General features: G+C 54.7%; 54 protein-coding genes and 1 riboswitch (1 of these 55 running past the window's edge). Of the genes, 25 read left to right on the top strand and 29 right to left on the bottom strand.

The genetic code is table 11. The features are described 5' to 3' along the window. Positions 1-609: 609 nt before the first annotated feature. From rsgA to asd, 3 genes are all read left to right on the top strand, one after another. Positions 610-1,629, top strand: coding sequence for a small ribosomal subunit biogenesis GTPase RsgA (gene rsgA, locus HALTITAN_RS16165; RefSeq protein WP_022523982.1), 1,020 nt, complete (start codon positions 610-612; stop codon positions 1,627-1,629). Positions 1,630-1,647: 18 nt separating this feature from the next. Next, on the top strand, positions 1,648-2,490 hold the full coding sequence (locus HALTITAN_RS16160; protein WP_022523983.1) for a sulfurtransferase: 843 nt from the start codon (positions 1,648-1,650) through the stop codon (positions 2,488-2,490). A 251-nt stretch (positions 2,491-2,741) separates the two neighbouring features. Beyond that, on the top strand, positions 2,742-3,575 hold the full coding sequence (gene asd / locus HALTITAN_RS16155) for an archaetidylserine decarboxylase (protein ID WP_009287749.1): 834 nt from the start codon (positions 2,742-2,744) through the stop codon (positions 3,573-3,575). A 21-nt stretch (positions 3,576-3,596) separates the two neighbouring features. Here asd and HALTITAN_RS16150 read toward each other — a convergent pair whose 3' ends face one another. Further along, complete coding sequence (locus HALTITAN_RS16150) at positions 3,597-4,259, bottom strand: TetR/AcrR family transcriptional regulator (RefSeq protein ID WP_039859762.1); 663 nt, start codon at positions 4,257-4,259, stop codon at positions 3,597-3,599. A 182-nt stretch (positions 4,260-4,441) separates the two neighbouring features. Between HALTITAN_RS16150 and HALTITAN_RS16145 the strand changes: the two genes are divergently transcribed. Continuing rightward, the gene (locus HALTITAN_RS16145; protein ID WP_051052085.1) at positions 4,442-5,617 is read left to right on the top strand and encodes an HlyD family secretion protein; all 1,176 of its coding nucleotides are present in this window, start codon (positions 4,442-4,444) and stop codon (positions 5,615-5,617) included. A gap of 38 nt (positions 5,618-5,655) precedes the next feature. Then, entirely contained in the window at positions 5,656-7,164 is a 1,509-nt protein-coding gene (locus tag HALTITAN_RS16140; RefSeq protein ID WP_231500663.1) for a DHA2 family efflux MFS transporter permease subunit, read from the top strand. Positions 7,165-7,192: 28 nt separating this feature from the next. Here the strand turns inward: HALTITAN_RS16140 and epmA are convergent, their stop codons facing one another. Together epmA and efp are read right to left on the bottom strand one after the other, a co-directional pair. After that, complete coding sequence (gene epmA, locus HALTITAN_RS16135; RefSeq protein WP_009287746.1) at positions 7,193-8,173, bottom strand: EF-P lysine aminoacylase EpmA; 981 nt, start codon at positions 8,171-8,173, stop codon at positions 7,193-7,195. A gap of 86 nt (positions 8,174-8,259) precedes the next feature. Next, entirely contained in the window at positions 8,260-8,826 is a 567-nt protein-coding gene (gene efp, locus HALTITAN_RS16130) for an elongation factor P (RefSeq protein ID WP_027959052.1), read from the bottom strand. A 164-nt stretch (positions 8,827-8,990) separates the two neighbouring features. Between efp and epmB the strand changes: the two genes are divergently transcribed. Beyond that, complete coding sequence (gene epmB / locus HALTITAN_RS16125) at positions 8,991-10,025, top strand: EF-P beta-lysylation protein EpmB (protein ID WP_027959051.1); 1,035 nt, start codon at positions 8,991-8,993, stop codon at positions 10,023-10,025. 72 nt (positions 10,026-10,097) lie between these two features. Here epmB and HALTITAN_RS16120 read toward each other — a convergent pair whose 3' ends face one another. Both HALTITAN_RS16120 and HALTITAN_RS16115 read right to left on the bottom strand, forming a co-directional pair. Next, positions 10,098-10,484, bottom strand: a complete 387-nt coding sequence (locus tag HALTITAN_RS16120) for a type II toxin-antitoxin system VapC family toxin (RefSeq protein ID WP_039859760.1) — start codon at positions 10,482-10,484, stop codon at positions 10,098-10,100. Position 10,485: 1 nt separating this feature from the next. Further along, positions 10,486-10,725 (bottom strand): type II toxin-antitoxin system Phd/YefM family antitoxin, encoded by a 240-nt coding sequence (locus tag HALTITAN_RS16115; RefSeq protein WP_027959049.1) that lies wholly within the window; start codon positions 10,723-10,725, stop codon positions 10,486-10,488. 248 nt (positions 10,726-10,973) lie between these two features. On the opposite strand from HALTITAN_RS16115, the gene HALTITAN_RS16110 reads away from it, so the two are divergent. Both HALTITAN_RS16110 and HALTITAN_RS16105 read left to right on the top strand, forming a co-directional pair. Further along, positions 10,974-11,339 carry a hypothetical protein gene (locus HALTITAN_RS16110; protein ID WP_027959048.1) on the top strand — a complete coding sequence of 122 codons (366 nt, stop codon included), beginning with the start codon at positions 10,974-10,976 and terminating at the stop codon, positions 11,337-11,339. A gap of 10 nt (positions 11,340-11,349) precedes the next feature. Next, entirely contained in the window at positions 11,350-13,368 is a 2,019-nt protein-coding gene (locus HALTITAN_RS16105) for a pyrroloquinoline quinone-dependent dehydrogenase (protein ID WP_051052083.1), read from the top strand. Between the two features lie 70 nt (positions 13,369-13,438). Here HALTITAN_RS16105 and HALTITAN_RS16100 read toward each other — a convergent pair whose 3' ends face one another. From HALTITAN_RS16100 to HALTITAN_RS16090, 3 genes are read right to left on the bottom strand one after another with little or no spacing between them, the layout of a single operon-like run. Then, positions 13,439-14,560: a hypothetical protein gene (locus HALTITAN_RS16100; protein WP_039859758.1), complete on the bottom strand. Its 1,122-nt coding sequence runs from the start codon at positions 14,558-14,560 to the stop codon at positions 13,439-13,441. Between the two features lie 34 nt (positions 14,561-14,594). After that, a complete protein-coding gene (gene leuA / locus HALTITAN_RS16095; RefSeq protein WP_027959045.1) occupies positions 14,595-16,301 on the bottom strand; it encodes a 2-isopropylmalate synthase in 1,707 nt (568 codons plus the stop codon). 16 nt (positions 16,302-16,317) lie between these two features. Continuing rightward, positions 16,318-17,208, bottom strand: a complete 891-nt coding sequence (locus tag HALTITAN_RS16090) for an ion transporter (protein ID WP_035539138.1) — start codon at positions 17,206-17,208, stop codon at positions 16,318-16,320. Positions 17,209-17,383: 175 nt separating this feature from the next. Between HALTITAN_RS16090 and HALTITAN_RS16085 the strand changes: the two genes are divergently transcribed. From HALTITAN_RS16085 to HALTITAN_RS16060, 6 genes are all read left to right on the top strand, one after another. After that, positions 17,384-20,221, top strand: coding sequence for a monovalent cation/H+ antiporter subunit A (locus HALTITAN_RS16085; protein WP_039859756.1), 2,838 nt, complete (start codon positions 17,384-17,386; stop codon positions 20,219-20,221). Further along, positions 20,221-20,553, top strand: a complete 333-nt coding sequence (locus HALTITAN_RS16080; RefSeq protein WP_022523997.1) for a Na+/H+ antiporter subunit C — start codon at positions 20,221-20,223, stop codon at positions 20,551-20,553. Before HALTITAN_RS16085 ends, HALTITAN_RS16080 begins: the two co-directional genes overlap by 1 nt. Then, positions 20,550-22,061, top strand: a complete 1,512-nt coding sequence (locus tag HALTITAN_RS16075; protein ID WP_009287741.1) for a monovalent cation/H+ antiporter subunit D — start codon at positions 20,550-20,552, stop codon at positions 22,059-22,061. The genes HALTITAN_RS16080 and HALTITAN_RS16075 overlap by 4 nt, the downstream gene beginning before the upstream one ends. Beyond that, entirely contained in the window at positions 22,058-22,555 is a 498-nt protein-coding gene (locus HALTITAN_RS16070; protein ID WP_009287740.1) for a Na+/H+ antiporter subunit E, read from the top strand. Before HALTITAN_RS16075 ends, HALTITAN_RS16070 begins: the two co-directional genes overlap by 4 nt. Then, entirely contained in the window at positions 22,549-22,818 is a 270-nt protein-coding gene (locus HALTITAN_RS16065; protein WP_008958594.1) for a K+/H+ antiporter subunit F, read from the top strand. The genes HALTITAN_RS16070 and HALTITAN_RS16065 overlap by 7 nt, the downstream gene beginning before the upstream one ends. Positions 22,819-22,885: 67 nt before the next feature. Then, complete coding sequence (locus HALTITAN_RS16060; RefSeq protein ID WP_027959043.1) at positions 22,886-23,272, top strand: Na+/H+ antiporter subunit G; 387 nt, start codon at positions 22,886-22,888, stop codon at positions 23,270-23,272. A 135-nt stretch (positions 23,273-23,407) separates the two neighbouring features. Here HALTITAN_RS16060 and serB read toward each other — a convergent pair whose 3' ends face one another. From serB to pgi, 5 genes are all read right to left on the bottom strand, one after another. After that, positions 23,408-24,334 (bottom strand): phosphoserine phosphatase SerB, encoded by a 927-nt coding sequence (gene serB, locus HALTITAN_RS16055; protein ID WP_027959042.1) that lies wholly within the window; start codon positions 24,332-24,334, stop codon positions 23,408-23,410. A 20-nt stretch (positions 24,335-24,354) separates the two neighbouring features. Continuing rightward, on the bottom strand, positions 24,355-26,610 hold the full coding sequence (parC, locus tag HALTITAN_RS16050; RefSeq protein ID WP_009287737.1) for a DNA topoisomerase IV subunit A: 2,256 nt from the start codon (positions 26,608-26,610) through the stop codon (positions 24,355-24,357). Positions 26,611-26,684: 74 nt separating this feature from the next. Next, complete coding sequence (locus HALTITAN_RS16045) at positions 26,685-28,652, bottom strand: methyl-accepting chemotaxis protein (protein WP_009287736.1); 1,968 nt, start codon at positions 28,650-28,652, stop codon at positions 26,685-26,687. 125 nt (positions 28,653-28,777) lie between these two features. Then, complete coding sequence (gene parE, locus HALTITAN_RS16040; protein ID WP_009287735.1) at positions 28,778-30,673, bottom strand: DNA topoisomerase IV subunit B; 1,896 nt, start codon at positions 30,671-30,673, stop codon at positions 28,778-28,780. 345 nt (positions 30,674-31,018) lie between these two features. After that, positions 31,019-32,701, bottom strand: coding sequence for a glucose-6-phosphate isomerase (pgi, locus tag HALTITAN_RS16035; RefSeq protein WP_009287734.1), 1,683 nt, complete (start codon positions 32,699-32,701; stop codon positions 31,019-31,021). A 159-nt stretch (positions 32,702-32,860) separates the two neighbouring features. On the opposite strand from pgi, the gene cmoA reads away from it, so the two are divergent. The 5 genes from cmoA to HALTITAN_RS16010 all read left to right on the top strand — a co-directional run bounded on the left by cmoA (position 32,861) and on the right by HALTITAN_RS16010 (position 37,303). After that, entirely contained in the window at positions 32,861-33,604 is a 744-nt protein-coding gene (gene cmoA / locus HALTITAN_RS16030) for a carboxy-S-adenosyl-L-methionine synthase CmoA (protein ID WP_022524005.1), read from the top strand. A 2-nt stretch (positions 33,605-33,606) separates the two neighbouring features. Further along, positions 33,607-34,635, top strand: a complete 1,029-nt coding sequence (cmoB, locus tag HALTITAN_RS16025) for a tRNA 5-methoxyuridine(34)/uridine 5-oxyacetic acid(34) synthase CmoB (RefSeq protein ID WP_039859752.1) — start codon at positions 33,607-33,609, stop codon at positions 34,633-34,635. A 130-nt stretch (positions 34,636-34,765) separates the two neighbouring features. Further along, a riboswitch (TPP riboswitch) is annotated at positions 34,766-34,869 on the top strand. Positions 34,870-34,926: 57 nt separating this feature from the next. Beyond that, positions 34,927-35,490: an NUDIX hydrolase gene (locus tag HALTITAN_RS16020; protein ID WP_022524007.1), complete on the top strand. Its 564-nt coding sequence runs from the start codon at positions 34,927-34,929 to the stop codon at positions 35,488-35,490. 63 nt (positions 35,491-35,553) lie between these two features. Then, entirely contained in the window at positions 35,554-36,525 is a 972-nt protein-coding gene (locus HALTITAN_RS16015) for a thymidylate synthase (protein ID WP_201764697.1), read from the top strand. Between the two features lie 43 nt (positions 36,526-36,568). Next, complete coding sequence (locus HALTITAN_RS16010; RefSeq protein WP_009287731.1) at positions 36,569-37,303, top strand: class I SAM-dependent methyltransferase; 735 nt, start codon at positions 36,569-36,571, stop codon at positions 37,301-37,303. Positions 37,304-37,452: 149 nt separating this feature from the next. Here HALTITAN_RS16010 and HALTITAN_RS16005 read toward each other — a convergent pair whose 3' ends face one another. From HALTITAN_RS16005 to HALTITAN_RS15990, 4 genes are all read right to left on the bottom strand, one after another. After that, positions 37,453-38,127 carry a zinc metallopeptidase gene (locus HALTITAN_RS16005; RefSeq protein WP_009287730.1) on the bottom strand — a complete coding sequence of 225 codons (675 nt, stop codon included), beginning with the start codon at positions 38,125-38,127 and terminating at the stop codon, positions 37,453-37,455. An 84-nt stretch (positions 38,128-38,211) separates the two neighbouring features. Then, positions 38,212-39,240 carry an App1 family protein phosphatidate phosphatase gene (locus HALTITAN_RS16000; protein ID WP_101148379.1) on the bottom strand — a complete coding sequence of 343 codons (1,029 nt, stop codon included), beginning with the start codon at positions 39,238-39,240 and terminating at the stop codon, positions 38,212-38,214. Positions 39,241-39,329: 89 nt separating this feature from the next. Further along, positions 39,330-39,893, bottom strand: a complete 564-nt coding sequence (locus HALTITAN_RS15995; protein WP_027959031.1) for a type 1 glutamine amidotransferase domain-containing protein — start codon at positions 39,891-39,893, stop codon at positions 39,330-39,332. Between the two features lie 109 nt (positions 39,894-40,002). Beyond that, positions 40,003-40,890 (bottom strand): helix-turn-helix transcriptional regulator, encoded by an 888-nt coding sequence (locus tag HALTITAN_RS15990; protein WP_027959030.1) that lies wholly within the window; start codon positions 40,888-40,890, stop codon positions 40,003-40,005. A 171-nt stretch (positions 40,891-41,061) separates the two neighbouring features. Here HALTITAN_RS15990 and HALTITAN_RS15985 point away from each other — a divergent pair, with 171 nt between their 5' ends. The 3 genes from HALTITAN_RS15985 to HALTITAN_RS15975 all read left to right on the top strand — a co-directional run bounded on the left by HALTITAN_RS15985 (position 41,062) and on the right by HALTITAN_RS15975 (position 43,369). Continuing rightward, positions 41,062-41,766 (top strand): ABC transporter permease, encoded by a 705-nt coding sequence (locus HALTITAN_RS15985; protein WP_009287726.1) that lies wholly within the window; start codon positions 41,062-41,064, stop codon positions 41,764-41,766. Then, on the top strand, positions 41,763-42,494 hold the full coding sequence (locus tag HALTITAN_RS15980) for an ATP-binding cassette domain-containing protein (protein ID WP_039859750.1): 732 nt from the start codon (positions 41,763-41,765) through the stop codon (positions 42,492-42,494). Before HALTITAN_RS15985 ends, HALTITAN_RS15980 begins: the two co-directional genes overlap by 4 nt. Positions 42,495-42,559: 65 nt before the next feature. Further along, the gene (locus tag HALTITAN_RS15975) at positions 42,560-43,369 is read left to right on the top strand and encodes an ABC transporter substrate-binding protein (protein ID WP_039859749.1); all 810 of its coding nucleotides are present in this window, start codon (positions 42,560-42,562) and stop codon (positions 43,367-43,369) included. 195 nt (positions 43,370-43,564) lie between these two features. Here the strand turns inward: HALTITAN_RS15975 and cysN are convergent, their stop codons facing one another. From cysN to HALTITAN_RS15945, 6 genes are all read right to left on the bottom strand, one after another. Further along, entirely contained in the window at positions 43,565-45,007 is a 1,443-nt protein-coding gene (cysN, locus tag HALTITAN_RS15970) for a sulfate adenylyltransferase subunit CysN (RefSeq protein WP_009287724.1), read from the bottom strand. Beyond that, positions 45,007-46,005: a sulfate adenylyltransferase subunit CysD gene (cysD, locus tag HALTITAN_RS15965; protein ID WP_009287723.1), complete on the bottom strand. Its 999-nt coding sequence runs from the start codon at positions 46,003-46,005 to the stop codon at positions 45,007-45,009. The genes cysN and cysD overlap by 1 nt, the downstream gene beginning before the upstream one ends. 176 nt (positions 46,006-46,181) lie before the next feature. Next, positions 46,182-46,946, bottom strand: coding sequence for a phosphodiesterase (locus tag HALTITAN_RS15960; RefSeq protein ID WP_039859747.1), 765 nt, complete (start codon positions 46,944-46,946; stop codon positions 46,182-46,184). Next, positions 46,946-47,392, bottom strand: a complete 447-nt coding sequence (locus HALTITAN_RS15955; protein ID WP_022524019.1) for a DUF1249 domain-containing protein — start codon at positions 47,390-47,392, stop codon at positions 46,946-46,948. The genes HALTITAN_RS15960 and HALTITAN_RS15955 overlap by 1 nt, the downstream gene beginning before the upstream one ends. Positions 47,393-47,394: 2 nt before the next feature. Then, a complete protein-coding gene (locus tag HALTITAN_RS15950; RefSeq protein WP_009287721.1) occupies positions 47,395-48,114 on the bottom strand; it encodes an NUDIX domain-containing protein in 720 nt (239 codons plus the stop codon). A 72-nt stretch (positions 48,115-48,186) separates the two neighbouring features. Continuing rightward, positions 48,187-48,846 (bottom strand): tetratricopeptide repeat protein, encoded by a 660-nt coding sequence (locus tag HALTITAN_RS15945; protein WP_027959025.1) that lies wholly within the window; start codon positions 48,844-48,846, stop codon positions 48,187-48,189. A gap of 172 nt (positions 48,847-49,018) precedes the next feature. Here HALTITAN_RS15945 and greB point away from each other — a divergent pair, with 172 nt between their 5' ends. Further along, positions 49,019-49,549: a transcription elongation factor GreB gene (greB, locus tag HALTITAN_RS15940; protein ID WP_009287719.1), complete on the top strand. Its 531-nt coding sequence runs from the start codon at positions 49,019-49,021 to the stop codon at positions 49,547-49,549. 28 nt (positions 49,550-49,577) lie between these two features. Here greB and HALTITAN_RS15935 read toward each other — a convergent pair whose 3' ends face one another. From HALTITAN_RS15935 to HALTITAN_RS15920, 4 genes are all read right to left on the bottom strand, one after another. Further along, positions 49,578-50,306 carry an SIMPL domain-containing protein gene (locus tag HALTITAN_RS15935; protein WP_022524022.1) on the bottom strand — a complete coding sequence of 243 codons (729 nt, stop codon included), beginning with the start codon at positions 50,304-50,306 and terminating at the stop codon, positions 49,578-49,580. Positions 50,307-50,436: 130 nt separating this feature from the next. Then, a complete protein-coding gene (locus HALTITAN_RS15930; RefSeq protein WP_009287717.1) occupies positions 50,437-51,459 on the bottom strand; it encodes a zinc-binding alcohol dehydrogenase family protein in 1,023 nt (340 codons plus the stop codon). A 23-nt stretch (positions 51,460-51,482) separates the two neighbouring features. Continuing rightward, positions 51,483-52,325: a fumarylacetoacetate hydrolase family protein gene (locus tag HALTITAN_RS15925; RefSeq protein ID WP_039859746.1), complete on the bottom strand. Its 843-nt coding sequence runs from the start codon at positions 52,323-52,325 to the stop codon at positions 51,483-51,485. Between the two features lie 22 nt (positions 52,326-52,347). Beyond that, positions 52,348-53,088 (bottom strand): SDR family oxidoreductase, encoded by a 741-nt coding sequence (locus HALTITAN_RS15920; RefSeq protein WP_022524025.1) that lies wholly within the window; start codon positions 53,086-53,088, stop codon positions 52,348-52,350. A 248-nt stretch (positions 53,089-53,336) separates the two neighbouring features. On the opposite strand from HALTITAN_RS15920, the gene HALTITAN_RS15915 reads away from it, so the two are divergent. Beyond that, positions 53,337-54,092: a FadR/GntR family transcriptional regulator gene (locus HALTITAN_RS15915; protein ID WP_009287716.1), complete on the top strand. Its 756-nt coding sequence runs from the start codon at positions 53,337-53,339 to the stop codon at positions 54,090-54,092. 23 nt (positions 54,093-54,115) lie between these two features. Here the strand turns inward: HALTITAN_RS15915 and HALTITAN_RS15910 are convergent, their stop codons facing one another. Together HALTITAN_RS15910 and HALTITAN_RS15905 are read right to left on the bottom strand one after the other, a co-directional pair. Beyond that, positions 54,116-55,120, bottom strand: coding sequence for a methyltransferase (locus HALTITAN_RS15910; RefSeq protein ID WP_009287715.1), 1,005 nt, complete (start codon positions 55,118-55,120; stop codon positions 54,116-54,118). Continuing rightward, on the bottom strand, positions 55,117-55,956 hold the full coding sequence (locus HALTITAN_RS15905) for a methyltransferase domain-containing protein (RefSeq protein ID WP_009287714.1): 840 nt from the start codon (positions 55,954-55,956) through the stop codon (positions 55,117-55,119). Before HALTITAN_RS15905 ends, HALTITAN_RS15910 begins: the two co-directional genes overlap by 4 nt. A 279-nt stretch (positions 55,957-56,235) precedes the next feature. On the opposite strand from HALTITAN_RS15905, the gene HALTITAN_RS15900 reads away from it, so the two are divergent. Next, a protein-coding gene (locus HALTITAN_RS15900) for an HD domain-containing phosphohydrolase (protein WP_009287713.1) crosses the window boundary here: on the top strand, positions 56,236-56,953 show its start. The gene runs 1,022 nt beyond the window's last position; the window shows 718 of its 1,740 coding nt (coding positions 1-718); the start codon lies at positions 56,236-56,238; its stop codon lies off the right edge, out of view.

Below are 56,953 nucleotides of genomic sequence, written 5' to 3'. Positions count from 1 at the left end.
CCTGGCTCAGAACATAAAATGTATAAGAATACATTTTATGTTATATAAAACACTTCCTTACGAGAGCCACTCCGATTTCAGGTGCATACGACATAAGGTCATCTGATTTGACGCCCACAGTAAATGCGTAGTGAGCAGCTACAATGCCTTATACTAATTGATGAGTGCTCTTGAGACATTTCACCAGACAGAGCGAGCGCACAACCTCCGCGAATCTCACCTTGAGCACGGTTACGATACCTTGTAATGCTTAGCCTTTTTAGGTGTTGATGAGAGCACTGCAATGAGTAGCAGACTTGAATGCAACCTGAATAGTGAAAAACAAAATAATACTTAAGGAGCCTCTGATTAACGTAATGAGTGAAGGCCAGACAAGGCAAAAATCAACGAAAAAGCGGAGTTTACGGGTTGTAAATGAGCATTTTGAGGCGATTTTTAACGCCGTATGGTCGAGCGCAATAGTTAATCAGAGGTTTCTTAAATAACACTGAAAATAGACCCTTCAAGCAGCTACAAAGGAGAGCTTGGCTACTTGATGGCATCTTTGATAAGTACAATCACACCTTTGATAGGTACAATGACATCTATTGTAGCGATCATCAGGTGGTCATGAGCAAACGTAAATTAAGTCGCCAGCAACAGTGGCGCGTCGAGAAAGTCCAGGCGGAACGTGCCCAGCGTGCAGAAAAGCGCGATGTTCAAGACGCTGAAAAGCTCGCCGCCGGTGAATACGGTGCCGAACAGCCAGGCCGTGTCGTTGCTCACTTTGGACGCACCTTGGAGGTGCGCAATAGCGATAATGAACCGGTGCGCTGTCACTTACGCGCCAACTTGGATGGCCTAGTCACCGGCGACAGAGTGATATGGCGCGCAGGGCAAGAAGGCTCCGGCGTGGTGGTGGCCCGTGAAGAGCGCGATAGCGTGCTTAAGCGCCCAGATGCTCGCGGCCTGCTCAAGCCAGTGGCCGCCAATATTGACCAGCTGTTGATCGTGTTTGCGGTGGAACCCGCACCTCACGCCAACCTTATCGATCGCTATCTGGTCGCCGCCGAGGCCACCGGTATAGCGCCAGTGCTGGTGCTCAACAAAACCGATCTGCTGCCAGAAGATGGCGGCGAGTTAGGCAAATTATTAGAACGCTATCGCGATTTAGGCTATCCCGTCGTGCGCACCACCACCGCTACCGAAACCGGGCTGGATGATCTGCGCAGCCAGCTTGAAGGCCGTACCTCGGTATTCGTCGGTCAAAGCGGCGTGGGCAAGTCTTCGCTAATCGACCTGCTGCTACCCGATGAAACCCTGCGCATTGGTGCGCTCTCGGAAGACTCGCGCAAAGGTACTCACACCACCACCACGGCACGCCTCTATACCATGAGTCGCGCTGAAGTGGCCGACGGCGATCTCATCGACTCACCGGGTATTCGCGAGTTTGGCCTGGTGCACCTCAACGAGCAGGAAGTCACCGACGGCTTTATCGAGTTTCACGACTATATTGGTCACTGCCGCTTCCGCGACTGCCGCCACCGCAATGAGCCAGGCTGTGCTTTACTCGCAGCGGTCGAGGCAGGCAAGATTCATCCAGCACGCTTTACCAGCTACCGGCGCATACTTGATAGCTTGGATAGCTAGGATTTAGAGGAGTTACTCATGAGCACCGAAAGCCAATCGTCGGAATCCAACCTGCTGCCGCTAATCGTTGAGCCCGAACAACTGCAGGAACATTTGGATGACCCACAGCTGCTGATTATCGATGTACCGGTCAACGGCGATAGCTATCGCCAGGGCCATGTGCCTGGGGCTATCTTCCTCGATTTTCGCTACTTGATGCGCGGTGAAGGGCCTGTGCCCAGCGACGTTCCCAGCGTCGAGGCGCTATCAAGGCTGTTCAGTGCCCTGGGCTTAACCCGCGATACTCACGTGGTCGCTTACGACGACGAAGGCGGCGGTTGGGCGGCACGGTTACTGTGGACGCTAGACCTGATCGGCCACACCCGCTACTCCTATTTGAACGGCGGCATTCACGCCTGGCGCGATGCGGGCCTGGAAGAGAGCACAGAACCGACCGCCCCAACCCCCAGCGAATACCACGCTGAGTTTCTCAACCCCCAAGCCCTGATTACCTGCGACGAAATCAAAGAAAAGCTCGATGATAGGCAGTTTGCGGTATGGGATGCGCGCTCCAAAGATGAGTACGATGGCTTACGCGGTAACAACAAGCACCTGGGCCATATTCCGGGGGCGGTCAATATGGATTGGCTCCATGCCATGGATCGCAACCGCGCGCTACGTATACGCGATTACGCCGAGCTGATCACCGAGCTAGGCGCCCTGGGCCTCACGCCCGACATGGAAATTGCCACCCATTGCCAAAGCCACCACCGCAGCAGCTTCACCTGGCTGGTGGGCAAGGCGCTAGGCTTTAATATGCGCGGCTATGCGGGTTCCTGGGGTGAATGGGGCAACCGCGACGACACACCGATTGAAAAGTAATAACACACTCTTCCCCAATGTTTAAAACAAATATGTGCTCGATCAAGAGCGCCGGGGACAGGTTGTAGAGGGGGTCATTTGCCATGGCCGGAAAATGTTCCATACCATTCCGGCATTTCCGCCATCCATGGCGGTCAGATGGCAAATGTAGCGCCCAAGGAAGGGTTCACAGCGCCCCCTCGTAGACCTGTCACCGGGGTAGCTCTTAATGGCAATATCCCACTACAAGCCACTGCCAAAAAGTAACCACTGTGACTCTTTCCCAAAAAACCTTTTCGCTACTCCAATATCCGCTGCCTCACCACGCGATCTCGCGCCTAACCGGCCAGTTCGCCCAGTGTGACAATCCCTGGGTGAAAAACACCTTGATTAAAGCGTTTATCAAACGCTTCAACGTTGATATGAGCCAGGCGCTAGAGCCAGACCCTACCGCCTACGCTACGTTCAACGACTTCTTCACCCGTGCGCTCAAAGCGGATGCCCGCCCGCTAGGCGACGGTATTCTCAGCCCCGCCGATGGTACGCTCTCCCAATACGGACGCCTACAGGCCGGACAACTGGTGCAGGCCAAAGGCCACACCTACTCCGCGCAAACCCTGCTCGGCGGCGATACGGCACTGGCAGAAGAGTTCTTAGGCGGCAGCTTTGCCACCGTTTACCTCTCCCCTCGGGACTACCACCGGGTGCACATGCCGGTGACGGGTACGCTTAGGGAAATGATCTACGTGCCGGGGCGACTATTCTCGGTCAACCAAGCCACTGCCAACTGCGTGCCAGGCCTCTTCGCCCGCAACGAGCGCTTAGTATGTATCTTTGATACCGAGCACGGCCCCATGGCGATGGTACTGGTTGGTGCAATGATCGTCGCTGCCATCGAAACCGTCTGGTCAGGGCAGGTGACGCCGCTTGCGGGCTGCCCTCAGCGCACACAATTTAGCCAACCTATCACACTTGAAAAAGGCGCTGAGATGGGCCGCTTCAAGCTCGGCTCAACGGTGGTGATGTGTTTCGCCAAGCCGCCCAATTTCGCAAACAATCCGCTGGGCAGCATGGTGCAGATGGGGCAAACGCTGGGAGCTTATTGATGACCTTTCCCCCTGAACGACCTAGGTCGAAGCACTAGCCGCACCTGAGAGGAAGAGCTCGACACAGCGTCGAGCTCGAGCGTTGCACCGCGTCTCGTCAAGACGCACATGGCGACCAAGCAGAGCGTCAATGTGCCATTCACCAAGCAACATGCCCATAAACATACCGGCCGCTTCACGCGGATCGTCGAGGTCAAGACGGCCGCTATCCACCTGCTCGCTTAAGTAAGCAGCTAGCGCCTGACGGGTCTGGTCGGGGCCGCGAGTGAGAAACAGCTCACCAAGCTCCGGAGCCCGTTCGGCCTCAAAGGCTAAGCCGCGAACTAAACGGATCACGCCCGGCTCGAACACCAACGTCAGCATTCGGCGGCCTAGCTCGTACAGCACCTGCTCTAGGGCTTGGTGATCCCGTCGCCCCTCCTCCAGCACTGCCCAAGCGGTGGAGATATGACGCTCCATCGCCGCTGTGAATAATCCCTCCTTGTTACCGAACTGCTTATACAGCGTCGCCAAAGATCCGCCGGCGCGGGCAACCACTTCGTTAACGCTGGCACCGGCATAGCCCTGTTCAAGAAAAACATCCCGGGCAGCATCCAGCAAACGTTCACGGCGCGCCACGCCGCGCGACGATACGCCATCAGTTATGTTGCGACCGAGCATATCTGGCGCGGTTGAGCGTGGCATTGACACTCCTATAGAGGTATATAAAGAAGGATTAATTATAAAGACGCGGCGCACAGAAGTAATATTTTTTGCCCTGGAAATGTAATGTAGCATTCATTACACTATTTGTCTTTTTCCCAAGGGAGGTGTCTTTTCCTCACAGGGAGCCCCTAGCAGGAGCGCTATTGCCTTAAGGAGTGGTCATGACATCGAATACTAAGCCGGGCGAGCCCCCGGATGAGCGCCAAAGCAGCCATGCCGTCGCGGGTCAAGATGCCCACTCCAGCGGCAAAACTAGCCGCAAGTTACTCGCTATGGTGGCGGGGATTATCGTCCTGGCGGCGCTAATTTGGTGGGGCATGGGCTGGTGGCAAACCGGGCGCTTCATGGAAGAGACCGATAATGCCTACGTGCGCACCGACAGCGTCGCGGTACGCGCCGAGCTATCAGCGCGGGTCGTCGAGGTGGCGGTAGATGATAACCAAACGGTCAAGCAAGGCGATCTGCTGATACGTCTAGACGCCGAGAGCTACCGCGACCAGGTGACCCAGGCCGAGGCCCAGCAGGCAGTGGCCGCAGCCTCAATCGCCCAATCACACCGCCAGGTAGATTTGCAACAGGCGGCTATCGATCAGGCCACGGCTCAGCAGCAGGCGGCCCAGGCTAATCTCGACCAGGCGCGCCAGCATCTGGAGCGCTCCTCGTCGCTTGCCGCCAACAACTATGGCTCCCGTCAGCAGCGCGAAGATGACCAGGCCGCACTGAGTGTCGCCCAGGCAAAGCTTGCCGAAAGCCAAGCAGCGGTTGTCTCGGCCAGGCGGCAGCTAGCCGTGGCCGAGAGCGACGTGACCCGCGCTGAAGCCAATCTGGACGCCGCTAGCGCCGATCTTGACTATGCTCGCCACCAGTTGGATAAGACCCGCATCGTCGCCCCCCGGGACGGCGTGATTGGCAATCTACGCGTTGAGGTCGGCACCTTAGCGCAGCCGTCGCTGACGCTTTTGCAACTGGTACCCATCGAGTCGGCCTACGTGGCAGCCAACTTTAAGGAGACCCAGCTCGAGCGGATTCGCGTCGGCCAGCCAGTCGCGGTGCATTTGGATGCCTACCCGGATATTACCTACGAAGGCATCGTCGACAGCCTGTCGCCAGCCACCGGCACCGAGTTCAGCCTGCTGCCCCAGGACAATGCCACCGGCAATTTCAACAAAATCGTCCAGCGGGTGCCGATCAAGATCCGCGTCACCGGCCCCACCGAGGCGCTGAGCCAACTGCGCGCCGGGCTATCGGCCGTGCCCGAGATCGATACTCGTCATCTTGAACCACAAAATGACTCCCGCCCTGCCCAGCAGTTGGCAGCGGAGCGGCCCAAGTCATGAGCGAGACGGTCGCCGGCTCGGTGACGGGCGTTAACGACATGCCACCCTGGCCACAGCGCATTGGCTTCATTGCTGCGGTGTTTGGCATGTTCATGGCAATTCTGGATATTCAGATCGTCGCCAGCTCGCTCAACGAAATCCAGGCGGGGCTCTCAGCCAGCGAGGATCAAATCTCCTGGGTGCAGACCGCTTACCTGATCGCCGAGATTGTGATGATCCCGCTGTCGGGCATGCTGATGCGCATTCTCTCCACTCGAGTAGCCTTCACCCTGTCGTGCGTCGGCTTCACCCTGGCGAGCCTGGGCTGCGCGCTGGCCACCTCGATCGAGCAACTGATCGTGCTGCGCGCTATTCAGGGCTTTATGGGCGGAGCGATGATACCCATTACCCAGGCAGTTAGCTTTTCGATCTTTCCCCGCCGGGTGATGGGCAGCGTGCAGGCGGTGATCGGCATGGTTGTCACCATGGCACCCTCGGTGGGTCCCACCGTGGGCGGCTACATCACCGAGACGCTCAGCTGGCACTGGCTGTTCCTGGCCAACGTGATCCCCGGCGTTCTGGTCTGCTGGGCCGCCTGGACATTTCTCGATATCGACAAACCCAACCACGCGGTCGCGCGCCACCTGGACTTGATCGGCCTGGTATTGATCGCGGTGTTTTTGGGCTCGCTAGAGTTTGTGCTTGAAGAAGGGCCCGGCGATGACTGGTTTGCCAGCCAGCGAATCTTGCTGTTCAGCCTGACCTGCCTAGTGGCGGGAGCCTGGTTCTTCATCCGCACCCTGCGCAGCGACCACCCAATCGTCGATCTGCGCGCCTTTACCAACCGCAACTTTGCCATCGGCGCCGGGATGGGCTTTATCATCGGCATCGCGCTCTACGGGCTGGTCTACATCATGCCGCTGTTTTTTGGCTATGTGCGCGGCTATTCGAGCCTGCAAATTGGCCAGGTGATGTTCGTCACCGGGCTGACGATGTTTCTTTGCGCGCCTATTGTCGGTCAGCTGTCCAACCGCCTCGATCTGCGCATTATGCTGTTTATGGGCCTACTGCTGGTCGGCGTGGGCACCATAATGAACGCCAATCTTACCGTGGAGTCGGGCTTTTGGCAGTTCTGCGTGCCGCAGATCGTGCGCGGCATGGGGCTGATCTTGTGTATCATTCCAGCCTCGCGTATTGCCCTGGGCACCCTGCCGCCGAGCGAGGTAGGCAACGCCAGCGGGCTTTTTAACGTGATGCGCAACCTGGGGGGTGCCATGGGACTGGCGCTGATCGATACGGTGCGCGACATCCGCGAGGACTTTCACTGGAATCAGCTCATTCCTGCTATCGATACTAGCCGCGAGGTCGTGGTAGCGGAGATCGCCAAATACCAAGCGATGCTCGCCGGCTCGGTGCCCGATACCTATCACACCGCCGTCGCCATGCTGGCGCAACGAGTCTCTCAGCAGGCACAAGTGCTGGCCTTTAACGACATCTTTACTTGGATGGGACTGATCTACATTGCCAGCGTACCGCTGGTATTCCTACTGCGGAGGATTTCGGCTTGACGGCTTGCAGCCTGTTAGCAACTAGCCGCTAACAGCTGGGCGTTGAGAATGTAAGCACGTCTTCCAGGCGTGCTTTGCCGAGTGCCAACTGAATCAAGCGATCTATCCCCAGCGCCACACCGGCGCCTTCGGGCATTCCGTGCTCAAGTGCGGCCAGCAGCCGCTCATCCACATCCACTTCCGGTAAGCCCAAACGGCGGCGCTCAGCGTTATCTTCAGCAAAGCGCGTGCGCTGCTCAGCCGCATCGGTCAGCTCATCGTAGCCGTTAGCCAACTCAATACCGTTAAGATAGACCTCAAAGCGGGAAGCCACCCACTCACCATCTGCATCTTGATGGCGTCGCGCCAAGGCTGCTTGGCTAGCCGGATAATCAACTACCACGCTTAGCTCCTGCTGGCCTAACTGCGGCTCGATCACCACGCTCATTAACAGGTCAAGACAGGTCTCGCGGCCTTCATCAGCTAAGGATTGGGCAGACATTTGTGCCCGCTCGGCAGCTATCGCCCTCAGCCTATCCAGAGACGTCGTGAACGGATCAACCTCTACGTAAGTATGAAACAACTCCCGGTAGCGGTAATGCACAGGTGGGCCGGGGAAACTGGGCAACAGTGACATAATGAGCGTCGCAGTCTCATCAATCAGTTGATCCAGCGTAAATTGCGGCCGATACCACTCCAGCATAGTGAACTCAATATTATGGCGGGCGCCGATTTCGCCATCGCGAAAACTTCGCGCAAGCTGAAAGATCGGCCCACTGCCCGCTGCGAGCAAGCGCTTCATATGGAATTCAGGGGAGGTTTGTAGCCATAGACGGCGCTGCCCTTTGTCCGTGCGCGCCAGAGTGTGCAGCGACACCAAATGGATATCCGTGCTTCCCCCCTGCCCCAGCACGGGCGTTTCCACTTCCAGCACGTCACGCTGGGCAAAAAAAGCGCGCACTTTGGCCATTAACCGCGCCCGTTCGCGCAGCGTTTCAAAGGACGCTGAGGGTTGCCAATCAATGGCCATAACGACTCCTTGAAAAAATCACCTTAAATAATAATGGCCACGCACAAAGCGTGGCCATTAAGACATACAAGCGCCCTGGAAAGCGATCAAGCGCGTGAGACGTAGTCCCCACTGCGCGTATCGATTTTCAACACTTCGCCCTGGTTAATGAAGAGCGGCACACGCACCACAGCGCCAGAAGACAACGTCGCAGGCTTAGAACCACCCTGTGCCGTATCGCCTTTCAAACCGGGATCTGTTTCCACGACTTCCAACTCGATAAAGTTAGGCGGCGTCACGGAAATGGCCTTATCATCCCAAAGCGTAATGATATAGGGCACCTGCTCTTTCAGCCACTTGACGGTATCGCCTAGCGCTTTTTTCTCTACCGCATACTGCTCAAACGAGCCATCGGTCTTCATGAAGTGCCACATATCACCATCGGTGTAGAGATACTCCATTTCTAAATCCATGACATCGGCACCTTCCAGCGAGTCACCGGATTTGAAAGTCTTCTCACCTACGCGGCCAGTCATCAAATTCCGCAGTTTAACTCGGTTAAACGCCTGCCCCTTACCGGGCTTGACCAGCTCGTTCTCAACGATTGCACAAGGATCGCCGTCGAGCATTACTTTCAGACCGGCCTTGAATTCGTTGGTAGAATAGTTCGCCATAATGTCTCTCAATCATCCATTTCAGTTATTTGTATCAACAGGTGGTGCGCGAAGCCATACTTTGCCACTGTCAGCAGGTTTATATACCAGTAGCTATATGCCAGCAGCGTTGCAAATGGCGTCGTTAAATAAGTGCGCGCATGATAACCCGAAGGAGGGCTTTTTTGCAGGAGAACATCATTATTGCCGCGTCTGAAACGCAAAGCCATCGCGACTCACTGGCGCATTCCACTTGGCAGCAGCAGCTTTCTCATGCCATTCGTGACCCGCAAACACTATGCGAACGGCTGGGCCTAAGCCACGACTGGTTGGCGGGCGCCAAGGCTGGACATGCACTGTTTGACGTATGTGTGCCTGAAGCGTACCTCAACAGAATAGCCTATGCCGACATAAACGACCCGCTGCTGCGTCAGGTACTGCCGCTTGGCGAGGAAGCACTAACGCCACATGGCTACGTCGTCGATCCGCTTGAAGAAGCCGAACATCGGCCCGCCAAAGGGCTGATCCATAAGTATGCTGGCCGAGTGCTGCTTATCGCCAGCCCCAACTGTGCCATCAACTGCCGCTACTGCTTTCGCCGCCATTTTCCCTATAGCGATAACTCACCCTCCAGAGCGCAGTGGCAGGAAGCGCTGGATTACCTGCGCGCTGACACCACTATTCACGAGGCGATTCTGTCTGGCGGCGATCCGTTGGCCGCCAGCGATCGCCAGTTGGCATGGCTGGTGGAGCAGCTAGAAAGCATCCCGCACCTAAAACGGCTACGCATTCATACCCGCCTGCCGGTGGTGATTCCCGATCGGGTCGATGACGCTCTGCTTGGCTGGCTTTCCTCTACACGCCTGCAAAAGGTGGTGGTGTTGCATATTAACCACGCCAATGAAATCGACCAGGCGGTGGTAGACGCCTGCGCGCGCCTTAAGCAGGCGGGTGCAACACTACTCAACCAGAGTGTACTGCTGCGCAATGTGAACGATAGTGTCACGGCCCTTACCGCACTTTCTGAACGGCTATTCGAAGCAGGTATTCTGCCCTATTACCTGCATGTACTGGATCCTGTGCAAGGCGCTGCGCATTTTGATGTGCCGGACAGCGAAGCACGCGAGCTGGTTGCTCATCTTCGCGATCATTTACCCGGCTTCTTAATGCCACGCCTAGTGCGAGAAATTCCTGGAAGGGGAAGTAAAACGCCGTTGTGACGCATGTTGAAGAAACAGCCGGCACTGAGACGCTTGAATGGCTCAGTGCTGAAGCCTTAAGCCACAAGTTAGTTATACCCTCCGGATAGGCCCAGCATACTGAGCCACCAGCTCATCCGCAGTAAGCAGCAAAAATCCCTCAGCTTCTGCCTGGGCCACCAAAATTCGATCAAAAGGGTCTTTGTGGATGACTGGTAAATGAGCAACGTTAAGTGTATGCAATGAACTGATAGAAAGTTCTAAATAACCGTTATCCAGCAGCCCACGACGCAGCAAGTGCGGGTCAACGTGAAAATCAGGGCGTTGCAGACTGTTCTTAATGACCACTTCCCATATGCTGGCAGCGCTAAAATAGAGCCTGTTATCTTCGTCATTAATCATAGCTCGCGCATCAACAGAAAGCCTCTCCGGCGCTGCCGCCGCCCAGAGCAAAACATGCGTGTCCAGAAGTAGATTCACATCAACCTCCAAACATCTCGGCTATTTCCTCCTGTCCCATACGATCAAAATCATTAGGTATCTTAAACTGGTCTGCCAGAAACCCCAGACGCTTTTGCTGTCCAGAAGTAGGGCTATCAATGGCCGTCACGCGTGCCATCGGTTTGCCTGCTTTGGCAATAATAAACCCCTCCCCCTCGGCAGCCCTCGCCACTAGCTGAGACAACCGTGTTTTAGCTTCGTGAATATTGATAGCCTCCATATAAAATCTCCTAAAAATGCGACTTGGTTAGTAAGCTTAGTTTAATAGGTCTAGTTTAGCTGAGACGAACGCTTTTACAATGCCTCCCCTTCATTGAAAAAACAGCGCTGGGTGTTGCTACAGTTAATCAAGACATGTCACCCAGATCGTAAAAATATCGTTTTCTGCTAAAGTTATAGTGCTAACGATTTCTGACGTTGAATTAGCCTCAACGTTGGGCATCTCACTCAGCAGGAGGCCATAGCGTTATGTCACCATCCCTCTCGTCCAGACCGGGCGCTTTCGTCCTCTTAATAGCCTCGCTTGCCGGGCTGGCCATCGCTTTATATGCCTATTTCACACCACTAACCGGCGTCACTGGAACGCTCGGGGCACTGGTCGCCATTGTGGCCTGTCTCGCCCTTGCGGTGATGGCGTTACTTCTCTTTAAAGTCAAAAGGCGTGGTGCTTCCATCGTACTGCGGATACTCATCCTGATCGGGCTTGCCGGTACATTTTTCGCCGGAATGCTGCTGCATCAGTGGTGGATCAGCGCAGCCATGGTAGTCGGTCTGATCGGCTTGATTGTTGATATGGTTCGCGCAACCCATCACGCCCGTCTCACCCACACCTGAGGAGCCGCCCATGCCGACATTATTACCCACCCCGTTTAAATCGATAACCCCAGGCTTAGGCGCAGTCACCGCCCTGGCGATCTGTTTTACGCCCTTGCCGTTACTGGCTCAGGGTCAACCCAGTGAGCAGGAGAATCCCGAGCAGGAAGAAGCGCCCAGTCGCGCTCCCATCCCGCTGGTGCCTGGCGAGCCGACCTGGAACAGCTTCCATGGCCAGCTTAATGCCCAAAAATATAGCCCACTTGATCAAATCAATACTGATAACGTCGGCGAGCTGGAGAAGGTATGGGAAGTGCATACCGGCGATGTCGCGGATGGCTCGGGGGAATTGCCAGCCACCGTTTGGTCAGCGACCCCGGTGTTTGCTAACGATACCCTTTATATTGGTACCCCCTTCTATCGCATACTCGCGTTAGACCCCGGTAGTGGCGAAGAGAAATGGAGTTTCGATACTCAATCCTCTCTGGAAGCGCTAACTCAACCCGCCTTGAAAAACCGTGGTGTGGCCTATTGGGAAGCCGACGATCCGGTAGCAGGCGAGCCCTGTCAGAAAATTATCTATATGGGCACCATGGATGCACAGCTTTTCGCGGTTGATGCCGATAGTGGCGAACAGTGCGCCGACTTTGCCGATAACGGTGTGCTCGACGTCAACCAGTGGAACGACACCAACGACCGCTGGCCGCTTTCGCTACTACAACCCCCTACCGTGGTGGGAGACCACTTGGTACTCGGCTGGGCAGGGATGGACTGGGCCTACGAACAGGCGCCACCCGGCACTGTTTACTCAATTAATGCCCGCACTGGAGAACGTGAATGGACGTTCCAGGCACTTTCCGATGAGATGCGCGATCAAAGCGGCACCGCCAATGTCTGGACACATATGTCCGCCGACGAGGAGCGTGGTTTAGTCTATCTGCCGGTTTCCTCACCCTCGCCGAACTACTGGGGCGGCAATCGCACCGAAGAAGTGCCTCTGGGCACATCCACCACTGCCCTGGATATCGAGACCGGCGAAGTGGTTTGGTCGCGGCAGTGGGTACATCACGATATCTGGGATTACGATATCAATGCCGCACCAACGCTGATGGACATCACAGTAGATGGTGAAGAAATACCGGCACTCATCCAGGCAACCAAAATGGGCTTTCTGTTCGTGGTTAATCGCGAAACAGGCGAAGACGTTTGGCCGATTGAGGAGCGCCCGGTACCCAGCGGCGACGGCAGCGTTGAGGGCGAAGTTTACGCGCCGACCCAGCCTTTCCCGACTAAACCGGAACCGCTGTTAGATCAGTCTGAAAAGCCCAACGTCTGGGCGCTGGCCGACGCGGTTAGCTCCGGAGAGTGTTCCGCATTGTGGGACGATCTTCACTATGAAGGCATGTACACCCCACCGACGACCCAAGGCGAAGGCACCCTTGGCTTTCCCATCAGCGCGGGTGGCGTTCAGTGGGGCGGCGTAGCCTTCGACCCCGAAAGCCAGACAGTGATCGTCAATACCTCGCACATTGTGCAGTACATAAAACTCTATAATCGCGATGATTATGACAAAGCGGATAGCGGCTCCGGCAACGAAAGCGGCTTCGCCCCTCAAGAAGGCGCCCTCTACGGGATGCGCCTTGAGGTAGCGCTTAACCGGCTAGGCATGCCCTGCTGGGAGCCCCCCTTTGGCGAGCTTGTCGCCCTGGATATGACCAGCGGTGATATCAAATGGCGTCGTCCGGTGGGTGCATCGCAACAGTATGGCTTTTTTATGCCTGAGAGCTGGGGCTCGCCCACCATCGGTGGCCCGGCCGTAACCGCAGGCAATATTATCTTTATTGGCGCTTCCATGGATGCCAAGGTGCGTGCCTACTCCCTTGAGACCGGCGAGGAGCTCTGGTCAGACCAGACCGAAGCCCCCTCCGTCTCGAACCCCGCGGTCTACGAGTACAATGGCCGCCAATATGTCGCCTTTGTTTCCGGTGGCAATACCATTCTGAAAGACCAGGTGGGTGATCAGATCGCGGTCTACGCACTGCCAGAGTAACCCTTAGCGTAAAACGGGGCGGCCTCAGAGGCTGCCCCGTTTACGTTAACAACTACTTTCTCTCACTGCTTCAGCCAAGATCACGGGTCTGAGGCTTGGTACGCCTGGCTAACTGATTGTTTGCCGCCCTAAAGCATACCCGCATCAGCGGCACCAGCAGCCACAGTATCGGCGTAAGTAGCCAGCGGTAAATAAAGCGCGCAATGAAGAGTACTGGCAGTAGCACGATGAGCCAGATAAGAAACTGACCGAGCCAAACCGGCCAGCCTAGCCAGGAAGAGAGGTTGGCGCCAAGTGCGCTCACAAGGCTTGGATGGCGAACCACTACATAGGCAGTGCCCGCCACAGCGGCTACTTTGGCCATACGTGGCAACGCCGCAAAACGCCCGCCACCACTCATTAACGCGCCTTGGCGCAAACCAGCACGAGTCCCCTGGGCTTCCACACTGCCCACCCGGGCAGCACGAGCGGCCTTGCCTGCCCGCAGCACCTTCACGGTGCTGGCCATCACGAGTAGATCGACACCGGCCCAGCCTAGATCGGCGGCGCCAATGTCGTCACCCCGCCGCCACTGGCTTTCCAAATCGCGTAGCCCGCTGGTGAAGAAATCGCCCAGGCCCGCAACCAGACGCTCACCCTGTAGCCACTCCACGTCGCTTTGTTCACTAACCACAAACTGGTTGAGCAGCGCGTGGCCATTGGCATCCAGCAGCGCAATACCCATCTGCCCGCGGCGGTAAGGGGTGAACGCTGAATCCGCTTCTCCCTCCTCATCGCTCCACCAGCGGCTGAATTGCTGATAACGCTCACCGACCCAGTACTGCGCCTTTAGCGTGGTCACATCGTGGCTGCGAAAGTAGCTAATGGGAAGTACGGCATCAGCCCCATAGCGCACCAGTACTCGCTGAAAATTGGGCAGTAAGCCGTACTCCACTAATACATCGCGGGCCATATCACCGTGGCGCAAAATCGCCAAAGAGGCGCTCATCCACAGCGCCTGATCGTCAGCATAACTGAGAAACAGCGCATTGAGCTCCGCTGTTTCCTGCTGAAGCGACGCCTCTAGCGAGGGCAATGCCCGCTGAGCTTCCAATCTTACCAGTTTGGACTCAAACGGCTCATGAGAGGCCAATGTTGATGCTAGCCCGGCGATCACTATCGCGGTTACTACCATTATCTGCCAGGGCCGCATTGCAATCCACCTCACTCAACTGGTAACCGCAGGATTACCCCAACGTCTCTGCCGTCACGTTGGCCGCCGCAGGCTGGGTAGAATGGTGGCGATTGATCGCGCTCAATACCCCCTTCATCGACGCGCTGGTAATGCTTTCATCGTTGCCTACACCGAATACCGCTTTGCCGTCGATACGCACTTCCACATAAGCGATCGCCTCAGCGTCAGCGCCCTGCCCGCGGGAGTGCTCGTGGTAGTCGATAATCTCTACATCGTGCCCTGCGGCTGCCAGTGCTTTAACAAAGGCCGCTAACGGACCGTTGCCCTCGCCCTTTAACGTTTGCCGTGTGCCGCTCTCCTCAATCACGGCGTCCAGCGTGACTTTGGGGCTGTCAGGTTCAGACGACAAACGGTGGTTAACTAATGCAAAGGGCACTCGCTGCTCTAAATACTCATCCGAGAACGCCTGATAGATCATCTGCGAGGTGATCTCACGCCCGGTGCGCTCTGCCACTTCCTGAACGACCTGACTAAACTCGATGGAAAGCCGGCGCGGTAGCTCAATACCGTGTTCCTGCTCAAGCAGGTAGGAAACACCGCCTTTACCCGATTGGCTGTTAACCCGAATCACCGCTTCGTAGCTACGGCCCACGTCCAGCGGATCGATAGGCAAATAAGGCACATCCCAAACGGCATCAGGATTGGCGCGACGATCTGCCATGCCTTTTTTGATCGCATCCTGATGAGAGCCGGAGAAGGCGGTAAACACCAAATCGCCCACGTAGGGGTGGCGCGGATGCACCGGCAGTTGGTTGCAGTACTCCACTTCGCGCATGATGGGCGTGATATTGGAAAAATCGAGCTGGGGGTTAACGCCCTGGGTATACATATTCATCGCCAGGGTGACGATATCAACGTTGCCGGTGCGCTCGCCGTTCCCAAACAGCGTGCCCTCAACGCGATCAGCCCCGGCCATCAACGTCAGCTCTGCCGCCGCTACGCCGGTACCGCGGTCGTTATGGGGGTGAACGCTGACAATCAAGTGGTCGCGGTTTTTGATGTGGCGACAGAACCACTCGATCTGGTCGGCGTAGTTGTTGGGTGTGGCGACTTCTACCGTGGCCGGCAGGTTCACGATCATGGGCTTATCGGCGCGGGTGCCGTAAGCGTCCATGACCGCTTCGACGATCTCAACGGCAAAGTCCATCTCGGTGGTAGTGAAGAGCTCCGGCGAGTACTGGAACGTCCAGTTGGTTTCTGGTGCGGCGTCCATCTGGGCGCGAATCTGCTGGGTTGCTTCGACGGCGATTTGCACGCATTCAGCTTTATCGACATTGAACACCACCCGGCGAAACATGGGATCGGTAGCGTTATAGACGTGGACGATAGCGTTTTTGGCGCCTTGTAGCGCTTCAAAGGTGCGTTCAATCAAGTGCGGACGTGCCTGGGTTAGCACTTGAATGGTCACATCCTCAGGAATTTTATCCTGCTCAATCAGCGAGCGAACGAAATCGAAGTCGGTTTGGGAGGCTGACGGAAAGCCCACTTCTATCTGTTTAAAACCAACACTAAGCAGCATGTCGAATAAGCGCTGTTTGCGCTCCTGATCCATGGGGTCGATCAGCGACTGGTTGCCGTCGCGCAGGTCAACGCTGCACCAGATAGGCGCCGTCTCGATACGCTTGCTCGGCCACTGGCGGTCGGGCAGATCAACGGCCACAAAGGGGCGGTACTTTTTGGCAGGATCAGTCAACATCATGGCGGCTCTCCTAAAATCAGTCAGTTGTGGGCTTGTCGCTGTGCTTACCGCCCGCGTCATTCTGGTGTGTTGGGGCTGTCGAGTATGCTTGAGAGAGCGCTGACTCCATACGGTCAAGCTGCGCTTTCAGCCCGCGAACATCATTGCGCAGCGACTGCAGCTCGGCCTCTTCGCCTTCGCCGTTGTCCAGCGCCATTTGCGCGCTCTCTTTCTGCATCACGTCCAGCACAATACCAATCATCATATTGAGAAAGATAAAGGCGTTCAAAAAGATAAAAGTGAGAAAATAGATCCAAGCGTAGGGGTAGACCTCCATGGCCGGATATAGCACAGCGGTGGCCCAGCTCTCAAAGGTCGCCACCTGAAATAGCGTTAGCATGGCCAGGGAAATATTGCCCCACAGCCCCTCGTCTACATTGTGAAACAGAAAGCTCCCAATGGCAGCGTATATATAGAAGATGATAAACATCAGCAGGACCACATAGCCCATCCGTGGCACCGACTTCACCAGGGCGCTAAGTAGCATCTGAAGTTCAGGAATCATCGACACCAGGCGCAGTACCCGGAAAATGCGCAGCAGCCTGGCCAGTAGCACCATTTCCGAGTCATCCATGGGGATAAGACTGGCAGTCACAATCAGGAAGTCAAAAACGTTCCAGCCTTTTTTGAAGAAGTCGAGCAGGCTGCGCTCCGCGGCCATTCTGATTAAAATCTCAATCAGGAAAAATATCGTTACCGCGATATCGAGATAGAGCAGCCACTGCTCAACCTGAGTGGTTTCGTCGTAGGTTTTTGCCCCGATCACCAGGGCGGAAATGACGATAATGGCGATCACCATCGCTTCAAAAAACTTGTTTGACCGTAGCTTTTCAAAACGGGCCTGCCAGTTAGTAAAGGACTCACTCATGTAACAAAAAATCTCTCAACGGTTAATTCGCACACTTTATACTAAAATTACACACCTGCTACACAAGTGATATCCTGTTGTTTCACTTGATGTATCCTACGCCACCAGAACGCCTCTTTAGACGCCCTGTTGGTACTCTTTTGACTTTTTTTACTTTAGCCGCTGGATGATCCCCATGACACTGCTTTGGATAGCCTTATTGCCTCTGCTAGGCGTACTGGTGCCGGCACTCACCGCACGGCGCGGGCGCGGTTTCTGTTCCCTTGCAACGGCGGTGCTGCCCGCTACCGCCCTAGTAATGACGCTACTCAACGTGCCAGCTCTTTTAGATGGCGAGCAGCTACGTTTTTCGGTCACCTGGATGCCGGAACTGGCACTGAACTTGGCGTTCCGCCTGGATGGGCTATCGCTGCTGTTCAACCTATTGATACTCGGCATCGGTCTGCTGATTATTCTTTATGCTCACTACTATTTAGACAAAGACGAACCCTATGGCCGATTCTACGCCTTCCTGATGCTTTTTATGGCGTCAATGGTGGGTATTTCAATGTCGGACAACCTGATTCTGCTATGGCTCTTCTGGGAGTTAACCAGCCTCTCTTCGTTTTTGCTGATCGGTTACTGGTCGCACCAGTCGGATGCCCGTAAAGGCGCACGCATGGCGCTAACAGTCACCGGCGCGGGCGGCCTTGCGCTATTGGCGGGCTTACTGCTGTTGGGCGATATGGCGGGCAGCTTCAATATGGGCGATGTACTGGCTAGCGGCGAAGTGATTCTGGCGGATTCCCGCTACCCGCTTATGCTGGGTTTGGTACTGCTGGGGGCGTTTACCAAATCAGCACAGTTCCCGTTCCACTTTTGGTTGCCCCACGCCATGGCGGCACCCACGCCAGTATCAGCCTATCTGCACTCGGCCACCATGGTTAAAGCGGGCATTTTTCTGATGGCACGACTGCACCCAGCCATCGCGGGTAGCGAGCTATGGAGCGTGGTGGTCTCCCTGGTCGGTATCATCACCATGCTATATGGCGCTTGGTTTGCACTGATGAAGACCGACCTAAAGGGTATTCTGGCGTTCTCCACCGTTAGCCATTTAGGCTTGATTACCGTGCTGTTGGGTATCGGCAGCCCCATGGCGATTTTAGCTGCCCTGTTTCACATTCTGAATCACGCCACCTTTAAAGCCGCACTGTTTATGAGTGCCGGCATTATCGATCACGAGACCGGCACCCGGGAGCTGAAACAGTTGGGCGGGCTGAAAAAAGCTATGCCAGTGACGGCACTCTTGACCACGCTAGCGGCTGCCTCAATGGCGGGCGTACCGCTATTTAATGGTTTCTTATCCAAAGAGATGTTCTTCACCGAAGCGCTAGCGACGCCCGTGTTAGGCGGCCTTAGTTGGCTATTGCCCGCGCTGGCAACACTGGGCGGTATCCTCTCTGTGGCTTACTCGCTGCGTTTGGTGCACGCAGTTTTCTTCAAACCGGCCCGTGAAGCCCCTCCGAAGGCGCCCCACGAGCCGCCGCACCTTATGCGTTTGCCGGTAGAAATATTGGTAGCCCTGTGCGTGGTAGTGGGCCTGTTCCCGGCTTTTATGGCAACGGGATTATTAGAGCTCGCCAGCCAAGCGGTGATTGGTAGCCCACTGGATTTCCACCTGGCTATTTGGCACGGCGTGAATCTACCGCTCATCATGAGTTTGCTCGCCTTCGTGGTGGGTATTGCACTCTATTGGCGCTATGGCGAGGTGCGTCGATTTACCCAGCAGTTTGCCGGGGTCGATGCCCGGCGGGTGTTTGAGCGCATGCTTGTCTCCATGGGCTATCGCGCCGAGCAGCTTATTGCCAAGCTTGAAGGCAATTCGCTACAGCGTTATGTGGGCTGGCTCTGGCTAGGCGCATTAGTCATGGGTGGGATCGGCCTGGTTCAGATCACTGACTTAACGGGTGCTGCTGGCAATCAAGAGCTGGATGGTATCCTCATACTCGGGGCGGGGATGCTGATGTTTGGCGGCGTGGCCACCGCTGCCACTCACCGCTACCGGCTGATCTCTCTGCTGATGCTATCGGTCGTCGGGCTCTTTGTGGCGCTCACCTTTGCTCGTTTCTCAGCACCCGATTTAGCGCTGACACAGCTTTCGGTGGAAGTGGTGACCATGATCCTGTTGATGCTGGCGCTATTTTTCTTGCCCCAAAAGACCCCGCGCGAATCCAGCCCACTGCGCAACGTTCGCGATATGTTGCTGGCAGGCACGCTAGGCTTGGTGATTGCCAGCCTTAACTATGCGGTCATGACCCGCGAGACGCTGTCGATTTCCAGTTTCTTTGTGGAAAACAGCAAGCCCGGTGGTGGCGGCTACAATGTGGTCAACGTGATTCTGGTCGACTTCCGGGGATTCGACACCTTGGGTGAAATCACCGTACTCGCCATCGCAGGCCTGGCGATCTTTAAGCTGCTGAACCGCTTACGCCTGTTTATGCCGCACAGTGACGGCGAAGGCCGGGTATGGTCACCTGACCGCTACCCAGCGGTACTCACGTCAATTTCAATGACGCTGCTGCCACTAGCGCTGTTGGTATCTGCATTTATCTTCCTGCGCGGCCATAACCAGCCAGGGGGTGGCTTTATCGCCGGGTTGATTACTGCGGTAGCCTTGATCCTGCTGTACATGGCCCGGGGTGTGGCGTGGGCGCAAGAACGTTTGGACTTCCCTTTCCAACCGGTAGCCGTCATTGGGGTGGCGATAGCCACTCTAACCGGGCTGGGTAGCTGGCTATTTGGTCACCCGTTCTTAACATCCGCATTTGGCTATTTCAGCCTACCACTCATCGGTACCTTTGAACTGGCCACCGCGCTGCTCTTTGATCTGGGTGTCTACTTAGCGGTGGTGGGCGCTACGCTGATGATTCTTGCCAACCTTGGTAAGGTCACCACCGCTCACCGCCCGGTGACCGAAGCAAGCGAACAGGATGCTGATGCCAACGCCGCCACCTCTGCCAAGGAGCCTCGTTAATGGAACTGCTTTATGCGATGACCACCGGTGTATTGACTGCTTCTGGCCTCTATCTAACGTTACGCGGCCGTACTTTCCCGGTCGTGGTGGGCCTTACGCTGCTCTCTTACGCAGTGAATTTGTTCCTGTTTTCGATGGGGGGATTAACCACTGATGGCGCTGCCATTGTCTCCGAGGGTGCAGGTTTCGCCGACCCGTTGCCCCAGGCACTAGTGCTCACGGCCATAGTGATTGGCTTTGCGATGACGGCGTTTGTGGTGATCCTGGCCATGCGGGCGCGGAGTGAAGTGGGGAACGACCACGTCGACGGTAAAAAGGAAGACCGAGAATGATGCAGCATCTAATTGTTTTCCCTGTCGTTCTGCCGCTAGTCGCGGGCATATTGCTGCTCTATCAGCGCCAAGGATTAGTGCGTTACAAGCGCACGGTGAGTGTTGTGGCCACGGTGCTACTGCTACTGGTTGCGATAGGCCTATTACGCCAAGCCGCCAGTGGGGAGATCACCTACTACGCGCTGGGTGACTGGCAAGCCCCGTTCGGCATCGTGTTAGTGCTGGATCGCCTCTCGGCGTTAATGCTGCTGCTGACTGCCGTATTGGCCGTTGGCGCAGTGGTGTTTGCCTGCGCTGGTGACGATGAAAAAGGCAGCAACTTCCACGGCCTTTTTCAGTGGCAACTGCTGGGCATTAACGGTGCTTTTTTAACCGGTGATTTGTTTAACCTGTTTGTCTTTTTTGAAGTTCTGCTGCTGGCGTCCTACGCCCTGCTGCTTCACGGCGGCGGTAAAGCGCGCATTCAAGCCAGCGTCCACTACGTGGTGCTCAACCTGGCGGGGTCTTCGCTGTTTCTGATTGCAGTGGGGATTCTGTATGGCGCAACAGGCACGCTCAATATGGCCGATATGGCGATCCGGGTAGCCGAACTACCCGAAGAGCGTGACGGCTTAGTGAGCGCTGGGGCACTGATGCTGCTGGTCGTGTTTGGGTTAAAAGCCGCCATTCTGCCGCTCTACTTCTGGCTGCCCAAAGCTTACGCCTCGGCCCCCGCGCCAGTGGCGGCGCTGTTTGCCATCATGACCAAAGTGGGTATTTACGCCATTCTGCGCGTCTACTCGCTCATTTTTGGCGATAGCGCTGGCGGTTTGGAGGCGCTGGAACAGCCCTGGGTGTGGTGGCTATCGCTCGCTACCCTGGCTGCCGCAGGCGTTGGGGTAATGGCCGCAAGGGACTTACGACTGCTGGTTGCTTATTTAGTGCTGGTGTCAGTGGGCACGCTGCTGGCCGGTATCGGTATGCGCTCGCCACAGGCGGTCTCTGCGCTTCTCTACTATCTGATCCACACTACGTTGATCACCGGTGGTCTGTTCCTGCTAGCGGAAATGATTGGCCTACAGCGTGGCAAAGCGGGTACTCGCATAGTCAAGGGCCGCCCTATGGTGCAGGGCGCAGCACTCGCCATGTTGTTTTTCGTCGGCGCTATCGCCGTCGCAGGCATCCCGCCGTTCTCCGGCGCTTTCGGCAAAGCATTGATGCTCAATGCTGCCGAAGGCACCCAGCGACTATGGCTATGGCCGCTGCTGCTGCTAACCAGTTTAGCCTCGCTGATCGCCCTCTCCCGGGCTGGCTCTACGCTGTTTTGGCGTAGCCACCGGGGCACGATCAGCGGTACGCCGCTTTCCCGTTGCCAGTGGTTTGGGGTTATTTGGCTGCTGAGTGCAGCCCCTCTATTAGTCGCCATGGCCGGGCCAGTGAGCAGCTACACTCAAGCCACGGCTGAGCAATTAGCCACCCCCCAGGTGCTGATTCGCACGCTACTACCTGATGCTGGAGATGCCCAATGATTGCTCCGCGCTCCTGGCTACCCACGCCTGTTTTATCGATACTACTGCTCGTCGTTTGGCTGCTGCTGGTACGCAGCTACGCCTTTGGTCAATTCGTACTCGGTGGCTCGTTAGCCATTTTGATCCCACTGCTGACCCACCGCTTTTGGGATGCGCGACCGCTTATCGCCAAACCATTCGCGCTTTTGCGGTTTATTTTCCGGGTGCTGGGCGACATTATCATCGCCAACTTTGAAGTGGCTTACTTGATCGCCAACCCGTGGCGCAAGCTTAAGCCTCACTTTATTGAATACCCACTCATGCTCGAAGAGCGCTTCACCATTACGCTGCTGGCCAGCACGATCAGCCTGACACCGGGCACCGTATCGGCCAATCTACGCATGGATGGCAAGTCGCTGCTGATTCACGCCTTAAACGTGGACGATGAGGAGGCGCTGATTAACCAGATTCGTGAGCGCTATGAACGCCCGCTCAAGGAGATTTACGAATGCTGAGCATTGCGCTTTATATCACCTTAGCCCTGGTGGTGATGGCACTGTTGATGAATCTCTACCGGCTTACCATCGGCCCCAGCCTGCCCGACCGGGTACTCGCCCTGGACACTATGTACGTCAACTCGATTGCACTGATCGTGCTGCTGGGACTATGGCTGAACAGCAAAACCTATTTCGAGTCGGCGCTGCTGATCGCGATGTTAGGTTTCATCAGTACCGTTGCGGTGTGCAAATATATTCTGCGCGGAGATATTATCGAATGAGTACCGTGATCGTCGCCTCCATAAAGAGGCAGCCGCTATGCCAGAAAGGCTCATGCCAGGGGGCGTTATGTCAGGAGTAATAGAGGCGGTTATTTCGCTGCTGCTGGTTGCTGGCGGCATCTTTGTGTTTATTGGTTCGCTAGGGATGGCCCACTTGCGTGACTTTTATATGCGCCTGCATGGCCCGACCAAGGCCACCACTCTGGGTATCGGCTGTATGCTGATCGCTTCGATGATGTATTTCTGGAGCGTGGATGGCAAACCCGATATTCAGGAAATGTTGATTACGCTCTTCCTGTTCATTACCGCCCCCGTTAGCGCCCACTTGCTGGCCAAGTCCGGCTTGCACCTGCGTTTAAAGCACGCTGATAAAACCCAGGGTAAGCCAGTAGAGCTGCGTCCGGAAGAAGTCGGCGATAAACCGGTACCCCACCCGGATAAAGGCCATGGCTGAAAGCTAAGCAACCTCGCTTTTGTCATTGCGAGCGAAGCGCGGCAATCTTGGGTTGAACTGCGCCTGCGCAGGTTGAGATTGCCGCGTCGCAGGCTCCTCGCAATGACACTTTGCGCGACTGTGCCAAAGCAGAATTTACGGGGTTAAATCCTGCTGGTGATAGCCCAGTAGATAGAGCACGCCATCAAGGCCCGAGGTTGAAATCGCCTGGCGCGCCTGGGCACGCACCAGGGGCTTGGCCCGAAACGCAATCCCCATGCCCGCTTTGGCAAGCATTTTCAGATCATTGGCGCCATCCCCTACCGCAATCGTTTGACCCAGGGTAAAACCTTCACGCTGAGCAATGGACTCTAATAGTTCGGCTTTGCGCTCGGCATCGACGATCGGTTCGCTTACCTCGCCGGTTACCTTGCCATTTTCGATGATCAGTTCATTGGCATGGATCTCGTCAAAGCCCAGCTTCTCCTGTAAGTGGCGAGCAAAGTAGGTGAAGCCGCCGGAGAGGATGGCGGTGCGAAAACCTAAGTGCTTCAGGTTAACCATTAAGCGCTCTACGCCTTCCATTAGCGGCAATTCCTCAGCGATCTCCGCCAGCACGGACTCATCCAAACCTTCAAGTTTGCTCATCCGCTCACGAAAGCTCGCTTTGAAATCCAACTCGCCGCGCATGGCACGCTCGGTGACTTCTGCGACTTCATCACCCACGCCATGGCGGCGGGCCAGTTCGTCAATCACTTCAGCTTTGATCAGCGTGGAGTCCATATCGAAACACACCAAACGGGGCTGAACGTGATCGCGAGTATTCGCTTGGACAACAATATCGACACTCAGGGTTTCGCTCAGTACCAATGCCGCATTGCGGACAGCTTCAATATCCACCTCACCTACCAGACGGTACTCAATACAGTCGATGCACTTATTCTGCTGTAACGAGCCGTCGGCAAGGCGCTGGGTGCTCTTTTCTTGTAGGCCAAACTGCACGATCAGTGCATCTACCTGGGATTGAATATCTGCGGTTAAACGTGCCGCTAAAACGGTTAGGATCAAGTCACCGCCTGCCATCACTTAGCTCCTGCCATTATTTACTCTCCTGCCTCTAAACGGTCGACTTTCTGGAAGCCACGGGGCAACTTGCTACCGCGGCGGCCACGCTCACCGCGATAATAAGCTAAATCGTCGGCTTTTAGGGTTAGCTTGCGCTTACCAGCATGAATCATTAACGCCTCACTGGCAGCGAGCACCACAATGCCGGTAACAAACTCCTCCCGGCGGGCGGCGCGTGGGCCAGGGATATCGAGCATCTTATTGCCTTTGCCTTTGGACATTTCTGGTAGTTGATCCAAGGGAAACAGCAACAGCCGACCTTCGTTTGAAACCGAGGCAACCCACAGCTCATCGCCCTCTGGCACTTCAACCGGCGCCATCACATTGCAGCCTTTGGGCAGGCTAAGCACCGCTTTGCCGGCTTTGTTTTTACCGGTAAGTGTATCGAGCCGTGCCACAAAGCCATAACCGCCGTCAGTGGCGAGCACGAAGCGCCGCTCCGGCGGTGCGAACATCAGTCCCGCCATTTTCGCCCCAGCGGCAACGTTCGCGCGACCGGTGACCGGTTCCCCCTGCCCCCGCGCACTGGGAAGATTGTGAGCAGACAGCGTATAGGCACGCCCGGTGTCATCCAGCAGCACCAGCGGCTGATTGGTTTTACCTTTCGCCGCCAGTTGGAAGCTATCCCCGGCTTTATAGGAGAGCCCCTCGGGGTCGATATCGTGCCCCTTGGCCGCACGAATCCAGCCTTTATCGGAGAGCACCACGGTAATCGGGTCAGCGCCCAGCAGCTCCACTTCAGACAGCGCCTTGGACTCTTCGCGCTCGACCAGCGGTGAGCGACGCTCATCGCCATGCTCTTTACCTGCTGCGCGGATCTCTTTTTCAATCAGCGTAGTGAGCTTGGCTTCGCTGCCCAGCAGCCCCTCTAGATATTTGCGCTCTTTTTCCAGCTCATCCTGCTCGCCGCGAATTTTCATTTCTTCGAGCTTGGCAAGGTGACGCAGGCGTAACTCTAAAATGGCTTCGGCTTGGCGCTCAGAGAGACTAAACGTTGCTATCAGCGAGGCTTTAGGGTCGTCCTCCTCGCGAATAATGCGGATCACTTCGTCCAGATCAAGGTAGGCAATTAGCAAGCCTTCCAGGATATGCAGCCGGTCTTCGACTTTGCCTAAGCGGTGCTCTAAACGACGACGCACCGTGCTGCGCCGGAACTGCAGCCACTCACCCAGCATTTCGGGCAGCGGCATCACCCGTGGGCGGCCGTCCAGGCCGATCACGTTCATGTTCACCCGCACGTTCTTTTCCAGGTCGGTGGTGGCGAATAGGTGCGCCATCAACGACTCTACGTCAATGCGGTTGGAGCGTGGTTCGATGACCAGGCGAGTCGGCTCTTCGTGGGTCGACTCATCGCGCAGGTCAGCCACCATGGGCAGCTTTTTGGCCTGCATTTGCGCGGCAATCTGCTCCAATACTTTGGCACCGCTGACCTGATAGGGTACGGCGGTGATAACAATATTGGCTTCTTCGCGGATGTAGCGGGCACGCAGCTTGACCGAGCCACGCCCGGATTCGTAGAGCTTCCGAAGATCCGCGGGCGGGGTAATAATTTCTGCATCGGTGGGGAAATCGGGCGCGGGCACGAATTCCATTAAATCAGCGGTGGTCGCCTTGGGGTTGCGCAACAGATGACAGGTGGCTTCGACCACTTCCGAGACATTATGGGGAGGAATATCGGTGGCCATGCCAACCGCAATCCCTGTGCCACCATTGAGCAGCACATGGGGTAACTTGGCCGGCAGTACCAGCGGCTCTTGCATGGTGCCGTCAAAGTTGGGCGCCCAATCGACGGTGCCTTGGCCTAGCTCGCCCAGCAGCACTTCGGCGAACTTGGAAAGCTTGGCTTCGGTGTAGCGCATGGCGGCGAAGGATTTGGGGTCATCGGGGCTACCCCAGTTGCCTTGGCCGTCTACCAGCGGGTAGCGGTAGCTAAATGGTTGCGCCATCAACACCATGGCTTCGTAGCAGGCGCTATCCCCATGGGGGTGGAATTTACCCAGCACGTCACCGACGGTACGCGCCGACTTTTTGTACTTGGCGTTGGCGTGCAGCGCCAGCTCACGCATGGCGTAAATTATCCGCCGCTGCACGGGTTTCATGCCGTCGCCAATATTGGGCAAGGCGCGGTCGAGAATGACGTACATCGAGTAGTCGAGGTACGCTTTTTCGGTGTAGTCGCGCAGGGAGAGACGCTCGACGTCTCCTTCCGCTACTTGAATATCCATGTCGATCATATCCTACCTTGACAACAAAACCGCCCCTGTTGGGGCGGCTGATAAGCGGACACGCGGCCACTTAACATGGCTCGCTATGTTAATTGATACCTTTCGTTTGATGCATTGGATAGCGCTGCCGTAGATGACGCTTCTTGAGAACTACCGTGAAACTCGTCTAACAGCCCTTTTAAGCGCTGAGCCTGTAATGACAGCTCATTGGCAGCACTCGCCGCTTCGCTAACCAACCCGGCATTTTGCTGCGTCACCGTATCCATTTGCGTGACCGCCCGGTTGATCTCATCAATACCGTTGGTCTGCTCGCCAGACGCTTGGCTGATTTCGCTAATACGTGCAGTAACCTCTTCAATCGCCACCACGATATCTTTCATGGCGGATTCAGCTGCTTGAGCATAGCCACTACCGGTGGCAATCTGCTCTGAGGTGGTTTTAATCAGCCCATTAATGTTTCTGGCAGAAGCAGCGCTACGCGACGCCAGCTCACGTACTTCGCTGGCCACTACGGCAAAGCCACGCCCATGTTCACCGGCTCGCGCCGCCTCTACAGAGGCATTTAACGCTAAAATATTGGTTTGGAAGGCAATGTTTTCAATCACATCGACTATCGAAGAGACCTCAGTAGAGCTTGCGTTGATAGCCTCCATGGATTGCGCCAGCCGTGATACCTGCTCTCCACCTTGTTTCACTTTTTCTGCTGACTCTTTCGCTCGCTGATCCGCCTCTTGAGCGTTGTCAGCATTGCGCTTCACCGTAGCGGCCATCTCTTCCATCGTAGAAGAAGTCTCTTGCAGAGAAGCCGCTTGCTGCTCAGTGCGGCTAGAAAGCTCGGTATTGCCCGCGGCAATTTCCGTCGATTCACTGGCAATGGCATCCGCTACGCCACGCACATCACCAAACAGGCGCTGCAACTTCTCCGCGTAGCGATTCACAGCACCGCGTAGCTCGCCGATTTCATCATCGCGATAAATGGTCAGTTCACGACTGGAACCGCCCTGGCCCAGTTGATCAATCTGCCCAGTAGTGCTGCGAATCTGACGTAACAAGATACGCCCACCCCACCAGCCTAGCGCGAGCAGCAGCGCCAACAGCGGTAAAATAAACATCAATAAATCACGCGTTAAGGTGCGCGCCAAGGCCGTTACCTGTTCGCTAGGCGTTACCAAGCCGAGTGTCCAGCCAGTGTCTGGCATATCAAACAAACGCACTGCCGCAGGCTCGTCCAATACGCCCGCACTTTCTACATTGGCCTCATCACGGCCAGCCTCAACGGCCTCTACAACGGGCTGAAGCCAAGGCATATCCCCCACTAAATCGCCCAGGCCGCGCATTTCATCCGACGCCTGCTCAACGCCCGGTAGGTCAATCACGTTGTGATCTTTATCCAGTACAAAGGCATAGCCGCCCGTTCCACCACCATTTTCGGCGAGAAACTCAGCAACACCGTTTAACTGCATATCAATGGTGGCCACACCGGCAAAGTCATTATTGAGGTAATAAGGCACACTACAGGTCACCATCGCGACACCGGTCGCCGGATCGCGATAAGCAGCAGACCAAACACACTGCCCAGGGGTCGCATCACGAGCACTGCTGTACCATGCCTCATCATGATAGGCGGCAATATCGCTTGCGTTATAGTCATCCAAAAACTCCAGCTCGCCCTGGGCGTTGCGTGCCCAGAAAAAGCTAAAGCGCTCGACACCTGAGGAAAATGCGCCGGGCTCCGGCCAAATACCGCCGCCCGCCACCGTTGCATTGCCGTTGTCATCAACGACATTAGGCAAGGCTTCAAGGTAAATGGCTTCTTCACGCGGCAGCGATTCGGCCAAAGCCGCCAAGCTCGATGTATTGCCTTCGACCCGGGCTAATTGACCATTGAGCGCATTGACAATCGAGCCCCCCGTACGCTCTATCAATGACTGGCTCGCATCGATAACCAACGGCTGACCTCGCCACGCCATTACGCCGTAAATGCTGGCCGCCATCAGAAGCATGAGTACGAATGCAGACAGCGTTAACTGTCGAGATATCGTGTTAAACAAAAGCCTTCCCCTTATGTATGAATGTACGTTTATTACGTCTTTTTAGTATGTAAGCTCTACATCCAACTATCGGCTAAAGTACGCGTTACTGTAACAACGGCTTGTTAACGCTTGTCTGCTTTTACCTACACTTCGATATCGGCAAGATTGCCGTAATCTTCCAGCCATTTTTTGCGATCACCGGCACGCTTCTTGGCCAGCAGCATATCCATCATTTCCATGGTGCCGTCGCCGACGGTCAACGTCAGTTGCACAAGGCGACGGGTTTCCGTCGACATGGTGGTTTCACGTAGCTGTAGCGGGCTCATCTCACCCAGACCTTTAAAGCGCTGCACATTAGGTGTGCCACGCTTATTGGCCAGTTGCTTGAGAATGGCGGCTTTTTCGCTCTCATCCAGGGCGTAGTGCACTTCTTTACCCAGATCGATACGGTAAAGAGGTGGCATGGCGACATACACATGGCCTGCGTCTACCAGGCTCGGAAAATGGCGTACAAACAGCGCGCACAGTAGCGTGGCAATGTGCAAGCCATCGGAGTCGGCATCGGCGAGAATACAGATCTTGTGATAGCGCAGCTTTTCCAGATCGGCGCTGCCGGGGTCAGCGCCAATGGCGACGGCGATATCGTGCACCTCCTGGGAACCGTAGATATCGTGGGTTTCCACTTCCCAGGTATTCAGGATCTTACCGCGCAGGGGCAGTATCGCCTGGGTCTCGCGGTTACGCGCCTGCTTGGCACTGCCGCCAGCGGAGTCCCCTTCGACCAAAAACAGCTCACTCTGGGCAGGGTCTTGGCCGGAGCAGTCCGCTAGCTTACCGGGCAAGGCCGGGCCGGACGTGACCTTTTTACGGGCGACTTTTTTGGCTTTTTTCTGGCGATTTTGCGCCGCGCTGATGACCAGCTCGGCAATCGCTTCGGCTTGATCCACATGGTGGTTCAGCCATAGCGAGAAAGCATCTTTAACCACGCCGGAAACAAAACCGGCAATCGTGCGCGATGACAGCCGCTCTTTGGTTTGCCCGGCAAACTGCGGGTCGAGCATCTTCACTGAGAGCACAAAGGAGGTGCGCTCCCAAAGGTCATCAGCGGTGAGTTTGATGCCGCGGGGCAACAAGTTGCGGTATTCGCAGAATTCCCGCAGCGCGTCCAGCAGCCCGGAACGAAAGCCGTTTACATGGGTACCGCCCTGAGGGGTGGGAATAAGGTTAACGTAGCTCTCCAGCAGCGCTTCGCCGCCTTCTGGTAGCCATTGAATCGCCCAATCGACACCGTGCTCGTCGTCATTGAAGTGGCCTACAAAAGGCTCCTTGGGCAGTACTTCATAACCATCGGTGGCTTCAACTAAGTAGTCGCGCAAACCATCGGCGAACTCCCACTCTGTGGAAGTGCCGTCAGGTTCTACCAGCGTGACTTTCAAGCCGGGACACAGCACCGCTTTGGCACGCAGCAGGTGTTTCAACCGGGTTAGCGCTAACTTGGGGCTATCGAAGTAGCTCTCATCCGGCCAGAAACGCACCAAAGTGCCACTTGCCCGCTTGGGGGCTTTACCAATTTCATGCAGCTCTTCGACTTTCTCACCGAACTCGAAGGCCATGGCATGGCGTGCCCCATCCCGGGTAACTTCGACATCCAACCGGCGCGATAGCGCATTAACCACCGAGACACCTACCCCGTGTAGGCCGCCGGAGAAGCGGTAGCTAGTGGAGGAGAATTTGCCACCCGAGTGCAATTTGGTAAATATCAGTTCAACGCCCGAAACACCGTGTTCAGGGTGTAGGTCGATGGGCATACCACGGCCATTATCCTGCACCTCAATCCCGCCGTCGCTATGCAGCACGACGTTAATCATGGTGGCGTGGCCCGCTAGCGCTTCATCGACGCTGTTATCAATCACTTCTTGAGCAAGGTGGTTGGGGCGTGTGGTGTCGGTATACATACCGGGACGCTTACGTACCGGCTCGAGGCCCGACAGGACTTCGATGGAACTCGCGCCGTACTGAGAGGCATCAAACTGGGTCATGTAACGTCGGTTCCCTGAAAAATCGTACTGGCAGCCATATCAAATGCTGAAAAGTGTCATTGCCGACTTGCAAAGAGGCACAGGATAGCGGAAAAGCAAAAAGCTGTATATCTAGCCATGCTTATCAATGGCAAAGCGGAAAGGGCTTCCCCGTCGATAAGTCTACGAGGGGGCGCTGTAACCCCATCCCTGGGCGCTACATTTGCCATCTGCCCGCCATGGACGGCGGAAATGCCGGAATTGTATGGAACATATTCCGGCCATGGCAAATGACCCCCTCTACGACTTATCCACGGCGCCCTTTCTGTATGTGCTCACAATATACTAGCGACAAAATTGCACCGCTCACTCCTGCTCAGCCGCCCAAAATGCTTCAATCAATCCCTTACTGGAAGCATCCATCCGCGATAGATCTCCCTCATGGTCGATAATTTTTTGGGTATCCGTGGCAATCTGTTTGCCTAGCTCAACGCCCCACTGATCGAACGGGTTGATATCCCAAATCACCGCCTGAACAAAGACTTTGTGCTCGTAAAGGGCGATAAGCGAACCCAGGGTCGCTGGAGTGAGCTGGTCAAGCAGCACCGTCGTCGAGGGCTGGTTACCCCGATAACGCTTGTGCTCTGGCCGTGGGCCGTCGTCTTCCAAAGCGTCATCACCAAGCATTAATACGCGGGACTGCGCAAAACAGTTGGCCAGTGCCAGGCGATGCTGGGTTTTAAGGTGGCGGCGGGTATCTGGATCTTCCACCTCATCGTAGCGCTTGAGCGGCGCGATAAAATCACACACCACCGGTTGAGTGCCCTGATGCAATAGCTGATAAAACGCATGCTGGGCGTTGGGGCCAAGCTGCCCCCAGAGCACAGGGCAGGTGGAGTAGTTAATCGGCTGGCCTTGACGGGTAACCGACTTGCCGTTGGACTCCATCTCAAGCTGTTCAAGATAGGCGGCGAAATACTCCAAGCGCCCATCGTAGGGCAGAATGGAGTGCGCACGGATATCCAGGAAGTTGACATTCCAGATTCCCGCTAACGCCAGCAGCACGGGCAGGTTCTCCGCCATTTCTGCCTCAGCAAAATGGCGATCCATGGCGTGCGCACCGGCTAAAAACTCGCGGAAATTCGCCATCCCAACCACCAGCGCAATGGGTAAACCAATGGTGCCCCATAGCGAGTAGCGCCCGCCTACCCACTCCCAGAAGGTTAATTGATGATCGTCAGCAATGCCCCACTCGGTCATTTTCTCAGGGCTCGCCGACACACCAATAAAGTGCTGACGCACCACCAACTCAGCGCTAATCGGCGTCGCACCATGCTGGGTCAAGCGGCTAAGTAACCACTCCCGTGCGGTGTTAGCGTTGGAAAGTGTATCAATGGTGGTGAACGACTTGGATGACAACACAAAGATAGTGGTTTCAGGATTCAACCGGCTCAGATAGTCCGCTAACTGGGAGCCATCCATGGTGGAGGCAAAATGCACCTCAACCGGATGAATATCTTTGGGTCGGAAATCTGCCAAGGCATGGGTGACCATTAGTGGGCCTAGATCTGAACCGCCAACACCCAGGTTAACCACATGCCGAATCGGCTTGCCGGTGGCACCACGCCACTGCCCTGCGTGCAGCCGGCTGACCAAGCGCTCCATTTGGGCAAGGCTTTCATGCACGGCAGCGACGATATCTTCCCCCTCAACCTCAAGCGTCGCATCGGCGGGTAAACGCAGCGCCGTATGTAACGCCGGGCGGTTTTCGCTGACGTTCACTCGCTTACCGCTCAACAGCGCCTCAATGGCAGAGGGTACGCCCGCTTCACTGGCCAGCGTAAACAGATGCTCGAGCGTATCGTCATCCCAGCGCTGCTTGGAAAGATCCAGCGTCAAGCCCGCCACCTGGCGAGTAAAGCTCTCCCACCGGGAAGGCTCGGTGCCAAACAGCGTTTTCAAGTGAACGTGCTGCAGCGTTTCAGCGTGATGCTTTAACGTCTGCCATGCCGGTAACGTATCGGGTGTAGCGCTTGATGCTGAGGCCATTTAGCTTCTCCAGTGGCGTCGATCCTTGCAGCGGGGTTCATTAAACAGGTTAATAACCTTAAACAGGGCTGTTCTAAACGAGTCTGTGCTAGACAGGCCTGTTCTAGTCAATTAAGGGCGCGTAAACTAGCACGCCTTTTCCATGATCCCGGCTTGCCCATGAGTGATGCATCTTACCGTGACGCTATCTTTTCGACACCCCTTGACCGAGTCGCGCGGTTCTCTTTCGACGAAAAGGTGGTCGCTTGCTTTCCTGACATGATCCGCCGATCGGTACCCGGCTACGGGCAAATTCTCGGCATGTTGAGCTTAATTGCCCAGCGCCACCTGCGCCATGGCGCCCATGTCTATGATTTGGGCTGCTCTCTGGGCGCTTCCGGCCTTGCGCTGGCAGGGGCGCTGGCGCCTGACGCCTTTCGCTATACGGGCGTTGACCTATCGCCCGCCATGGTCGCCCAGGCTCGGCAAACCTTTGCTGACGAGTGCCCAGCGTACGCTATGCAGGTCGAAGAAGCCGACATTCGTACCCTCGAGTATGCATCTTCGGGCATGATCATTCTCAATTTTACCCTACAGTTTCTACCCGCCGCCGACCGCGATGCACTACTGGCGCGGCTTTATGCAGCGCTGGAACCCGGCGGCGTGCTGATTCTCTCGGAGAAAACCGTCGACGCCGACGAGCGCGACAACGCCTGGCGGGTAGAACGCTACCACGATTTCAAGCGCGCCAATGGCTACAGTGATCTGGAAATCAGCCAGAAGCGCACCGCTCTTGAGAACGTACTGGTGCCGGATACCCTCGATGCACTTCATGGTCGTTTGAAACAAGCAGGTTTTCCACGTTCGATGACCTGGTTCCAGTACCTTAACTTTGCCTCGCTGATTGCGTTTAAGGAGGGTTAAAGGTGGCGCCACTACCCGACGATCATCGCGCAATTTATCAGGCGTTTTTAGATCAAGCCACGCTTGATGCCTCGCTAACGCCCTGGCTAGCGAAGCTACCCGAGCAGTTAGCTCACGGGCTTGACCGTAACCGCCACGGCGATTTATCCGCCTGGGAAAAAGCCGTGGCCAAGCTTCCGGCGCTGCCCGCTGAGCGGCGCGTGGATTTAAACAGCGACACCGTCAGCGTTGATCTCGATCTTAGCGATAGCCAGCAGCGCCAGTGTTTTAACCTGCTAAGAAAACTCGCCCCCTGGCGAAAGGGCCCTTTTCAACTGGGTGGCATTCATATTGATACCGAGTGGCGCTCGGACTGGAAGTGGCAGAGAGTGGCTCCCCACTTGGCGCCGCTAAAATACCGTAAGGTACTCGACGTGGGGGGTGGCAGCGGTTACCACGCCTGGCGGATGGCTGGGGCAGGGGCTGCTTTCGTATTAGTAATTGACCCTTCGCCGCGCTTCTACTGGCAATTTCAGGCGGTACGCCACTTCGTCGGCGATACCGATGACGGCAGAACGCAGTTTTTACCAGTGGGTATAGAAGATGTGCCGGAGAACCTGGGCTTTTTCGATACGGTATTTTCCATGGGCGTGCTCTACCATCGCCCTGCCCCGTTGGAACATCTTCAGCAGCTAAAAGCCGCGTTAGTTCCGGGCGGCGAGCTGGTGCTAGAAACCCTGGTAGTCGAAGGCGACGAGCAGACCGTATTTGTGCCCGGCGAACGTTACGCCGCCATGCCCAACGTCTACTTCCTGCCCTCTTCTCAAGCACTCTGCCACTGGCTGGAGCGCTGCGGCTTTACCAACGTGCGCGTGGTCGATGAAGCCGTTACCACGTTAGACGAGCAGCGCTCGACGGAGTGGATGACCTACCAATCGTTGGCTGATTTTCTCGACCCCAACGACCGCACCCGCACCATTGAAGGCTACCCTGCACCGCGGCGGGCGGTGATTTTGGCGAATAAGCCGGGCCAATTAGCCGTTAGCCGTTAGCCGTTAGCCGTTAGCCGTTAGCCGTTAGCCAAGTGTGCGAAGAAGGTGTCAAAACCGCCCGGCGTCCGCCAAGCCGCCGCATTGAATTGCCCCCCAAATATTGACTTATACTAAAACTCATAGTAACAGTAACTTTTCCGAGGGGTGCCTGTTATTCAGGCTGAGATGGAGTTATCCAAACCCTTTGAACCTGATCCGGCTGATACCGGCGTAGGAACGGACATAAACCATATATGAACCTGTTTTGACACCTACGCCTGTATTATCCGAATCTCAATGCAGGAGTGTATCGTGTCGCAAGGTAACTCAACGCCCGCTAACGCATCTACGCTCAGTAGTACCTCCCCTTTTAACACGTCTGATAAAAACCGCCTGAACTCCGTACTTGCCAAGCCACGCTTGGCAGCAATCGCCGTAACTCTGCGTAATAATGAAGTTCTCCTCGTCCAACGCAGTAAAGAACCTCAACGGGGCACTTGGGGCTTCCCCGGAGGATCAGTGGAACCGGGAGAAAGCCTACATTGTGCAGCAAAGCGCGAATTAATGGAGGAAACCGGTATCACAGCATTGGTAGGACCGTTAATTGATGTAGTAGAAGTAATCGGATATGACCCAGAGGGAAGTCACCACCACTTCGCCTTGGTTGCCCTTTTATGTCACTACGTTGATGGCGAGCTACGGCCTGGTGATGATGCTGCGGACTGCCGCTGGGCGAAAGTTATAAACGGAAAACTCAACTTCAATGAAGCCTTAGCTGATCACGTCGCAGATACTGTCGTGAAAGCCTTTAATTTGCACAGTTTGATCGTCAAAGAAAAATCAAACGCGATTCACAGCTCCAATTCAGCTTTTTAAACTACTCGCCATCATTCGTATCAGCAAAATACGCCTCTTTGTCCACCGAAAGAGATGAATATAATGATGCACAAACATTATACGAATTTCACCAGCCTCTACAGAGATACACTGCATAAAATCTGCTTTGAATATGAATATGTTAACTCACCTAGAGGAAATAAAGAGCGAGAACTCATTGGCTTCAATATCCGACTCGACAATCCTCCTGATCGTTTTTGTCTAAGCAAAATACGCAAACAAAATATTGTTTTTAATTATGCAGAAGCGTTATGGTATTTATCAGGTAAAAACGACTTAGCATTTATTTCCTGGTACGCCCCTTCAATGCAACGCTACAGCCCAGATGGTATAAGCTTACCTGGTACTGGTTACGGAGCTCGTCTTAAAAACTTTGGTGCAGACACGCTCGATCAAATCGAACGAGTGATTGATATCCTTAAAAATGACGATCCCGACAGTAAGCGCGCTGTCCTTCAAATATTTAGTGCGGAAGAAGATCTTTATCGACGCAATATCGACGTTTCATGTACCTTGGGTCTTCAGTTGCTACTCCGCGAAGAAAAGTTGAACATGGTCAGCTATATGCGTGCAAATGATGCCTACGTTGGCATGCTGAACGATATTTTCTCTTTTACTTTCTTGCAAGAGTATATTGCTGCCCGCATAGGCTGCAAAATCGGTCACTACACACATCAAGTTGGTTCTATTCACGTCTATGAAAGCACACATGAGCGTGCGCTTGAACTTTTGAATAGTAATGAAACTATACCCCAGCTAGGCACAGTACCTTTAATGCCAATTGGCACCTCCCCGACGACCATACGCAAACTATTGGAATATGAGTCAGAGATCCGTAGCGGCTTGTTGACGTTTAATGATATGGCTAATCTTAACCTAACGACGTATTGGCGAGATGTGCTGATGTTGTTCTGGATCTATCGCCAAATCAAGATAGGGAATGCGCTGCCTCAAAAGGCGTTAGAGATAATTAACCCCTACTATCAACCGTTTCTTATTAATCGCTGGGGATAGTACAAGCATTCATACATGAGCAAATATTAGGGGATTTATTTTTATGAATACTAATTGGACTGAACAAAATATCGCCGAGCTTTTTGACGCTTATGATGATTGGGTGGAGAATGCTTTTGGCTATCAACCACTCATCGCGGAGTTAACCTGCTCTTATGGCAAGGGAATTAGTGTATTGGACTACGGCTGTGGCAGCGGCAAAGTGTCCAGAAGATTAAGAGACGACGGATTCGACTATGTCACCGGTGTTGACATCTCTCCAACAATGATTGAAAAAGCAATATCCGCAGGCACTAACCGTCTTCGCTTTGAGCAAATCCATGGTCCAAATTTGCCATTTCCTGATAACAGTTTTGAAGCTGTCATTAGTTGTTTTCTGTTTATTAACATTCCCGAAAGACGTGAACTAGTACGCATCACTACGGAAGTAATGCGCGTACTTAAACCTGGCGGCTCCTATTACATCCTCGACACTCATCCTCAAACCACCGGAGTCGATTATCCGACCTACCGCAATGGAGAGCATGGTATTTCCTATCAAGACGGAGATAATCGCCCAGTCTACCTCACGATACCGGGAAGGCAGCAACCATTAGAGATTGTCGACAAACAATGGGGTTTATCCACATATCGAAATACATTCGCCGCAGCGGGGCTTTCACTAACCACAGAGCGTAATCTACCATTTGACAATTCGCAGTTGCCAGTTCATACGAGTGAATTCCGCACTCTACAGGACACAAAACCCTATATTCTACTGCGCGCCACAAAGCAATAAAGACAGACAATAGGTATTAACTAAGTGCCTATGCAAAAGTAAATCAGGTATAAATATCTAGTAAGCTACTGATTTTTTTATAACCTTTAATGCACGAAAAATTATGCATAGACACTTAGTGGCACTGAAAACACAGCTTCAATACACGCTCACCGCCGCAAAATCACCAGCCAGCGCCCCAGGTTCATAACACTGGCCAGCGAGGCGGCCACGTAGGTAAACGCGCAGGCGGTGAGTACGTGCCGGGCACCGGGCATATCGTAAGGCGGGACGTACTCTTTCAAGAGCGGCAGCGCCCGGTTAAAGCTGGCATCAAACTCAACTGGCAGGGTCACAAAATGCACCAGCGCCGCGGTGCCAAAGCTGATCACCGCCATGGCAATTACAATGGCTAAACCACCCGGCAGACGCGTCAATAAAAACAGAAAAGGTGCAGCCATCATCAGTACAGCGCCGAGTTTCTCAGCTTTTTGGGCAACGCCGACTAAGCGGCTACGCGCCAGTAGCGGCGCGTAACCCTGGTGATGCTGAATGGCGTGCCCTACTTCATGGGCAGCCACCGTGACGGCCGTTAGCGAACGCCCATCGTAGTTATCCGGTGAAAGACGTACGCAGCGGGTTTCTGGGTCATAATGGTCACCATACTCAGTGCGCTCAACGCTTGCGCCCTCAATCCCCAGTCGGCGCAGCAAATGATCGGCAAGCTCTGCACCCGTGCCCGGGTAATCGTCACGGCCGCGGGTATGGCGTTTAAGTACCCACTTGGCCCAAACATTGGGGAGCACAAATACTGCCAGCGCAAAAATGATCAGCACAACAACCATGGCAGCCCCTATCTACAAATAACCGTCGTTAAACACACTTCTTCGTAGCGTACTTTTACCATGGGGACTGACTTGGCAACAGCGTTATGCGGGATCGTTGCGGTGCTCCTCAACTTCGCGCTGTACTGCCGCTAAGCCGTGGGCAGAGATATCGCCCTGGGCGTGGGCGTGTTCGGCAATCAGCACGCTATCTGCGGCGAGCACTAAATCACACTGGGTGCCGGCCAACTCATCCCGCAACCGCTGGATCGCCTGCTCGCGCCTGGGGTTTTTATCCACTTGACGAATATAAATCGCTTTAATCCGATCTGGGTAGGCTTTCACTATCTCGGTATACACTTCTGGATCGTGTTGACCGCTATCGCCAATGAGAATACACGGCATATCATTATAAAGCGTCAACATACGGTCGATCAGTTCGCGCTTATGCTCTTCTGCACGGCGCGGCCAAGGCTTGCGCAAAGAGATGCCCCATTCGCGTAAAAAGATAATCGGCCCAACGGGGATGCGGTTGATCTGAAAAAAGGTTTCGAGCATTTCGTATATCGCCCAAGGGCCACGGGATACATACAAAATGGGCCGCTCAGCGCGTTCACTAACGCCACGATGTAAAGCTTGATAAAGCGGCGCAACACCGGGGAAAGCGGTGCGGCGATGAGGTTTTTTAACAAATAAGCGATAAAGCATTTTGAGCTTTTCCGCCACCCCGGTAAACATAACGGTATCATCAATATCACTGATGATCAGCAAATCCGCCTCTGACGGAGGTACATAAACTTCTACGTGAGTACGTACCGGCGTCTGCCCCGAGCAATGCACTAAAATATCGGCGCGGTGCCAGGAGACATCAATGGGCAGGGTGTGACTAATCGGTAAGTGGACGTCGAAATAGCCATCTCGATCCGTGCCGACGCAGAGCTTATTTTCGCCGATGTGAATTTCTACCTGCGCATCGGCCAGCCCCCGGCGTAAAACGCGCCGTGCCACGTCCGCAGTATCGCGTAGCATGCCATGGCGAGGAATGGCTCGACCTAGTGCGGCTTGGCGAAACACCCGGCCCATGACAAAAACTTCACGTTGGGAACCATAGCCGCGGTAAGGATGAACCACCATTCCGCCGCGGCTACTGTCTCCTTTGATAGGTTTGGCAATAACGTGGACAAGCCTTTTGATAAAGCTTGTCCACTGACGCAATACGCTCATCAAGCGTGTTGACCGGAGTGACGCCCTTCCTGCAGCTCTTCGAGTAACTTGGCGTTAAAGGCATCCAAGTCCTTCGGCGTACGGCTGGTCACAAGACCGCTGTCCACAACAACTGGCTCATCGACCCACTCAACGCCGGCATTGCGTAAATCTTGCGCGACGCTGTGTACCGAGGTCATGCGGCGGCCTTCAACCACGCCCGCATTAATTAAAATCCACGGCGCATGGCAAATAGCAGCAACAGGCTTACCTGCCTGGAAAAACCCTCTTACGAAACTCAACGCATCGTCGTTGATGCGCAGTTCATCGGGGTTGAATAAACCACCCGGCAGTACCAAGGCGTGGTAGTCAGACTCACTGGCATCAGCAAGGGCTTTATCGGCTTCATAGGTGTCGCCCCAGTCGGTTTCCGCCCAAGCGCGGACTCCTTTACCGTCGGGGGTGACCACATGAACCTCAACACCCTCTTTCTGTAAGGCGGCGCGCGGTACGCTCAGCTCAGACTCTTCAAAACCAGCTGCGGCTAAAATAGCAACACGCTTACCGTTTAGTGCTTGTTTCATCATGCTCTCCTTTTCGTGATGATTTGCGTTAGTAACGCCCCACTAGTGTGGCGTATATTGAATCAGGGTCAAGCTCTCCTACTGACGCCGCAGGTTAGCGAATAGCGCGCTAGGCGTTATGCACAATCCTTCCTAGTTCAGCAATATCATAACCTCCTAACTGTGTTGCCCTCTCGGCAAAACGCGCTTGATGAGCAAACGCCAACAGGCGCTGTATTGAAGGTTCGAAATAACTGCGCCGCTGCATAATTAAATCAAACGGCTCATCGCAAAGTGTAACGAAGCCAAGGTGCTGGCGATGGGCGGCGGCTTCAACCCCCAGCCCAACATCTGCCTCACCCTGCCCAATGCTAAGCGCCAAATCATCTTCACTTAAGGAGGCATGGGGCGCCCAGTTGATCGCCGAGCTTTCAATGCCTGCTTGTTGTAGCAAACAGTGCAGCAACCGTGCTGCTCCAGCGTCGGGCTGGCGATGCGCCACGCGGATCCCGGGCCGTTTTAAATCATTTAGCCCAGAGATGCTCATCGGGTTGCCAGCGGGTAAAAGCAGCCCTTGGCGGCGCTTTGCCCAGTGCACTATCAACAGATCACGCATGCCGCTTAAGCCGAGCGCGCTGGGTTCGTTATAGCGCTGAGTAGAAGCATCCAGCAGATGAATGCCCGCCAACATCGCCTTGCCGTCAAGCAACCGCCGCACGCCGTCGCCACTGCCTTGGCAGAGCATCGCCAAATCAGAGCCGCTTTCCCGAATAGCCCACTCCAACAGTGGATCCTGGCTACCGGCTGCTACTAGCGGCACTGATAAACGCTGCGCCTGATCGCCTTCTAAATGGTTCAGCACCCATAAATCGATCTGTTGGCGGGGAAACAGCAACTTTCCCGTTACCCGACTACAGGGAATCTGGCCTTGGCGCACCAAGTCATACACCTTGCGCTCTTTTAAACGCAAATAGTCAGCGACTTCTGCGGTGGTCAGGTAAGTATGTGGTTCAGACATCGCAAGGTAGCCTCGCTGGGTAAAATGCAAACCTCTTTTGTATTTTAACTGCATATGACTGCATAAATTTCAGGACGCAGTGCATTAAGTCATTTTTCGATACATCATGCCAATTCTCAGATAACAGTTTTCCTACAACAGCTCTTCATACAAAAGTGAAACCGACGCTCAATGCTCACCAGTGATAATGCTTTTAGTACTGCTCTCACCCTGATCCTGAGTATGGATAGCGCGCTAATCTCCATCGTGATGCTCTCGCTGCAGGTATCGCTGATGGCGGTATTGATTGCCAGCCTGATAGCCCTGCCCTTAGGCGCTGCTCTGGCGCTATGGCGCTTTCCTGGACGTAACGTCGTGATTGTCGCCCTCAATGCCTTGATGGGCTTACCGCCAGTCGTGGCAGGGCTTTGTGTCTACCTACTGCTTTCGCGCGCAGGCCCACTGGGTGAATGGGGGCTGCTGTTTACGCCAACAGCGATGGTGATAGCCCAAGTGATTCTGGTACTACCCATTATTGCCGCCCTCACCCGCCAGCAGGTTGAAGCGCTTCACGGAGAGTATGCCGAGCAGTTGAACTCACTGGGGCTAACGCGCCTACGCATGATCCCCACCCTGCTATGGGACGCACGCTTTGGGCTGTTAACGGTGATCCTGGCAGGCTTTGGCCGCGCCAGCGCCGAAGTGGGCGCAGTGATGATTGTGGGCGGGAACATCGACGGCGTCACCCGCGTGATGACCACCAGCATTGTGTTGGAAACCAGCAAGGGCAACCTGCCTATGGCCCTTGGCTTAGGGATCATTCTGCTCGCCCTGGTCACCATGATTAACGCGATTGCCCACATAATCGGCGAAACGGCGAAAAGGCGGCTGGGATGAACGCACATCATACGCCCCCCGTCGCCACCCTTGAGCTCGACAGCGTGAGCTTTATCCATCGCGGCCATACCCTGCTTAGTCCCACATCGATGCGCCTTGCAGGCTGCCAGCGAACGCTAATAATGGGGCCGAACGGTGCGGGCAAAAGCCTATTAATGCGTCTAGCTCACGGCCTACTAACGCCCTCCAGCGGTTCGGTTCGCTGGCAAGGGGTTCAGCCCGCGCAAGCCATGGTTTTCCAACGCCCTGTGCTGTTACGCCGCTCAGCGCTGGATAACCTGACCTATGTGCTAGCCATCAATAAAGTGGCGCGACCAGAACTGAAAGCGTTACCTCGAAAAACCCAGGCGATGAGTGCCCTTGAGAAGTTTGGCTTAGCACACCTAGCCAAACGGCCTGCGCGGGTGCTTTCCGGTGGCGAGCAGCAGCGTTTAGCGTTGGCACGGGCCTGGCTGCTCAATCCCCAAGTTCTGTTTTTAGACGAACCCACCTCGGCGCTCGACCCCGCCGCCATCAAGGCCGTTGAAGATGCCGTACTGGAGTTTCATCACAGCGGTACACGTATCGTTATGACCACTCACGACTTGCACCAAGCACATCGCTTAGCCAATGACGTGGTGTTTTTGCACAACGGCGAACTACTTGAACACACCCCTGCCCGCGACTTTTTTACCGCCCCCACCTCACCTGAGGCGGGGGCGTTTATTCGCGGCGAGTTGGTCTGGTAGCTCCAATATAAGTGAGCCCTAGGATTGAAGAAAAACGATTTATGAAAAGCGATCAAGGAGCAAAAATGAACAAAACTACCGCACTTATCACCGCTGGCACCCTAGGGCTGACCTTCAGCGCTACGCTGATGGCGGCCGATGACTACATTACCCTGGCCTCCACGACCTCTACCGAAAACTCTGGCCTGTTTGACGCCATCATCCCCGCATTCAGCGAAGAGACCGGGATTGATGTGCACGTGGTCGCCGTGGGCACCGGCCAGGCATTTGAAATTGGTCGCCGTGGCGATGCGGATAGCCTGCTGGTTCACGACACCGCAGGTGAAGAAAAGTTTGTGGCCGATGGCTACGCCACAGAACGCTTGAATGTGATGTACAACGATTTCGTAATCGTCGGCCCGAGCGATGACCCTGCGGGCATCCGTGACAGCGAAACCGTCATCGATGCCATGCAGCGTATTGCCGAGAGCGAGTCCCCCTTTGCTTCACGTGGGGACGATAGCGGCACCAACCGCGCGGAATTGCGCTTGTGGGAAGATGCCGGGGTCACGCCACAGGGCGAGTGGTACCGCGAGCTGGGCAGCGGCATGGGCCCTACGTTGAATACCGCCGCGGGCATGGACGCCTATACGTTTACCGATCGCGCCACCTGGGTCGCCTTTGACAACCCACAAGACCTCACCTTGCTGTTTGAAGGCGATGAAGCGCTATTCAATCAGTATGGCAGCCTATTGCTCTCGGCAGAGCGTCACCCGCATTTGAAGCACGACCTCGCCGCCCAGTGGCACGAGTGGCTGGTTTCTGAACAGGGCCAGCAAGCGATTGCGGATTTTGAGGTAGATGGTCAGCAGCTGTTTTTCCCTAACGCTGAGTAAATCTAATCACCTACCGCCATTGCGAGTAGCTTGCGACGAAGCAATCTCATACCGGCGATGGCACTAACTTTGAGATTGCCGCGCTGCGCTCGCAATGACAAAAGCAAGATTGCCGCGTCGCTTCGCTCCTCGCAATGAGATAAGGAGAACTCCTCGCACGGATGTGAGGAGGCTCATGACCGGAGCTTATGCCGGTTAGCGGCTGAATAAACCGCTGATATCTTTCGCTTCCCAGTGAGGGAAATGCTTACGCACCAGGGCATTCAAATCACGCTCAAAGTCGGCCCAATCGGTGGCGTTTGAAGCATTGCCTGGGGCGCTGGCGGTACCGCGGATCATACCGGCGCCTACGGTCACGTTGGTCAGCCGATCAATGATGATAAAGCTACCGGTACCGGGGCTGGTGCGGTAATCATCCACGGGAATAGCAGCTGTCAGTTCCACGTCGCAGCGGGCAATCGCATTTAGCCCCAGCGAGTGAGTGGCATGCTTCTCCAGAGTATTGACGTCGATTTGGTAATCAATCGCACTGATCTGACCGGAAAGATCGCGGGTCGCCAGTTTGAAATCGTAGAGCTTACCTGGCGTTAACGCCTCTTCCTGCATCCAAACAATATCGGCTTTAAAGGTGTTGGAGAGCGGCAGTTCGCTATCCGCTGCCACCAGCCAGTCGCCACGGGAGATATCGATTTCATCTTCCAGAGTCACAGTGATCGCCTGACCTGGATAAGCGGCCGCAAGATCACCATCAAAAGTGACAATCCGTGCAACCCGCGACGTTTTACCCGATGGAAGTGCCTTAACGGCTTGACCAGGACGTAATACACCCGCGGCTAAAGTGCCGCAGTAACCGCGAAAATCAAGGTTCGGGCGGTTAACGTACTGAACCGGTAAACGCAGATCGCTGAGGTTCTGGTCGCGGGTAATCTCGACACTCTCTAATAGCTCGATCAGTGTTTCCCCCTGGTAAGCATCGCTAAAATACCAGGGCGTTTGTTCGCTGCGATTGACCACGTTGTCGCCATTCAGGGCCGACATCGGTACAAAGCGAATGTCAGGTGCTTGCAGATTGGTGGCAAAGGCTCGGTACTCATCGACTATCTCGTTAAAGCGCTGCTCGGAGAAGTCCACTAGATCCATCTTATTGACCGCAATCACCAGGTGCTGAATACCTAGCAGGTCGGCAATAAAGCTATGGCGGCGAGTCTGGGTCTGCACACCGTAGCGGGCATCGATCAGGATAATCGCCAGGCTGGCGGTTGATGCCCCCGTGGCCATATTGCGGGTGTACTGCTCATGCCCAGGCGTATCGGCGATAATAAACTTGCGCTTATCGGTAGAGAAAAAGCGGTACGCCACATCGATGGTAATGCCCTGCTCACGCTCTGACTGCAGCCCATCCACCAACAGCGCCAGATCAACGGTATCACCAGTAGTACCACTGGTTTTAGAAGCCTGAGTGATCGCCGCCAGTTGATCTTCAAAGATCATTTTCGAGTCGTGAAGCAGACGGCCAATCAGCGTCGATTTGCCGTCGTCTACGCTACCGCAGGTGATAAAACGCAGCAGGTCTTTGTTTTCGTGCTCGTGCAGGTACTGCTCGATATTATCGGCGATTAAATTAGATTGGTGAGACATCAGAAGTACCCCTCGCGCTTTTTCTTCTCCATCGAACCCACCTGATCGCGATCGATGGCGCGGCCACTGCGTTCACTGGTTCGGGTCAGCAGCATCTCTTGAATAATTTCCGGAAGCGTCGCGGCTTCGGATTCCACCGCGCCGGTTAGCGGGTAGCAGCCAAGCGTTCGAAACCGTACCGACTTCATTTCCGGCACTTCGCCAGGTGCTAACGGCATACGGTCGTCATCGACCATAACTTGCATACCGTCGCGCTCGACTATGGGCCGCTTGGCCGAGTAGTAGAGCGGCACGATGGGAATCGACTCTAAGTAGATGTATTGCCAGATATCCAGCTCGGTCCAGTTAGAGAGTGGGAACACGCGGATCGATTCACCTTTATTGACCTTGGCGTTATATACGTTCCAAAGCTCAGGGCGCTGGTTCTTGGGATCCCAACGGTGATACTTATCGCGGAACGAGTAGACGCGCTCTTTGGCACGCGAGGCTTCTTCATCACGACGCGCGCCACCAAAGGCCGCATCAAACCCATACTTATCCAGCGCCTGCTTGAGCGCCTGGGTTTTCATGATATCGGTGTATTTGGCGCTGCCGTGGTCGAACGGGTTGATATTGGCTGCCCGCCCCTCTTCGTTGGTGTGCACGATCAGTTCCATACCCGCCTCTTCAGCCATGCGGTTACGGAACTCGATCATTTCGCGAAACTTCCACGTGGTGTCCACGTGCATCAGCGGGAATGGCGGTGTACCGGGGTAAAAAGCTTTGCGCGCCAAGTGCAGCATTACCGACGAATCTTTACCGATGGAGTACATCATCACCGGGTTGGCGAACTCAGCGGCAACTTCACGGATGATATGGATAGACTCGGCTTCTAATTGCTTGAGGTGGGTCAAGCGCGCGGCATCAGGGGCATTAAAAGCCTCCCCCTGCGTCGCTGAAGATGAAGAACGCGTCTCTGAAGACCGCTCTTTTGACGACAATGTAGACAATTGGGTCATGGCCCCTTACCTCACAAGAACAAGCTCGTCACACAAGCTAAAATCAGCGTACGTTATAGATAAATGTACGTTCGAATGTGAGTAGGGTAACGCCGAGCCGGTAATAACCCAAAAGAATTAATAACTATCTTTTTATTCCTAAAAAACCTATCTAGAAATAAGAGAGCAATTAACGTCTAATCAATGCGCTCTACCCAGCTCTGCCACTCGCTTCCCTGGGCATCGCTATACGCCAAATCGATAACCCGATAGCCAGGGCGGGAAGCTTCATCAATGGCAAACTGCTCGGCACCGGGCAGAAACTGATCGGCCATCGCCGGGCAGCCATAAACATCAATAGTGGCCTCACCTATGCCTCTACCTGTGCCTAAAATATGATGCTCGGCGTAGGCTTGGTGCGCGTGACCAAACAGGATGATCTTGACGTGCGGGTGTTTACTTAGCAGTTGCCAAAATGCGTCGCGATCTTGTAGGCCAATGGCATCCATCCACACCGCGCCGACGTCCACCGGCGGGTGGTGCATGGCTATCAGCGTGGGCCGGTCATCGTTCTCTAACTGTTCAGCGAGCTTAGCTAGCCGCTCGCTTCCCAGTTCACCGTGGGGTTTGCCCTCCACCTGGGTATTGAGCAACAGGATGCGCCACGAATCCAAGTTCACTTGTTCAACCATCGGCCGCTCGGCCGCCATGAACTCGGGCTGATCGTGATTACCCGGCAGCCAGTACCAGGGGCAAGGCAACTGCTCCAGCGCCTGCATCGCCAAGGCGTAGGAAGCGGCCGATTCATCCTGGCTAATATCACCAGTAAACAGCACGATATCGGGCTTTTCGGCGACAACGGCATTCAACACCTGCTGAAACTGCCGCCAGGGTATGCCCGCCCGGGAACGCGCTTCGATATCCGCATAGAGATGGGCGTCGGTAATTTGCACCACACGCATTAGGGCATCTCCGGCACGTCGACCGTGTGACCGTGAGCAAGGCCATGAGCCAGCCACTCGCCCAAGAAGCGGTTGAGTTGAAGCTTCTCATCCGGCTGATGCATCCGGGCATTGGGGTAGCGGTAGCGGCCACTAAAGTGGCGCTCGCGCTGAAAGTCGGTCACTTCCGCCATGCGTACATCGTGATAAAGATGTACGCGCATACGCGGCCCTTCCAAAACGGTATCTAGTGGGCCGGTCTGAGAAACATTCACCATGGTGGTGTAAGGCGCCTGCTCTTGAATATACAGATGCAGATCACCGAAATGCTGTTTATCACCGCGCAAGGCAATATCGCGGCGCTGGCCGGCCTCCATATCGCCCACCAGGCGCACCAAACGTAAATAGTTGGCGCTGCACTCCCCTTGGAGCGATTTTAAATCGGTGACATAGGCCGTTCTCGCCATGTTCACTCCTCGTCGGTTTCGCTTTGCGTCAAAGCGCGCTGCGAGGCAGCACGCAGTGAGGCTCGCTGACTATTCAGCCAATGTAGACCAATTAAACACATGGCGTTGTCGAGTCGCCCCTTCTCTAAGAGCTCCCAAGCGTTAGCGAAAGGCATGACGTGAACACGAATATCCTCATGCTCTTCATCTAGGCCATGAATCCCACCTAATCCTTGGGTATCTACCAAACCACAAAATAGTGTCACTTGCTCGCTGCAGGCGCCAGGGCTGGGATAATACGTGTGAAGTTTGGTCAGTTGGGCCACTTTACAACCGGCCTCCTCCCACGCCTCGCGACGCGCCACATCTTCCAGCGATTCGTCTTTTTCGACCAAACCGGCCACGAGCTCGAGCTTCCAGGGAGAAACGGAATCATCAATGGCGCCGGCACGAAACTGCTCAATGAGCACCAATGAGTCGCGCTCAGGGTCGTAGAGCAGCACACCCACTGCATCAAAGCGATTATGCACTTCACGACGCATGGGTTCGCTCCAACCGCCTTCAAACAGCCGGTGACGAAGCTCTAAGGCTTCCAGGCGGAAAAACCCCTGGTGTAGCGTCTCCCGCTTAAGCAGCTCAACATCATCGCGCTTTAAGTCGGGAACGCTAAGAGCCGTGTTTTTAAAAGGAGGGCGCTGAAAATTAGGATTCTGAACAGCATCGTGCTTGGAGTTGGACGCCATGAGGCACTCCCGGTGGTGATAATCGATCTATTATCAATGCTTGCCACCGGGAATGCCAATTCAGCGGGGGATTTACAGCTGCTTAAGCAGCGCTTCGGCATCACGGCGTAGCGCTTCATCGGAGACTTGCCGGTTGTCTCGAGCGGTGCCGTTAACCGCTCGCTGGGCGTGCTCGCGAGCGGCCTGCTCATTGCCCTCTTCTTTCAAAAAGGCAGCGTAGTAGTAGTTCACATCGATGCCGTCTGGGCGGATCTCCAAGGCACGCTGGAACATGCGTTCAGCGGTATCACTATTGCCAAAACCGAGTGGCCGTCCCGGAGCGCGATCGTAAAGCGCACCTAGCGTGACGTAGGCGGAACCATTCAACCCCTGAGGATCTATTTCAATCGCCTTTTCTAACGCGTCACGCGCATCACCTGCGATTCCTAATGCGCCTAAACCACCGCGCTCACGGGCATAAGAAGCCAGAACTATTCCCTGCCAAACAAGTACATCAGCTTCATCGCTGTACTGCTCGGCCAACTGCTCCGCTTCACCTGCCAATGCCTTTAACGTGCTCTCGCGCTCGTTGGCGGGCATCTCAGTCACGGTATGCTCCCACCTGTTTTTAAGCGAAAACAGCTCGCCTTCAAAGGCAGAGGCGGTTAGCGGAGACAGCATCAGCGCGCTGCCAATAGCGGCGGCGATTAATGAGCGCGGTAAAAACATACGTGGAAAAGAGTGAGTTCGCATACATGCTCCTAACATTATTGTTGTCCTACTTAGACCCACCAATGACGGGCCTCTAGCCCAATATAGCAAAAAATGTAACGAACGTTTGAATGATTTACCAGTAGCATGCTGCTTGGTTGCTTCGCGCAATTAACGTAAGGTGGGTAGCTCGAAACACGATGGGGAATAGGTAATGAAAGGCCGCAACATGACCCGCTGGCGCGATCCAGCCAAAGATCCGCGTCAAGCCCCTAAGAGCAATCTGATTACCCCAGAAGGGGCGGCTCGCTTGCGCGCTATCTTGGATCACCTATCGCGGGTTAAACGCCCGGATATTTCAGCAAAAGTCGGCGAAGCAGCCGCCCAGGGCGACCGCAGTGAAAACGCCGATTACACCTATAACAAGAAAGAGCTGAACCGCGTTATCGCCCGGATTACTTACCTGACGAAACGCTTGGACGAACTGCAAATCGTAGACCGCCTGCCAGCCGATACCAGCAAGGTGTTTTTCGGCGCTTATGTAAGCCTGGAGGATGAAAGTGGCGGTGAGGTGCATCTCAGGATCGTTGGCCACGATGAAATCGACACCAAAAAGCGCTGGATCAGTATCGATGCACCTATGGCTAAAGCACTGCTCGGTAAACAGGTGGGTGATGAAGCAAAAGTGCTCACGCCTAACGGTGATACGTTTTATACCATCACCGCCATTGATTACACTGGCTAATCCCTGCGCCATTAACGCCGCCTAGGGCCTAATCTTGTAAGGAGTAGTCCACCGTGGTGACAACGCGAACACGTTTGGTTTGCGGCGTGTAGCTGTCCAAGTCCTCGATGGAGAAGTAGCCCTGGGTCGCCTGACGAATCTGGCCCACTTGGCTACCGGAATCTTCGGCAAACTGCTGTGCGGCGTTACGCGCATCCGCAGTGGCCGCCGCAATCATTTCAGGCTTGATCGCATCAAGTCCGGTAAATAGAAACTCCGTGCGGTATTCGTAGCTAGGCGAGAGCAGTACGCCCTCTCGAACCAGTGAAGTCGCATTGGGGATTGCCTCGATCACGCCCTCAACATCGGGGGAGCGCAGTAGCAGTGTTGCTTCGGCGCGATAGCGCTCATCCGGGCGCTGACCACCGTACTGATTGCTATATTGGTCGGTAATCCGCGGCGGAGTGGAGCTAACATGCTCTGATGCAAACCCCTGGGCCTCCAGAAAATCGCGAATTGCCTGCTCGTCACTGGACAACTGCTGCTCAAGGTCACTCAAGCTATTAGCGCTGACACTGTAATTGAACGGCCACAGCACCAAATCTGCCGGCACTTCTCGCTCGGCTAAGCCACGCACCGTGACGCTACGCGACGACTGCTGCCACACTTCTGCGGCGCCCTTGATATAACTACCGCTCCATACCAGCCCTAGCGCCAGCAGCCCGCCCAGCAGAACGGCACTTCCCAGTACCGCCGTATTTCGAATATTTCCCGCCATTGCTGCCACTCCTATTCACTACCGTTAAATTAACGACTACTTATTTGCATCATAGTCCTTAACGATAGACCTTACCGGTAAATTCGTCGGCGGCTGAATGTGGCAAGTTTGAGGATACGATGCAGAAGTGTTAATGATCAATCGATATCATGGCCTTGATAACCTGATTAGCGGGGTCACACCACTGGGGCATCTGGGCAGGCACGTCAGCAAGGTAAGCACGGTGGGTAATCATTGCTTCAGCATTGATGTCCCCACTATCCATCAGTGACACCACACTATCAAAGTCTTCCCGAGTGGCATTACGGCTGCCGATCAAGGTCAACTCTTTCTTGTGGAAATCAGGATCACTGAAGGTAATATCTGCTTTGACTATACTCACCAGAACATAGCAACCGCCATGCCCCACCAGATCGAACCCAGCCTCCATAGCACGAGGGCTCCCTGTGGCATCAAACACCACATCTGCTAACGCACCGCCATTTAGCTTGCTGATCTGTGCAGCCACTTCCACTTCCTGAGGGTTCGCCACCGCATCGGCACCCAGTACGTCACGGCAAAAAGCCAGACGTGATGGATTGGTATCCACCATCAAGGTACGCGCCCCCTGGCTTTTAGCGACCTGGAGTACGCCCATACCAATAGGCCCCGCACCCACGATGACGGCTAATTCATCCGCTTGTAGCACGCTACGCCTTACAGCGTGAGCACCAATTGCCATGCACTCCACCAGGGCCAATTGATCGATGCTAAGGGTTTCAGATACCACTAAGTGAGTGGTAGGTACGGTCAGGTACTCCGCCATGCCACCATCTTGATGTACGCCAATAACCTGCATGTTCTGGCAGCAGTTGGTTTTATGCTGCTGGCAGGCACGGCATTCACCACAATGCAGGTAGGGTATGACATAAACCTGCTTGCCCAGTAAGTGCTGGTCATGGTCATCAGCGACTTCGACTATCTCACCGGCAAGCTCATGGCCTAACACCCTGGGATATTCAAAATAGGGTTGATTGCCACCATATGCATGAATATCCGTTCCGCAGATACCGATACGGCGTATCCGTACCACGGCATGCCCAGAGGCACACTCTGGCTTAGAAGCGTGACGCAGCTCCAGATGTTGCGGCTTTGAACAGATAAGCACTTCCATAAGCGCGCTTCTCCTCGTTATGTTTAGGCCTGAACGACCCGCTGCCGCTGCACACCTAAGCCCTCAATACCTAAACGCATTTGCTGTCCATCACGAAGGTAAACGGCGGGCTTCTGGCCCATACCCACACCGGGAGGTGTGCCGGTGGAGATAACATCGCCAGGCTGCAAACTCATAAAACGGCTCAAGTAACTGATCAGAAAAGGCACTTGATACACCATGGTGCGCGTATTGCCGTCCTGGTAACGCTGGCCGTCTACCTCAAGCCACATACCTAACTGGTGTGGGTCAGCAATCTCATCACGGGTAACTAACCAGGGCCCTAAGGGGCCAAACGTATCGCAGCCTTTGCCCTTGTCCCAAGTACCACTGCGCTCCAACTGAAACTCGCGTTCAGACACATCATTAACTATGCAGAACCCCGCCACATGTAACATCGCCTCAGCTTCATCAATGTAACGACCACCCTTTCCAATAATTACCCCAAGCTCGACTTCCCAATCGGTCTTTTTGGAGCCACGGGGGATCTCCACATTGTCATTGGGACCACAGATAGCGCTTGTCCACTTATTGAAAATGACCGGCTCAGGGGGAACCTCGGCGCCGGTTTCTGCTGCGTGATCGGAGTAGTTGAGACCAATACAAATAAACTTGCCCACCTGACCAACACAAGGCCCCAGACGTACATCAGCCGCGACCTCTGGCAATATAGAGAGATCCACATCGCGAAGTTTCTGCAACCCTTCGTCGCTCAATACATCACCGGCAACATCGCTAACGAGAGCGGACAGATCACGCACCTTACCCTGACTATCGAGAATGCCCGGCTTTTCCTGGCCCAGCGTTCCAAAGCGTAAAAGTTTCATATTGTTATTCCTTCTGAAGTAATCAGTTAGCCCAACCACCATCGATCAATTGCGTGGTGCCGGTAATAAACTGCGATTCATCACAAGCCAGGAAAGCCGCCAGCGCAGCCACTTCCTCCACTCGCCCCAGCCTACCCATTGGCTGACGGGCAATAAAAGAGGCTAGCACCTCTGCATCACTGCGCCCCTCTTTACGTGCCTGCTCAGCAATACGCTGTTTGAGAGAGGGAGACTCAACGGTGCCAGGGCAGATCGCATTGCAGCGAATTCCCTGGGTCATAAAGTCGGCGGCGACTGACTTGGTCAGTCCGATCACCGCGGCTTTAGAGGTACCGTAAGCGCAGCGATTAGCAACTCCTTTAATGCTAGATGCCAGGGAAGCCATGTTGATGATGCTGCCACTCTCTTTTGCCAACATGCCCGGTAAAAAAGCCTGCAAGGTATGAAACATTGAAGTGACATTCAGATCCATCGATCGCTGCCAAGTGGCCTCGTCGCATTCGAGTACGCTGCCACCTGCCACCATACCGGCGCAGTTAAACAGTACATCCAAGGCTGGCAGTGAAGCGGCTAAATGGTGGATCGCTTGGCTATCCGTGACGTCCAGGCGATAAGCTTCAACACCCGGTATACCTTCTAAGCTGGCAATATCGATATCTGTCGCGAATACGCGTGCGCCCTCGGCAACAAAGCGCTCGACGCTAGCACGCCCAATGCCGTTTGCAGCGGCGGTGATCAGTGCAGTTTTGTTCTTGAGTCTCATGTTATTTGCACATCCCTAACGGCTAAGGCGCGCCCCTAAAAGCTGTGGCACGACCTTGAAAAGAGTGGGAACATACATTAGGCCAAATCATCCAGACACCTAATGGCCTGACCAATGAGCCGAGTATGAGCGAGAAACTTTGACCCTGACAAGCCTCAAAAGGCCAAATAGCAGCTTTTGGGAATAAACTTTAGTAGCCATCAACTTTAGTCGAAAAACACCAGTGAAACGGATAGGAAACACCACGAATGCCGATTCAAACCATCCGCTCGCAGCGCCTCTATCGCCAGATTGCTGATCAATTACAGCAGTTAATCAATGATGGTGAGTTTCCCCCAGGAACGCTGTTACCCCCCGAGCGAGAGCTTGCCCAAGCTCTTGGCGTTAGTCGGGCTTCAGTGAGAGAGGCCTTGATTGCTCTCGAAGTGGTTGGGCAGGTAGCTGTTCGAGTCGGCCATGGTGTCGTGGTGCTTGAATCGCGTTCCACTCCCATGGAGTCGGTGATGCGCGCAGCCGCTCGAACCGAGCCCTGGGCAATAGACCCAGAGTTCGAGAGCGAAATTGAGCTCAATCTGGACGAAGAGATCCCGCCCTTTTCACTTCTCCAGACGCGCCGCTATCTGGAACCGGAAATTGCCGCGTTAGCAGCCATGAACGCCACTGAAGAGGATATGAAAGCGATCCGTTTGGCATTTGAGCGGAATGTGTCTGACAACGCCAATGGCGGGCGCAACTGCGCCGGAGATCGATTACTGCATATTCGTATTGCTGAGGCCTCAGGCAACGCGGCCTACGCACTTGTCATCAAGCATCTGCTTGGCCACAAGTACGGCGCCATGTTTCGTCGACTCCAGGAACTCTTTATGGAAACAGATATGCCGCAGCGCTCCCAGGATGACCATAAGCGCATCGTTGAAGCCATTGAAGAACGTGACCCGGCGGCTGCTCGTCGTGCTATGGAAGTGCATCTGGATCACGTACTTAATGTTTTCTTTGCTGAGTAAGTGCCTCATCAAATGCCGTAGACCTAGCGCTGTGACTTAATCGCACCGTAAACCTTGAAGCGGCGATTATCCGCCAGGGTCTGGAAGTCTTGAAATGCCCGCTGCAAGAGGTCTGGATAGGGCAAAAAGCCATTTGCCACCAGGATTAACCGCCCGCCCGCATTGAGATGCTCTGGCGCTGCGCTGATCAAACGCTGGCTAGGGCCATAACTGATATCACGCTCTTTATGGAAAGGCGGGTTGCTAACAATCCAGTCAAACTGCTCACCTTCAAGTGCACTGAATACATCACTGCAGAGTACCCGCCCCTCTAGCCCATTCGCCGCCAAGGTGCGCTTACACGCCTCTACCGCAAAAGCGCTGACGTCCACCGCGGTCACATGATGGCCACGCTGGGCCAACCAAGCGCTAATAATCCCATCGCCACAGCCCATATCCAGCACTTTGAGCGGTTTTTTCGGCAAGCTATTCTCAATGCTTTCCAACAGTAACAGCGTTCCTTCATCGACTTTGCCGTGGCCAAATACGCCCGGGTGGCTGTTCAGCGTCAGTCCTAATGTCTCGAATTGCTGCCAAGCGCTATCGCTAGTCGAATCCAATGCCACGGTTTGGGTGGCAAAGAGTGAACAGCGCCGGGCGTTGTCGCGCTTATCCCAAGGCATCCCCAGCTCATCCAGCATCTTGGGAACACGTTTAATGCCACCTTGATGCTCGCCGACAATTTCAATGGGAGTCCCTTCAGGTAGCTGCTCACATAACCACTTGAGCCACCAAATACCTAACTGATGCGCCTTCGGCCAAAACAGCACCATCTCTTTGCCGAATGACTCGTCCACTGCCAAGTTAAAAGGCGTTCGGGCCTGCTTGCCTTGCGCCTGCCACTCACGCAGTACGTCAAAATCGCCACTGACCACACCCGTCGATTGGTCAATAAGCCAGCTATCGACTGGCGGGCCAATGACCCACAGCGCTACATAGTTATCTTTTTGGCGCTCTAACAGCTGGCATGCTGGGGACTGGGCACTCATTCAACGATCTCCGGTTTAATTAATGTATAAAGCAGGTAGCGGCCCAGGCGCCAGTGGGGGTCATGGCGACAATACTTTTTTTCCAGCGCCAGCAGCGTTTCAGTTTCTGCTGGCGTGGTGGGAGGGTGGCGCAAGTAATCTTGAAAAACGCGGATACCGGCGACTGCATCTATCACTAAGCCGTTATCTGCACTCCACTGCTCAACCTCGGCATGACTAACAGGCGAAATAGGCGTCAATCGTTGTCGCTTGCCCTTCCCCGCTAAGCGGTCGCTCAACGCCTTCTCAAGATTGCCTTTGACCGCGTTGGAAAAGCGCAGTGCATCGCGATTAAACACCATCAAGCTAAGCTGGCCGCCAGGTGCCAATAAATCGCTCAATGTGGACAGCGCTGCTTGCGGGTCACCTAACCACTCCAACACTGCATGGCAGGTAATCAGAGGCCATGGGCCAGGAGCTTGTTCTGTTAACAGTTGTAGCGGCGCCTGCAGATAAGTAATAGCCTCTTCCGGTAACGTTTTAACGTCCCGGTGCCAGGTTTTGGCGTAGCTCAACATATCTGCTGAGGGTTCAGTCATCGTGACATCGTGCCCCCGCTCAGCAAACCATGCCGCCTGCTGGCCCAGGCCACCGCCCACGTCCAGCACGCACTGCCCCTCTAGATTCAGCATTTCCGGTAGCAGGTAGTCGAGCATTGCGAGACGCAGCTCGCCCCGGGGCGCCTGATAGAGCGAACGGGAGAATTTCTCGGCTAGGCCATCGAAATAGCGATCGCCAGACGGCGTTAATTCATAGCTGCTCGATTGAGAATGGAGTGATTTAGGATTTGAGGGCATGCCGCGAGCATCGCTGTAAAAGAAAGCGTGCAGTTTACCTGATTATCCCTACCCGTCCGAATGGCGGCCTGGCCTGCATCAAACATAAACAAAAATTATCAAATCATTACAAATGACTCTTAAAATCGATATAAATAGGTTTGCAAACTGGAGCGAAATAATAGCTAATCGACACAGGAAAAATGTCCTATCATGGTAGGAGTGACAAGCAATAGAAGCATATAGCAGTCACCACCAAGTCGATATTAATTATAACAAAATAAATACGGTGGGTTTTATATGATTATCAATACGGCGAACCAAAATACCACTGGGCAAATAATACGGTCTTTGCTAAAAAAAGAACATACTATTTCTATTTTTTCAAAAGAAGCGGCCTACGCCATAGAGGCGAAGGCTATTAAGATAGAATTGGACAGTGGTAAAATAACGTTAGCGATACATTACACAGGTAGCTCGCTTTCTCCTTATTTGCAAAACGACACCATTTGCTTTGACATAGAAGCTTCCCATCCTACGCCAGGTATAGAAGAAGAAATTTATAATATTGAACAAGTGCCGGCACACGTCATTAAAATAGATACCTGCACTTACCATTTAGAGTGCCAGCTTCCCGGCTCTATTTTTTCCTCCGATAATCGAAGAGCTTTGCGTGTACCCTTCATTCTGGGTATGCACGCACGTGTGCACTTGGAAGTATTTGCCCATGAGCTCAACGTGGAAGGTAAAGTGCGTAACCTTTCAGTAGGTGGCTGCATGGTGTATGTCAGACTGGAAGATAGCATGGCTCTTAGCATTAATCAGGTACTGCCGGAGGTCACTCTCGAGTTTCCAAACGGAGAAATATTCAACACTCAAGGACGTATTTGTCATATGCGACCTTTTGGGAGCCATGACTATGCGGCTATCGGTATTGAGTTTATTAATATGTCAGCCACGATGACTGAGACTCTTTTCCATTATGTATCGGAATCTGAGTTCGAAGCTGCTTTTCGCT

The organism is Vreelandella titanicae BH1 (genome assembly GCF_000336575.1).
In the GTDB taxonomy this organism is placed as follows: Bacteria; Pseudomonadota; Gammaproteobacteria; order Pseudomonadales; family Halomonadaceae; genus Vreelandella; species Vreelandella titanicae.
The sequence above is the reverse complement of the archived record's forward strand: the minus strand, read 5'-3'. Positions and strand labels throughout refer to the sequence as shown.

What these genes read in the sequence shown, in the direction of transcription:
- rsgA (WP_022523982.1), top strand. Translation starts at nt 610, where the DNA reads ATGAGCAAACGTAAATTAAGTCGCCAGCAACAGTGGCGCGTCGAGAAA.
- HALTITAN_RS16160 (WP_022523983.1), top strand. Translation starts at nt 1,648, where the DNA reads ATGAGCACCGAAAGCCAATCGTCGGAATCCAACCTGCTGCCGCTAATC.
- HALTITAN_RS16150 (WP_039859762.1), bottom strand. Translation starts at nt 4,259, where the DNA reads ATGCCACGCTCAACCGCGCCAGATATGCTCGGTCGCAACATAACTGAT.
- HALTITAN_RS16145 (WP_051052085.1), top strand. Translation starts at nt 4,442, where the DNA reads ATGACATCGAATACTAAGCCGGGCGAGCCCCCGGATGAGCGCCAAAGC.
- HALTITAN_RS16140 (WP_231500663.1), top strand. Translation starts at nt 5,656, where the DNA reads ATGCCACCCTGGCCACAGCGCATTGGCTTCATTGCTGCGGTGTTTGGC.
- epmA (WP_009287746.1), bottom strand. Translation starts at nt 8,173, where the DNA reads ATGGCCATTGATTGGCAACCCTCAGCGTCCTTTGAAACGCTGCGCGAA.
- efp (WP_027959052.1), bottom strand. Translation starts at nt 8,826, where the DNA reads ATGGCGAACTATTCTACCAACGAATTCAAGGCCGGTCTGAAAGTAATG.
- HALTITAN_RS16115 (WP_027959049.1), bottom strand. Translation starts at nt 10,725, where the DNA reads ATGGAGGCTATCAATATTCACGAAGCTAAAACACGGTTGTCTCAGCTA.
- HALTITAN_RS16110 (WP_027959048.1), top strand. Translation starts at nt 10,974, where the DNA reads ATGTCACCATCCCTCTCGTCCAGACCGGGCGCTTTCGTCCTCTTAATA.
- HALTITAN_RS16105 (WP_051052083.1), top strand. Translation starts at nt 11,350, where the DNA reads ATGCCGACATTATTACCCACCCCGTTTAAATCGATAACCCCAGGCTTA.
- HALTITAN_RS16100 (WP_039859758.1), bottom strand. Translation starts at nt 14,560, where the DNA reads ATGCGGCCCTGGCAGATAATGGTAGTAACCGCGATAGTGATCGCCGGG.
- leuA (WP_027959045.1), bottom strand. Translation starts at nt 16,301, where the DNA reads ATGATGTTGACTGATCCTGCCAAAAAGTACCGCCCCTTTGTGGCCGTT.
- HALTITAN_RS16090 (WP_035539138.1), bottom strand. Translation starts at nt 17,208, where the DNA reads ATGAGTGAGTCCTTTACTAACTGGCAGGCCCGTTTTGAAAAGCTACGG.
- HALTITAN_RS16085 (WP_039859756.1), top strand. Translation starts at nt 17,384, where the DNA reads ATGACACTGCTTTGGATAGCCTTATTGCCTCTGCTAGGCGTACTGGTG.
- HALTITAN_RS16080 (WP_022523997.1), top strand. Translation starts at nt 20,221, where the DNA reads ATGGAACTGCTTTATGCGATGACCACCGGTGTATTGACTGCTTCTGGC.
- HALTITAN_RS16075 (WP_009287741.1), top strand. Translation starts at nt 20,550, where the DNA reads ATGATGCAGCATCTAATTGTTTTCCCTGTCGTTCTGCCGCTAGTCGCG.
- HALTITAN_RS16070 (WP_009287740.1), top strand. Translation starts at nt 22,058, where the DNA reads ATGATTGCTCCGCGCTCCTGGCTACCCACGCCTGTTTTATCGATACTA.
- HALTITAN_RS16065 (WP_008958594.1), top strand. Translation starts at nt 22,549, where the DNA reads ATGCTGAGCATTGCGCTTTATATCACCTTAGCCCTGGTGGTGATGGCA.
- HALTITAN_RS16060 (WP_027959043.1), top strand. Translation starts at nt 22,886, where the DNA reads ATGTCAGGAGTAATAGAGGCGGTTATTTCGCTGCTGCTGGTTGCTGGC.
- serB (WP_027959042.1), bottom strand. Translation starts at nt 24,334, where the DNA reads ATGGCAGGCGGTGACTTGATCCTAACCGTTTTAGCGGCACGTTTAACC.
- parC (WP_009287737.1), bottom strand. Translation starts at nt 26,610, where the DNA reads ATGATCGACATGGATATTCAAGTAGCGGAAGGAGACGTCGAGCGTCTC.
- parE (WP_009287735.1), bottom strand. Translation starts at nt 30,673, where the DNA reads ATGACCCAGTTTGATGCCTCTCAGTACGGCGCGAGTTCCATCGAAGTC.
- pgi (WP_009287734.1), bottom strand. Translation starts at nt 32,701, where the DNA reads ATGGCCTCAGCATCAAGCGCTACACCCGATACGTTACCGGCATGGCAG.
- cmoA (WP_022524005.1), top strand. Translation starts at nt 32,861, where the DNA reads ATGAGTGATGCATCTTACCGTGACGCTATCTTTTCGACACCCCTTGAC.
- HALTITAN_RS16015 (WP_201764697.1), top strand. Translation starts at nt 35,554, where the DNA reads ATGATGCACAAACATTATACGAATTTCACCAGCCTCTACAGAGATACA.
- HALTITAN_RS16010 (WP_009287731.1), top strand. Translation starts at nt 36,569, where the DNA reads ATGAATACTAATTGGACTGAACAAAATATCGCCGAGCTTTTTGACGCT.
- HALTITAN_RS16005 (WP_009287730.1), bottom strand. Translation starts at nt 38,127, where the DNA reads ATGGTTGTTGTGCTGATCATTTTTGCGCTGGCAGTATTTGTGCTCCCC.
- HALTITAN_RS16000 (WP_101148379.1), bottom strand. Translation starts at nt 39,240, where the DNA reads ATGGTGGTTCATCCTTACCGCGGCTATGGTTCCCAACGTGAAGTTTTT.
- HALTITAN_RS15995 (WP_027959031.1), bottom strand. Translation starts at nt 39,893, where the DNA reads ATGAAACAAGCACTAAACGGTAAGCGTGTTGCTATTTTAGCCGCAGCT.
- HALTITAN_RS15990 (WP_027959030.1), bottom strand. Translation starts at nt 40,890, where the DNA reads ATGTCTGAACCACATACTTACCTGACCACCGCAGAAGTCGCTGACTAT.
- HALTITAN_RS15985 (WP_009287726.1), top strand. Translation starts at nt 41,062, where the DNA reads ATGCTCACCAGTGATAATGCTTTTAGTACTGCTCTCACCCTGATCCTG.
- HALTITAN_RS15980 (WP_039859750.1), top strand. Translation starts at nt 41,763, where the DNA reads ATGAACGCACATCATACGCCCCCCGTCGCCACCCTTGAGCTCGACAGC.
- HALTITAN_RS15975 (WP_039859749.1), top strand. Translation starts at nt 42,560, where the DNA reads ATGAACAAAACTACCGCACTTATCACCGCTGGCACCCTAGGGCTGACC.
- cysN (WP_009287724.1), bottom strand. Translation starts at nt 45,007, where the DNA reads ATGTCTCACCAATCTAATTTAATCGCCGATAATATCGAGCAGTACCTG.
- cysD (WP_009287723.1), bottom strand. Translation starts at nt 46,005, where the DNA reads ATGACCCAATTGTCTACATTGTCGTCAAAAGAGCGGTCTTCAGAGACG.
- HALTITAN_RS15960 (WP_039859747.1), bottom strand. Translation starts at nt 46,946, where the DNA reads ATGCGTGTGGTGCAAATTACCGACGCCCATCTCTATGCGGATATCGAA.
- HALTITAN_RS15955 (WP_022524019.1), bottom strand. Translation starts at nt 47,392, where the DNA reads ATGGCGAGAACGGCCTATGTCACCGATTTAAAATCGCTCCAAGGGGAG.
- HALTITAN_RS15950 (WP_009287721.1), bottom strand. Translation starts at nt 48,114, where the DNA reads ATGGCGTCCAACTCCAAGCACGATGCTGTTCAGAATCCTAATTTTCAG.
- HALTITAN_RS15945 (WP_027959025.1), bottom strand. Translation starts at nt 48,846, where the DNA reads ATGCGAACTCACTCTTTTCCACGTATGTTTTTACCGCGCTCATTAATC.
- greB (WP_009287719.1), top strand. Translation starts at nt 49,019, where the DNA reads ATGAAAGGCCGCAACATGACCCGCTGGCGCGATCCAGCCAAAGATCCG.
- HALTITAN_RS15935 (WP_022524022.1), bottom strand. Translation starts at nt 50,306, where the DNA reads ATGGCGGGAAATATTCGAAATACGGCGGTACTGGGAAGTGCCGTTCTG.
- HALTITAN_RS15930 (WP_009287717.1), bottom strand. Translation starts at nt 51,459, where the DNA reads ATGGAAGTGCTTATCTGTTCAAAGCCGCAACATCTGGAGCTGCGTCAC.
- HALTITAN_RS15925 (WP_039859746.1), bottom strand. Translation starts at nt 52,325, where the DNA reads ATGAAACTTTTACGCTTTGGAACGCTGGGCCAGGAAAAGCCGGGCATT.
- HALTITAN_RS15920 (WP_022524025.1), bottom strand. Translation starts at nt 53,088, where the DNA reads ATGAGACTCAAGAACAAAACTGCACTGATCACCGCCGCTGCAAACGGC.
- HALTITAN_RS15915 (WP_009287716.1), top strand. Translation starts at nt 53,337, where the DNA reads ATGCCGATTCAAACCATCCGCTCGCAGCGCCTCTATCGCCAGATTGCT.
- HALTITAN_RS15910 (WP_009287715.1), bottom strand. Translation starts at nt 55,120, where the DNA reads ATGAGTGCCCAGTCCCCAGCATGCCAGCTGTTAGAGCGCCAAAAAGAT.
- HALTITAN_RS15905 (WP_009287714.1), bottom strand. Translation starts at nt 55,956, where the DNA reads ATGCCCTCAAATCCTAAATCACTCCATTCTCAATCGAGCAGCTATGAA.